This is a genomic window from Larkinella terrae, assembly GCF_009668025.1.
GTDB lineage: Bacteria > Bacteroidota > Bacteroidia > Cytophagales > Spirosomataceae > Larkinella > Larkinella terrae.
Map to the genome: position 1 here is coordinate 345,768 of NZ_WJXZ01000004.1, position 57,671 is coordinate 403,438.

The window sequence follows — 57,671 nt, forward strand, 5'->3', positions numbered from 1 at the left end:
TTTATATTCACCGTACGTTTTCCCTGGTTATTCTGGTGTTTCATCTGGCAGTCATTTATCAACTGCGGAAACATACCACCACCAAAGGAATTCTTTCTCAACTAACGACCAGCCTGCTAGTGCTGGTTATTGTGGAGATTCTGACAGGCATAATTTTAGCCTATTTTTCAGTTCCGGCTGCCGCCCAGCCCATTCACTTGACGCTGGCAGTCGTAATTCTGGGATTGCAGTTTACGGCATTACTGATGCTCAATGCCGACCAGTTGTTAAAAAATCGGGCTGTCGAACAGCTCCATTATTCATAAATAAGGAATGCAACAAACCAAAACCGTTGGTGTTAGTACGTTCGCATTAAAGAGTAAAGCGTACTTCGATTTACTGAAATTTCGGTTATCCGCATTTGTTGCCTTATCCGGCATGTTTGGTTACAGCCTGGCTGTTAGCCGGATGGATTGGGTGAAACTGGGCATTTTAGCCATTGCCTCACTGGCGATGACCGGAGCGGCAAATATCATCAATCAGATTATTGAAAAAGAATACGACAAACTGATGAAGCGCACGGCGGGGCGTCCGTTGCCAACCGGTCGTTTGAGTGTACAGGAAGCGGCTTTTTTTGCATTTGTCTTATTCGTAGTTGCCTGCTATTTATTCATCGTCTTCTTCAATCTGCAGGCTTGTGCGCTCTCGGTACTTTCGTTGCTCCTGTACGGGTTTGTTTATACGCCCCTAAAGCGCGTTGGGCCGATTGCGGTTTTCGTAGGAGCTTTGCCAGGTGCCTTTCCACCGATGATAGGCTGGGTAGCAGCCACCAATCATTATGGACTGGAACCCGGAATTCTGTTTGCGATTCAGTTTTTCTGGCAGTTTCCGCATTTCTGGGCCATCGCCTGGGTTGCGGATAATGACTATACAAAAGCCGGTTTCAAATTGCTGCCTTCAACCGGAGGTAAAGACGAAAAAACCGCTTTGCAAATCATGATTTATACGTTGTTTCTATTGCCAGTTGGCTGGTTACCCTATGAGCTGGGAATGACCGGAATCAGTTCGGCAATTGTGGCAATGGTTTGTGGAATTCTATTTCTGACTCAGACGTTTTACCTAATGAGAAAACGGACGGACAAGGCGGCTTTACAGATCATGTTTGGATCATTCCTGTATTTGCCGATTGTTCAGATTGCCTTCTTGTTAGACAAATTGTAACAAACTATGAGCGAAACAGTTAAATTTTTGCCAGTGGCGGAGGAGCCCGAAGAAACCTTATCGATGAACCCCAAAAAGTTCATCTTGTGGATGTTCGTGGTCAGTATTGTGATGTTGTTTGCGGCAATGACGAGTGCCTATCTGGTTCGCCGGGCCGAAGGGAACTGGCTGGAGTTCAAAATGCCGACCATTTTTATGTACAGCACGGCAGTGTTGCTTGTCAGCAGTGTCTCTATGCATTGGGCGTATCGGGCGGCAAAAAAAGATGATTTTGGGGTCCTGCGAACAGCAATTTCGATTACTTTTGCGTTCGGGCTGGCCTTTTTAGTGATGCAATTTCTGGGCTGGAAAGACCTGGTGGCTCAAAACGTGTATTTTGTCGGTAATCCATCAGGCTCGTTCATGTACGTTTTCACCGGTTTGCATGCTTTTCACCTTGTGAGCGGTCTGATCGTGCTGTTATATGCACTTCGGGCGGCTTTTCGGCTGAAAATCCACGCCAAAAACATGACCCAGATTGAAGTTTGCTCGACCTACTGGCATTTTTTGGATATTTTGTGGGTCTATTTATTTGGCTTTTTATTGTATTTTAATTGATTCAATTTCCGTAAAGTATGTCTGCTACTGCAACGACCGAAGCACCAGTGTTCGACAAGAAAACCTGGATGGGTGGCGTAGAACCGATGAAAGTGAGCTATGGTAAGCTCATGATGTGGTTTTTCCTCATTTCCGATACCTTCACTTTTTCTGCATTGCTGGTAACCTACGGGTTAATCCGGTTCAGTTTCCAGGCATATGATCCGGCCATTCACGGCGAGTTTCATTTCTCGAATCTGTACTGGCCGATTCCGGAACGCGTGTACGAAGCCGTACCGTTCCTCCACGGTATTCAGTTGCCGCTGGTGTTTGTCGGTATCATGACCTTCATCCTCATTTTCTCATCGGTTACGATGGTATTGGCGGTAGAAGCGGGTCACCGGATGGACAAAGCCGCCGTTGAGAAATACATGTTGTGGACGATTCTGGGCGGTTTGACGTTCCTGGGAAGCCAGGCCTGGGAATGGACGCACTTTATCCACGGAACCGACGAAGGTTCAGTAATCCGGGAAATCGTTAACGGGCAATGGGTAGAGCGGACGATTTTTGGCGCTAACCTGACGGAAAACCAATATGGGCCTCCGGCCTTTGCGGATTTGTTCTTTTTCATCACCGGTTTCCACGGAACCCACGTTCTTAGCGGGGTGGTCCTGAACATCCTGATTTTCTACCGCACCTCTTTTGGTTTGTACCAGCGTCGGGGCCATTACGAAATGGTGGAAAAAGTCGGTTTGTACTGGCACTTTGTCGACCTGGTTTGGGTGTTCGTCTTTACGTTCTTTTATCTGGTTTAATATTTTTCAGCGATACCATCATGGCAGATCATAGCTCACATCACCACGATACTGAACCCGGCGTTATTGCCGAACCGCAAACCAAAGCCATCTGGCGGACGTTCGTTATCCTGTCCGTTTTGACGGCATTCGAATTCCTGATTGCTTTCACACTGCACCACGGTTTTCTGAAAACGTCGATTTTCGTTTTGATGACCATCGTGAAGGCCTTCTACATTGTTGGTGAATTCATGCACTTGAAACACGAGGTAAAATCACTGATCTGGGCCATTGTTCTGCCTTGTATCTTTGTCCTCTGGTTGTTGCTTGCCTTGCTGATGGAGGGAGGCTTCATCTTCATTGCAAGGTAATATGGCGCGCTTTTTAAAAGCCGGAATCCTCCTGCTCCTGTTGGTGGTTCCGGCTTTTGTTTTTATTTTTCTTAAGGTATTCGGCCAGAATCAATTCAACCTTCAGACGTTTTTTCCGGTTATCGACGCCAAAACCGGGAAGATTGAAACCCGGCCCGCGCGTAACCCCGTTTTAGGAAACGATACCCAGGATACGGTTTTCTACACGCTGCCGATAATTACAGGAACACTGCCGGATAAAAAACCGTACTCTACGGCGGCTCTGCGAGGCAAGATTTACGTCGCATCATTTATCGGGCTGGAGTGTGATACGACCTGCGCAAAGGTCGCCGGGCAACTCAATCGTGTTCAGGATATTTTTTCCCAGAAACCGGAAGTCATGCTGGTGTCGTATGTGGATAAAGATTCGGTAGCGGCCCAAGTTCGTAAATCATACGACGTACAGCCCGATAAATGGCTTATTGCCAAACCCGATACGCTGGAAACTACGTTTATTGCCGAACAATATTACCGCGTTAAGCAGCGCCCGATGACCGGACGCAAGAACGAAACTTTTACGCTGTACGAGGGGTTAGTACTGATAGATCATGAAGGGCACATCCGGGGCTTTTACAATGGGACCGACAAAACTGATGTCGATCGGCTGGTGTTGGAAATCAGAGTTTTAATGGATATTTATGCTAAATAAGGCGTTCACTGCGAATGGTAGGATTACAGATTGAACAAAGCAAGAAATACAGTCGGCTGATTAATATTCTGGCGATTGTGATTCCGGTGGTGGTCGCGGTTTTGCTGGGCATTCGCCAGAAAGTAGATCTGGGTAACTGGACAACGTACCTGCCGCACATCAATGCTGTTATCAATTCGGCTACAGCGGTTTTGCTGATGGTAGGTTTGTACTTTATCAAACAGAAAAATATTCCGGCGCACCGGGCAACCATGCTGACGGCTTTCACGCTCGGTTTTGTTTTTCTGCTGAGTTACGTCCTCTATCACCTGTCGAACGAATCGACACCATTTGGTGGACAGGGCCTGATCAGACCGGTTTATTACTTTTTGCTCGTTAGTCATATCAGTTTGTCAATTGTGGTAGTTTGGTTTGTGTTACGGGCGGTTTATTTTGCACTGAGCGGTCAGATCGCCAAACACAAAGCGGTGGTAAAATGGGCGTATCCAATCTGGTTGTATGTCAGCATTACCGGCGTTATCGTTTATTTTCTGATTGCTCCTTATTATCGTCACTAATTCCGTGTTGATCATGAAAACCTGGAAAATCATTTTAGCCCTTGGAGTCCTATCCATCCTGACGATGACGGATACATTTGCGCAATGCGCCATGTGTCGCGGAACGGTGGAAAGTACCATGAGTAACGGGCGCAATCACGTGGCGGTGGGGTTGAATACCGGTATTCTCTATTTGTTGGCGACCCCATACCTGCTGGTAGCGATTGTAATCTTTCTTTGGATAAGAACCAGCAAAAAAGAACATGGCAAACGTCTCGCAATTGCAAGCCGTGTCCGGGGGGCTCTGTCCCAGATGTAGGCAGGGAAAAATTTTCAAATACCCGATTTATAACCTTCGGCGGTTTGATGACATGTACGAACATTGCCCGCACTGTGGTCTTCGCTACGAAATCGAACCCGGTTATTTTTGGGGAGCCATGTTTGTCAGTTACGCGCTGTCGGCGGGGGTTGCTCTGGTACTCGGTTTTCTGGTTTTCTACGGTTTAAATGATCCGGGCGGCTGGACGTATGTGTTGATTATCTGTCCGGCGCTGGTGTTGATTACACCCATCAATTTCCGGATTTCCCGAATTGTCTGGCTTCACTACGTATCCGGAATCCGGTACGACCCCGGCAAAACTTCAGAATTTTAAGGCATTTTAAGCCCGGTCCAATGGACCGGGCTTCTTTTTTTAAATAATTTCAGCCGGGCGTGCAACCTCAGCCGATCCGGTTTGCATCTTGCTACTGAAAACGATCTTAACCTGCATGATTCGACGATTACTCGGATATTCAACGGAAGCGCAGATGATAACTGCACTGCAACGGGCGGACAGCCGGGCGCAGAAGGCGTTATTTGATCGGTATTCGTCGAAAATGCTGACAATCTGCGTTCGTTATGTCTCCAACCGCTACGAGGCTGAGGAGATTCTGATGGACGGGTTTATGCGGGTTTTTGAAAAAATCGGGCAGTATAAAAGTGAAGGGAGTTTTGAAGGCTGGATTCGGCGGATCATGGTCAATGAATCCCTGATGTATCTGCGTCGGATCAAACAATGGAAGGCCGAAGTCGCGTTGGAAGATACCTTGCCGGAAGCCGACACCACCTTTGCCGATCAGGATCTGATGGCCGAAGACCTGTTGAATCTGCTCGAACAATTGCCGGCCGGTTACAAAACGGTTTTTAATCTCTATGCCATTGAAGGGTATAGTCACGCCGAAATAGCCGAATCATTAGGAATAACCGAAAGTACATCCAAATCGCAACTGCACCGGGCGCGGGCGCTCCTGCAACGGCTGGTTGCGCAGGCAGATGTAAAAAAAAAATCAATAAGTTATGAGCCAGCATCCTATTGACGATCTGTTCGCCAGACAGTTAAGAGATCACGGAGTAAAACCGGAACGGGCTACCTGGGAAGAGTTGCAGCGACGAATGAACGCGAAAGAAGAGCGTAAATCATCCTTTATCTGGTGGTATGCGTCAGCGGCCAGTGTGGGCCTGCTTCTTTTGGCTTCGTGGTGGCTGTGGTCGGGTGATGAAACCGGCAAAGCCGATTTGGTGAACAACCGGATTGCCCATCAGGCAACGAAGAAAACCGCTCCGGCTAAAACGAAAGCTGCGGAATCGCAAACGAACGCGTTGCGGGCAGTTGAAAAGATAGATGAACCGGTGATCGCTTATGAAAAAACCGCTGAAGCCGGAAAAGAAAACCGGATCGCAGCGGTTCGCCGGACGGACCAAACCGCTCCACAGCCGGTTCAGGGACCAATCGTGAGTGAAAAACCGGTTGTTCCGGCTACACCGGACGAGCCACGGAAACCGGAAACGCTCATTGCCGAAGTTACTTCGAAAGAGCCGGAACGAACGCTGGTGGTGCAGATTGCCGCGCCGGAAATCAAACCGACGACGCTGGTAGCCGCTACTGAACCAACGCAATCCGAAAGTGCAGAAGATACCGACGATCAACCCCGTAAAAAGCGGTTTCGGCTGGGCCGGGTGTTGCGCCAGATCAACAAACTGAAAGCCGGTGAGCCTGTCGAGTGGAATGAAGTGGGGGTTCAGCCGGGAACCTTACTGGCCCGTGCTTCCGAAAAAGTGCACGAAGGCAAAGAGAAACTGACGGATTCGTACGAAAATCTGCGGTACAATGCATTCAAGAAAAATTCAAACAACAAATAGAACAACCATGAAGTACGTATTCACCACTCTCCTGATGCTGTTCGGTAGCCTGGCATGGGCCGCTGCCGAAAGTGCGCAAGCCGATTCATTAGTCATTTTGTTCGGGAATAAGACCCGCCTGGTGATTCATTCCAACGACAAAGCCGGAATTCGGCAGTTGTCCAATTACGACATCAATAAGATTATCCGCGACATGGGTATGAAGCTGGATTCGGCCAGAGCGGGCGAAACATTCGTTGTCATTGATGAAAACCGGGTACAGCGGTATTTGCGGGATACGGTTCTGATCGTCACACAGCGCGACGGCGAAGTGCAGGTAACCATCAAGGAATCCGAAGGCCGCCGGTACGATAACTCTGACGATAACCACGATTCAGACTGGTCGGGCCGGAGCAAAAACCGCCGTCGGAAAAATGATAATTGGGACATTGGGGTTGACGGGGCTGGAATTGGGCTGAACACGCTGGTGGAACGAAGTGCCAATCCGAATTATCCCAAAGAAAGTTATCAGTTGCGGCCATTGGGATCACGCTACCTCAGTCTGGCTCTGAGCCAGATGCCGACCATTGCCCGGAGCCAGCATGTTGCGTTCAAGATTTTTTACGGGCTGGAGGTTTCGTGGAATAATTACATGTTTGAGAATGACGTCATTGCTCAGAAAGGCCCCAACGGCATTGTTTTCGCGGACGCCGGGCGGGATTTGAGAAAGAGCAAGCTGACGGTTTGTTCGGTGAATCTGCCGCTGGTGCCGCGGCTCAGCTTCTACAACAACAGTGGTCGCAAAATGGGCCATCTGGGTTTCGGCGGCTACGTCGGCTACCGGGTCGATAGCTACACAAAAATCAAGGAGCAGGACAGCAACAAGGAGCGGCAGCACTCGGATTTTCACCTGAATGATTTCCGCTACGGCCTTATTGCGCACATCGGCGTGGCCCGAACCAACTTTTTTATCAAGTACGATCTCAATTCAATGTTCAAAACCGACAAAGGGCCGGACGTTCGGGCACTAAGTTTCGGAATCGGTTTATAAAAACTCATCACTCCTGAAAACCGCCCCTGGTGCAAGCAGGTGGCGGTTTTTATTTGCGGCTACAGATGTCGATCTAAATTTATTTTAAGTGAATAGTTGACTTAGCAAAAAAAGCATGTAATTTTGCAACTCCATTGGCAGACGTGCTGATCGAGAGACAGTAAAAAGTGCATTTTAAGGCTGAAAGGGGAGTTTCCAGAGTGGCCAAATGGATCAGACTGTAAATCTGCTGGCGTACGCCTTCGGAGGTTCGAATCCTCCACTCCCCACCAGTAAATAGTTGTTAGTTTTTAGTATATAGTTTGTCGTTTTGACTTTAACAATAAACCGTAAACATAAAACTGATAAAAAGCGGGAGTAGCTCATTTGGTAGAGCGGTAGCCTTCCAAGCTTCAGGTGGCGGGTTCGAGCCCCGTCTCCCGCTCCAGATAATGAATAGTGTATGATGGATATGACGAGTCAATCATTTTCATTTTACATTATTCATTTTTCGTAGTAGTCAGTAAAAAAAGCCGTTGTAGCTCAGGGGTAGAGCACTTCCTTGGTAAGGAAGAGGTCAGGGGTTCAAATCCCCTCAACGGCTCTGAAACGGCTAAATTTTAAACAATAATAATTAACCAGTTCAATTTAAGCTTTTCCAACAATGGCTAAAGAAAATTTTGACCGTTCCAAGCCGCACGTCAATATTGGTACGATTGGTCACGTTGACCACGGTAAGACGACCCTGACCGCTGCCATCACGAAAGTTTTGTCAGAAAAAGGTTTGGCCGAAAAACGCGACTTTTCGTCAATTGACAACGCACCGGAAGAAAGAGAGCGTGGTATTACGATCAATACTTCGCACGTAGAATATTCGACAGCAAACCGTCACTATGCACACGTTGACTGTCCGGGCCACGCTGACTATGTGAAAAACATGGTTACGGGTGCCGCTCAGATGGACGGCGCTATCCTTGTGGTAGCTGCTACGGACGGCCCAATGCCCCAGACTCGCGAGCACATCCTGCTGGCCCGTCAGGTAGGTGTACCTCAGCTGGTTGTTTTCATGAACAAAGTGGACATGGTCGACGATCCGGAACTTCTGGAACTCGTTGAAATGGAAATCCGCGAACTGCTGAGCTTCTACGAATACGATGGCGACAACATTCCGGTTATCCAGGGTTCTGCGCTGGGTGGTCTGAATGGCGACGCGAAATGGGTTGCAACGATTGAAGACCTGATGTCTAACGTTGACAGCTACATCCCGCTGCCTCCACGTCAGACGGAACTTCCGTTCCTGATGCCGGTTGAAGACGTGTTCTCAATCACGGGTCGTGGTACGGTTGCTACGGGTCGGATCGAGCGCGGAATCATCAACTCTGGCGAGCAGGTTGAAATTCTGGGTATGGGTGCCGAAAACATGAAATCAGTTGTTACGGGTGTTGAAATGTTCCGGAAAATTCTGGACCGTGGTGAAGCCGGTGATAACGTAGGTTTGCTGTTGCGCGGTATTGAAAAAACCGATATCCGTCGGGGTATGGTTATTTGCAAACCCGGTTCAGTAAAACCGCACGCTAAATTCAAAGCTGAGGTATACGTTCTGTCGAAGGAAGAAGGTGGCCGTCACACGCCGTTCTTCAACAAATACCGTCCGCAGTTCTACTTCCGTACCACGGACGTAACGGGTGAAATTTCACTGCCCGCTAACGTTGAGATGGTTATGCCCGGTGATAACATCACGATCGAAGTGCAACTGATCAACAAAATCGCCATGGAGAAAGGTCTTCGTTTCGCTATTCGCGAAGGTGGCCGGACGGTTGGTGCAGGTCAGGTAACTGAAATCCTCGACTAATTTACGAACAAACAGGCAAGTGCATTTCTTTCGGGGGATGCACTTGTTTTTTGTGAATATTTAGTAACTTTGCAGTCCGTTTCGGCGGAAAACAGGAATAAGGAGAAAAGAGATAAGATAAAAGACTGATTCTCAACTTTTGTCTTGCTTCTTTTCTCCTTCTTCTCACTAAATACGGGTGTAGTTCAAGGGTAGAATAGCGGTCTCCAAAACCGTTGATGGGAGTTCGAATCTCTCCACCCGTGCCAATCACATCACAGATGGACAAGGTTACCTCATTTCTGAAGGACTCCTGGGAGGAGGTTCAGCATAATGTTACATGGCCAAAGTTTGGCGATCTGCAATCCAGTTCATCACTGGTTTTGATTGCATCGCTGATTTTCGCACTACTGGTAGGAGGCATCGACTTTTTATTTGAGAACGCACTGAATCTTTTTTATCAGTCGTTCTGATGCCAGGTCATAATTGTCGCTGCGTGATTCGGAGTTGATAATCATTCAGTAACAATTACAAATCGTAACGAATTCACGATGGAAAGCGGAATAAAATGGTATGTTGTCCGGGCCATATCTGGTCAGGAGAAAAAGGTCAAGTCTTATCTGGAAAACGAAATTACCAGACAAGGGTTGGGTGACTTTGTTCCACAGATACTGATTCCATCTGAAAAAGTGTATGAAATGCGGAACGGAAAGAAGCGAGTTCGTGAGAAAACGTTTTTTCCGGGCTACATTTTAATTTCCGCCGATCTCTCCAACGGTGAAGTCACGCACTTGATTACCAGCATGCCCGGTGTTCTGGGCTTTCTGGGAAACGCCAACGGGCCGACCAAAATACCGGTTCCGTTGCGGCAGTCTGAAGTAAACCGGATTTTAGGTAAAGTTGATGAGATTACCCAGGAAGTGGCTGCGCCCACGGTGTCCTTCCTGAAAGGAGAGTCGGTTAAAGTGGTTGATGGCCCGTTCAGCGGCTTTATCGGAACCGTCGAAGAAGTATTCGACGAACGGAAAAAGCTGAATGTTGTCGTCAAAATTTTCGGTAGAAATACCCCTGTAGAGCTGAGTTACGCACAAGTAGAAAAGGAAAATTAAAAACTGGCTATGCCCGAGACAATGCCGTCGTATGCTTCCCACTGGACGGATAGTCATTCGCAGGGCTTAGCGTAACAAACCAGAAGCAATGGCAAAAGAAGTAGCTGGCTACGTGAAATTGCAGGTGAAGGGTGCTGCGGCCAACCCCTCTCCTCCGATTGGACCGGCGCTGGGTTCCAAGGGTTTGAATATCATGGAATTCTGCAAGCAGTTCAACGGACGGACTCAGGACAAGGCGGGTGTGGTTCTCCCCGTACTGATCACGTACTACAAAGACAAATCGTTTGAATTTGTCATCAAAACACCGCCTGCACCCATCCTGTTGATGGAGGCCGCCAAAGTAAAAACCGCATCGGCTCAGCCGAACCGGAACAAAGTTGGCTCAGTAACCTGGGATCAAGTGAAGCAAATTGCGGAAACGAAAATGCCGGATCTGAACGCCTTCACCGTCGAATCTGCGATGAAGATGATTGCCGGTACCGCCCGGAGTATGGGAATCACGGTATCAGGGAAAGCTCCCTGGGAAAATTAATTTCAGCAATCGAATTCAGAGACGATCATGGGAAAACTGACTAAAAAACAAAAAGAGGCTCAGAGCAAATACGACGTTGCGAAAGAGTACTCATTGGCGCAGGCAGCCGAGATTTTAAAGACAATCTCTTATACGAAGTTTGACGCTTCGGTGGACATCGACGTTCGTTTGGGCGTTGATCCCCGGAAAGCGGATCAAATGGTACGGGGTGTTGCCACCTTGCCACACGGTACGGGTAAAACCGTTCGGGTGCTGGTGCTTTGCACGCCGGATAAAGAAGCCGAAGCGAAAGAAGCGGGTGCTGATTATGTAGGTCTGGACGAATACATTACCAAAATCGAACAGGGCTGGACGGACGTTGATGTAATCATCACGATGCCGAACGTCATGGCGAAAGTTGGTAAACTGGGCCGGGTGCTGGGTCCGCGCGGTTTGATGCCAAACCCTAAATCGGGTACGGTAACACCAGAAGTGGGCAAAGCGGTTCGGGAAGTGAAAGCCGGTAAAATCGACTTCAAAGTCGACAAATTCGGAATCATTCACGCCGGTATCGGTAAAGTGTCGTTTGACCCGGATAAACTGGCTGAAAACGCACAGGAAATTATTGCAACCCTGCTGCGGCTGAAGCCTTCGTCTTCCAAAGGTACGTATGTAAGAACGATTCATTTGTCGAGCACGATGAGTCCGAGTGTAGTAATTGACAAAACGACGGTATCAGGACTGTAACATGACACGGGAAGAAAAAGGAGCGATTATTGAGGAACTGAGCGAGAAGTTCAAGACGGTTCCCTACTTCTATATCACCGATGCCAGTGGCATGTCGGTTGCCGAAGTAAACAAACTGCGTCGGATGTGCTTCGAGCAGGGTATCGAATACAAGGTTATCAAGAACACCCTGATCAGAAAAGCACTGGAAACACTGGATACGGATTATACGTCATTCGACGCTTCCGTACTGACAGGATTCTCTGGTGTGATGTTTCATCCTGAATCAGGTAAAGTTCCGGCCAAGCTGATCAAACAATATCGGAAAGAAGCCGGTAACGACAAGCTGAAGCTAAAAGGTGCCTCAGTTGACTACAGTATCTTTATTGGTCATGACCAGTTGGAGACGCTGTTGACGCTGAAAACCAAGAACGAGCTTATCGGTGATGTGATCGGCTTGCTGCAATCGCCTGCCAAGAATGTTATTTCTGGTTTGCAAAGTGGCGGCAATATCCTGGCCGGTCTCCTCAAAACACTGTCGGAGCGCGAAGCAGCTTAATGTATCATCGGACTGTTTAGTCCGCGTATACTAAGCGTAACGTGTATCCAGATAACGGACTAAAAACTTCGTGCCCCGGTCCGTAGGTACAATTTTAAAATCAATTTTGTAACAATCTAATCAAGAATACGAAAATGGCAGATTTGAAAGCGTTCGCGGAGCAGCTTGTCAACCTGACGGTAAAAGAAGTTAACGAACTGGCTGCTATTCTGAAAGACGAATACGGCATCGAACCAGCAGCAGCAGCACCGGTAATGGTAGCTGGTGGTGGTGGAGGTGGCGAAGAAGCCGCAGCAGCACCTGAGAAAACGTCATTCGACGTGATCCTGAAAGCAGCTGGTGCCAGCAAACTGGCCGTTGTGAAACTGGTGAAAGACCTGACGGGTCTGGGCCTGAAAGAAGCCAAAGAATTGGTTGATACAGCTCCGAAACCGGTGAAAGAAGGTGTTGCGAAAGACGAAGCGGAAGCGCTGCGCAAGCAACTGGAAGAAGCCGGAGCAGAAGTTGAAGTGAAATAACCCTGCTTAGGGAATCACATTCTCCCCCGGGAACAGGCCTGGCATTAGTCAGGTCTTTTCCTGTTTGGGGAGTTTTGCGCTATACTCCTGGGAAAATAAACTATTTTCCTGTATATTATGTTGTCCGTTTACACCCTTTTATATATTAGAAGTGTACGGACGAATCAGTCTCGATCACTACAACTAAACGCAACGAAGTCTTGGCTACGAAAACAACCACGCGTATAAGCTTTGCGAAAATCAAACCAGTGATCGAATATCCGGATTTTTTGGATGTTCAGATACAATCTTTCCAAGATTTTTTTCAGTTAGACACCCCTTCTGATAATCGTTCGAAAGAAGGTTTGTTTAAAGTTTTTCAAGAAAATTTTCCGATTTCCGACTCCCGCGAAAACTTCGTGCTGGAGTTTATTGATTATTCGGTTGATCCTCCCAAATACTCCGTCGATGAGTGTATCGATCGGGGTTTGACGTATTCGGTGCCGCTGAAAGCGAAATTACGGCTTTCGTGCAACGATGCGGACAATGAAGATTTCGAGACCATTGAGCAGGAGGTATTTTTAGGAAACATTCCGTACATGACGGCGAAAGGTTCGTTTGTCATTAACGGTGCCGAGCGGGTAATTGTTTCGCAGTTGCACCGCTCACCGGGCGTGTTCTTCTCCATGAGCAAGCACACCAACGGTACAAAGTTGTATTCAGCACGGATTATTCCGTTCAAAGGATCGTGGATTGAATTCTCGACCGACGTCAATAACGTCATGTATGCCTACATCGACCGGAAGAAGAAATTTCCGGTAACAACGTTGCTGCGTGCTATTGGATTTGGGTCGGATAAAGAAATTCTGGATCTGTTCGGATTGTCTGAAGAAATACCGGCTACCCCGGCAAACCTGAAAAAAGTAGTCGGCCGTCGGTTGGCTGCGCGGGTTTTGCGGACGTGGACGGAAGATTTTGTGGATGAAGATACCGGTGAAGTGGTGTCGATCAGCCGGAACGAGGTGTTGATGGAGCGTGATTCGGTGATTGCCGCTGATCACATCGATACAATTACCGATTCAGGCCAGAAATCGATCATCCTGCACAAGGAGGATATGAACGTAGCGGATTATAACATCATTTATAATACGCTGCAGAAAGATAGCTCCAACTCGGAAAAAGAAGCCGTTGAGCAAATCTATCGGCAACTCCGGAATACGGAAGCTCCGGATGAGCAAACCGCCCGCGAAATCATCCAGAGTTTGTTCTTCTCGGACAAACGCTATGATTTAGGCGATGTCGGCCGCTACCGGATCAATAAAAAACTGGGCCTGGATGTAGCCGCCGATACCAAGGTTCTGACGACGGAAGATATCGTTTCCATTGTGAAGTACCTGATCGGTCTGATCAACTCCAAAGCCGTTGTCGATGACATTGACCACCTGAGCAACCGGCGCGTCCGGACGGTCGGTGAGCAGTTGTACGCGCAGTTCGGTGTTGGTCTGGCGCGGATGGCCCGGACGATCAAGGAACGGATGAACGTTCGCGATAACGAAGATTTCAAACCGGTCGATCTGATTAACGCCCGGACGCTGTCTTCGGTGATCAACTCGTTCTTCGGAACCAACCAGCTTTCGCAGTTCATGGACCAGACGAACCCGCTGGCCGAAGTGACGCACAAGCGTCGGATGTCGGCACTCGGACCCGGTGGTCTGTCGCGCGAGCGCGCCGGTTTTGAGGTTCGTGACGTTCACTACACGCACTACGGTCGTTTGTGTACGATTGAAACGCCGGAAGGACCGAACATCGGGTTGATTTCGTCGCTTTGCGTGTACGCGAAGGTCAACAGCATGGGCTTTATTGAAACGCCTTACCGGATCATTGATAGTGGTAAAGTGCTGCCCGATACGCCGGTAAAATACCTGACTGCGGAAGAAGAAGATACGCACTACATCGCTCAGGCGAACACACAGGTCGATACGCAGGGTACCTTAACGGGCGATCGGATCAAGTCGCGTTTTGAAGGTGACTTCCCGATGTCGGAACCGACGAGCGTGACCTATATGGATATTGCGCCGAACCAGATCGTTTCGGTGGCGGCTTCGATGATTCCGTTCCTGGAACACGATGATGCCAACCGGGCGTTGATGGGCTCGAACATGCAACGTCAGGCCGTGCCGCTGCTGCGTCCGCAGGCTCCGATTGTCGGAACCGGTTTGGAAGGCCGCGTCGCGATTGACTCCCGGGCTTTGGTGATTGCCGAAGAAGACGGGGTGATCGATTTCGTGGATTCGACCAAAATCGTGGTTCGCTACGATCTGGCCGACGATCAGCGACTGGTTAGCTTTGACGATGACCTGAAAACATACGATCTGATTAAATTCCGCCGGACCAACCAGGATACCTGTATTAACCTGCGGCCTATGGTGTTGAAAGGTCAGAAAGTGAAAAAAGGCGAACCGCTTTGCGAAGGATACGCAACGGAAGGTGGTGAGCTGGCCCTCGGACGGAACATGAAGGTGGCCTTCATGCCCTGGCAGGGATACAACTTTGAGGATGCGATCGTGATTTCGGAGCGCGTTGTTCGCGAAGACATTTTTACGTCGATCCACATTGAAGAGTTCGAACTCGAAGTACGGGATACCAAACGCGGTGAAGAGGAGTTAACGGCGGAAATTCCGAACGTTTCGGAAGAAACCGTGAAGAATCTCGACGAGAACGGTATTGTGCGGGTCGGTACAGAAGTGAAGGAAGGCGATATTCTGATCGGTAAGATTACACCGAAAGGAGAAAGCGATCCGACGCCGGAAGAAAAACTGCTCCGCGCCATCTTTGGTGACAAAGCCGGTGACGTGAAAGATGCTTCCAAAAAAGCACCGCCGTCGCTGAAAGGTGTCGTTATCGATACAAAACTGTTCTCGCGCCCGAACAAAGACGAGCGGTCGAAGCACAAGGATGAGATCAAGGCCTTGATGAAACGCTACAGCCGAGAGCTGGTGGGTGTTCGCGAGAAGATGATCAACAAAATGTCGGCGCTGCTGGAAGGCAAAACGTCACAGGGGATCAATCACAAATTCGGCGATAACATCACGAGCAAGGGCGTTAAGTTTACCCGCAAGAACATTGTGGATAACCTGTTCCCCGACAAAAACCCGTACCGCGACGAAAGCAGCTACTCGGTTCCGGAAGAAGTCAACCTGCTGAGCGATCTGTTGATCGAGGGCTGGACAGACGATCCGCACGCGAACAAGTTGCTGACGCAGATGGTCAAAAACTACAACAACCGTCGGAACGAAATTACCGGCCGCTTCAAGCGGGAGCGTTTTACGCTCGAAGTCGGTGACGAACTGCCGGCCGGTATCGTGAAACTGGCGAAAGTCTATGTAGCCAAGAAGCGCAAGCTGAAAGTGGGTGACAAGATGGCCGGTCGTCACGGTAACAAAGGGGTTGTTGCCCGGATCGTGCGGGATGAAGACATGCCGTTCCTGGCCGACGGAACCCCGGTCGATATCGTACTGAACCCGTTGGGGGTACCTTCGCGGATGAACCTCGGGCAGATTTACGAAACCGTACTGGGCTGGGCCGGTTTGAAACTGGGCCGCAAATACGCAACGCCGATTTTCGACGGAGCAACCGAAGATCAGGTGGTTTCGGAATTGAACGACGCCGGTTTGCCATCGTTCGGCCGGACGTACCTGTACGACGGTCTGTCGGGCGAACGTTTCGATCAACCGGTTACGGTCGGTGTGATTTACATGCTGAAACTGGGTCACTTAGTTGACGATAAAATGCACGCCCGTTCGATTGGGCCGTACTCACTCATCACGCAACAGCCGTTGGGTGGTAAGGCACAGTTTGGGGGGCAGCGGTTTGGTGAAATGGAGGTTTGGGCGCTCGAAGCTTTCGGTGCGTCGCACATTCTCCAGGAAATCCTGACCGTTAAATCCGATGACGTGGTAGGCCGGGCCAAAGCCTACGAAGCCATCGTAAAAGGCGAAAATCTGCCGAAACCCAATATTCCGGAATCGTTTAACGTGTTAGTACACGAGTTACGCGGTCTGGCGCTTGAGGTAACGATGGATTAATAAAATACGGTTTTCCCGGCCGGTTCAGCGGAATCGGTCGGGAGTAACCAGTTGCTGAACGGATTTCTGCGTGATACTAATACTCGTACGTTTCTGAAAGATGCAAGTACACGGTTGACTCGATCAATCCACGTGCTTGTTTTTTATGCATATGCGCCTTTACAATACCCCAAACCGGTTTTTCATATTCTTCTCACGGGCGCATGGTGATTGATGGTCAGCTACAAAAAGTGTTTAGTGCGGGTGGAGAATCACACCAGTGAATGTTAGGTGCGTAGAATTTGTTTAATCTGTTGGTGGTTAGCTTTTTAATAAATCCATACAAGTATGTCCTTTAAGAAGAACAAAAAACTCAACAGCGACTTTTCCAGGGTGCTGATAAGCCTGGCTTCGCCTGAGTCCATTCTGGAGAGTTCGTACGGGGAAGTGACCCAGCCTGAGACGATCAACTACCGGACTTACAAGCCTGAGATGGGCGGTTTGTTCTGCGAGCGGATCTTCGGGCCGGTCAAAGACTGGGAATGCCATTGCGGTAAGTACAAACGGATTCGCTACAAGGGCATCATTTGCGACCGCTGTGGAGTGGAAGTGACGGAGAAAAAGGTTCGCCGGGAGCGCATGGGGCACATCGAACTGGTGGTTCCGGTGGCGCACATCTGGTATTTCCGGAGCCTCCCGAATAAAATTGGATACCTGCTCGGGTTGTCGACCAAGAAACTCGATCAGATTATCTATTACGAACGCTATGTGGTCGTTCAAACCGGTATTAAAGGAGAAGATGGTATTCAGGAACTGGACTTCTTAACGGAAGACGAATACCTGGACATCGTTGATAAACTGCCGAGCGGCAACCAGCTTTTGCCGGATTCTGATCCGCAGAAGTTTATTGCCAAAATGGGAGCTGAGGCTCTCGAAATGCTGTTGTCGCGGGTGAAATTGGACGAATTGTCGTACAACCTGCGCCACGCTGCGGCAACCGATACCTCGCAACAACGGAAAGCCGAAGCGCTGAAGCGTCTGAAAGTCGTTGAAGCATTCCGCGATGCCAACACCCGCGTGGAAAACCGCCCCGAGTGGATGGTGATTCGCATGGTGCCGGTGATTCCGCCGGAACTGCGTCCGCTGGTTCCTCTGGACGGTGGCCGGTTTGCAACTTCCGATTTGAACGATTTGTATCGCCGGGTGATCATTCGGAACAACCGTCTGAAACGCCTGATCGAAATCAAGGCACCGGAAGTCATTCTGCGGAACGAAAAACGGATGTTGCAGGAAGCGGTTGACTCGTTGTTCGACAACTCACGGAAAGTGAACGCCGTTCGTTCGGAAGGAAACCGGGCACTGAAATCGCTTTCGGATATGCTGAAAGGGAAACAGGGACGGTTCCGTCAAAACCTGCTGGGTAAGCGGGTCGACTATTCAGGTCGTTCGGTTATCGTGGTAGGTCCGGAATTGAAACTGCACGAGTGCGGTTTGCCGAAAGATATGGCGGCTGAGTTGTTCAAACCGTTCATTATTCGGAAACTGATCGAGCGCGGTATCGTTAAAACCGTTAAATCAGCGAAGAAAATCGTTGACCGGAAAGACCCGATTATCTGGGACATTCTGGAAAACGTACTGAAAGGACACCCCGTTCTGCTGAACCGGGCCCCGACGCTGCACCGTCTGGGTATTCAGGCGTTCCAGCCGAAACTGATCGAAGGAAAAGCAATTCAGTTGCACCCGCTCGTCTGTACGGCTTTCAATGCTGACTTTGACGGTGACCAGATGGCCGTTCACGTTCCGCTGGGACAGGAAGCCATTCTGGAAGCCTCCATGCTGATGCTGGCGTCACACAACATCCTGAACCCGGCCAACGGCGCACCGATCACGGTACCGTCGCAGGACATGGTTTTGGGTCTGTACTACGTAACCAAAGGTCGCAAGAGTACGCCCGAATATCCGATTATCGGCGAAGGCATGACGTTCTACGGTGCGGAAGAGGTGATCATTGCCATCAATGAAAAGAAAGTTTCGAAGCACGCCAACATCAAAGTTCGGACGAAGGTCCGGAACGAGAAAGGCGAACTCGATACGAAAATCATCGAAACCGTCGCCGGTCGCGTTCTGTTCAACCAGTCGGTTCCGGAAGAAGTTGGTTACATCAACGAACTGCTGACGAAGAAAAAACTGCAGCAGATCATTTCGTATATCTTCAAGATTTCGGGTGGTTCAAAAACCGCTCAGTTCCTGGACGACATCAAAGAACTCGGTTTCCAGATGGCCTTCAAAGGCGGTTTATCGATCGGTTTGAGCGATGTGAAAGTGCCGGATGCGAAAGAGAAACTGATTGACGAAGCCAAGCAGGAAGTTGAGTCGGTCTGGAACAACTACCTGATGGGTCTGATCACGGAAAACGAACGTTACAACCAGGTCATCGATATCTGGACGCGCGTGAACAGCCGGATCACGGAAACCCTGATGAAGCAGTTGGAAGCTGATCAACAAGGCTTTAACTCGATCTTCATGATGATGCACTCCGGTGCTCGTGGGTCGCGCGAACAGATTCGTCAGTTGGGTGGTATGCGGGGTTTGATGGCCAAACCGCAGAAAAACCTGCAGGGTTCGGTTGGCGAAATCATCGAAAACCCGATTCTGTCGAACTTCAAAGAAGGTCTGGACGTATTGGAGTACTTCATCTCGACGCACGGTGCGCGGAAAGGTTTGGCGGATACGGCTTTGAAAACCGCCGATGCCGGTTACCTGACCCGCCGTCTGCACGACGTGGCGCAGGATGTAATTATTACGGAAGACGATTGCGGTACGCTGCGCGGTCTGCAAATCTCGGCCTTGAAAGACAACGAGGATATCGTTGAACCGCTGTCGGAACGGATTCTGGGTCGGGTAACGGTACACGATATTTACAACCCGTTGACGAAAGAGCTGATCGTTTCCGGTGGTAGCGAAATCAACGAAGAAATCGCGGCTGCTATTGACGAAACCAGCATTGAAACCGTCGAAATTCGGTCGGTTTTGACGTGCGAATCCAAGAAAGGGGTTTGTGCGAAATGTTACGGCCGGAACCTGGCAACGGGCCGGATGGTCGATATCGGAGAAGCGGTGGGCGTAATTGCTTCGCAGTCTATCGGGGAACCGGGAACGCAGTTGACGCTTCGTACCTTCCACGTGGGTGGTACAGCTTCCAACATCGCGGTCGATGCCTCGATCCGGGCGAAATTCGACGGTCAGGTGCAGTTCGAAGAAATGCGGACGGTAGAATCAGTCGATAACGAAGGCAATCCGATTACGGTTGTGATGGGGCGTTCCGGAGAGGTGAAAATCGTCGATCCGGCGAATCCGAACCTGGTTCTGATCAGCAACAACGTGCCTTACGGTGCTTTCCTGCGCGTTAAAGAAAATACGCTGGTGAAAAAAGGCGATGAGCTTTGCGCCTGGGATCCATACAACGCCGTGATCTTGTCCGAACTGACCGGTAAAGTGGAATTCGAAGCGATCGAAGAAGCCATTACGTACCGCGAAGAGTTTGACGAACAAACCGGTTTCCAGGAAATGGTGATCATCGAAAGTCGGGATAAAACCAAAAACCCGGCGATCATCGTCAAAGGAACGAGCACGCTGCTGGATGACACGACCGAAAAAGGCTACAACCTGCCGGTAAGTGCGCGTCTGGTGGTGAAAAACGGTCAGTCGATCAAAGCCGGTCAGCCGGTTGCGAAGATTCCGCGTAACGTGGGTAAAACCCGCGATATCACGGGTGGTCTGCCGCGGGTAACGGAATTGTTCGAAGCGCGGAACCCGTCGAACCCGGCGGTTGTGAGCGAAATCGACGGTGTTGTTACGTACGGTACGATCAAACGTGGTAACCGCGAAATCTATATCGAGTCGAAAGACGGCACGAAGAAAAAATACCTGGTACCGCTGTCGAAACACATTCTGGTGCAGGATAACGACTTCGTACGGGCGGGCGATCCGCTGTCGGATGGCGCCATTACGCCGTCAGACATTCTGTCGATTAAAGGTCCGACCGCCGTTCAGGAATACCTGGTGAACGAAATTCAGGAAGTATACCGTCTGCAGGGTGTGAAAATCAACGACAAACACATCGAAGCGATTGTTCGCCAGATGATGCAGAAAGTTGAGATCATGGACGCGGGCGATACGATTTTCCTCGATATGCAATCGGTTGACAAATGGAGTTTCCGGACCGAAAACGACAAGATCATGAACATGAAGGTGGTCATGGATCCGGGCGATTCGGAAACCCTGAAAGCCGGTCAGATCATTTCCGTACGTCGTCTGCGCGATGAAAACTCGAGCCTGAAACGTCGGGATATGAAACTGGTTGAGGTTCGTGATGCCATGCCGGCGGTTTCGCAACCGACCCTGCAGGGTATTACGCAGGCGTCACTGGGTACGGAAAGCTTCCTGTCGGCAGCTTCGTTCCAGGAAACGACCAAGGTGTTGAGCGAAGCCTCGATCCGCGGAAAAGCCGATTACCTCGAAGGCTTGAAAGAGAACGTGTTGGTAGGCCACCTGATCCCGGCTGGTACGGGAACGCGCCGGTACGCCAACATCATCGTTAACTCAAAAGAAGAATACGAATCGTTCGTTGAAACGCGTGAGAAATTCACCCGAAGCAAAAAACGCGAAACGGTTTAGTTTCAATAACTGATTAATTACGAACAGGGTCAGGCCGAAAGGATCTGGCCCTGTTTTTGTATAAATCAATGCCAATCGTTGGTTGAATAGATGGATGCTACTTCTGCCAATAAATTGCTTATCAGGTATATAATAAATTAAGCGTGTTTTTTTGAACTACCGAAAACCGACGGGAGTTCTGTATCTTTGATGTTTATACCACAAGAAAATGGAAAACCAATTACCTGATCAGGACGGCCAGATCAACATCGAATTAACGGATGAAATCGCCGATGGGATTTATGCCAATCTGGCGATGATCGCTCACTCGAACAGCGAATTCATCGTTGATTTCATTCGTCTGATGCCCGGTATGCCGAAAGCCAAAGTAAAATCCCGGATCATATTGACCCCCGAACACGCCAAACGCTTACTGACGGCCCTGAAAGATAACATCCGCAAATTTGAAGATACCTACGGCGACATCAACGGGAGCGAGGATGCGTTTCGTTTTCCAACCCAGTTTGGCGGCCCCATCGGCGAAGCCTAATCCCGTAGTGGACAAGAATTTACTGAAATTAATTTCGCTCTCGTTTGGGTTTTCCACACGATTTGGCTAATTTTGCACTCCTATTTTTCCAGAGGACTGTAGTAATACCCATTCTGATACAATGCCTACGATACAACAATTAGTACGCAAGGGCCGTGAGAAGCTGACTTTTAAATCAAAGTCGCCGGCATTGGACTCTTGCCCACAACGTCGTGGTGTGTGTACGCGTGTGTACACAACCACCCCCAAAAAGCCAAACTCGGCTTTGCGTAAAGTAGCCCGTGTGCGTCTGTCACATGGCAAAGAAGTTAACGCCTATATTCCGGGCGAAGGCCACAACCTGCAGGAGCACTCCATCGTGCTGGTACGGGGTGGTCGGGTGAAAGACCTTCCGGGTGTGCGTTATCACATCGTTCGTGGAGCGCTCGATACCGCTGGTGTAAGCGGTCGGAAGCAAGCCCGTTCTAAATACGGTACGAAACGTCCGAAACCGGGTCAGGTAGCGGCACCGACAAAAGGAGCACCCGCTAAAAAGAAAAAATAATCGCTCCTGAATAGGAACTGAGCGTTGCCCACGATGCACAGCGCTTAGAGTAAGATTAATCATCTGAAGATCATGAGAAAAGCAAAACCAAAGAAAAGATACGTGTTGCCCGATCCGAAATTCAAGGAGACGCTGGTAACGAAATTTGTAAATAACCTCATGTACGAAGGTAAAAAGAGCCTTTCGTACTCCATTTTCTACGATGCGCTGGCACTGGTTGAGAAAAAAACCAACGACAACGGTCTGGATGTTTGGAAAAAGGCGTTGAACAACGTAATGCCTTCAGTTGAGGTAAAAAGTCGCCGGGTAGGTGGTGCCACATTCCAGGTTCCGACGGAAGTGCGTCCTGATCGTAAAGTATCAGTAGGCATGAAATGGCTGATCAAGTATGCCCGTTCGCGTGGTGAAAAAACCATGGTCGATCGTTTGGCAGCGGAAATCGTAGCAGCATCAAAAGGTGAAGGCGCTGCCGTCAAGAAGAAGGATGACACCCACCGGATGGCCGAAGCCAACAAGGCTTTCTCCCACTTCCGGTTCTAATCCGACCGAATCCAGTCTTGAAAAGGCCTCCCGAACGGGAGGCCTTTTTTTTGTTAAAACGCCATCATGAATTCGTTCAAATTCGATTCCGGTTCCAGATTCAGGCGTTTCCGCAGCCGATACCGTTTCAGTTCGACGCCCCGAACGGTAATGTTGAGTAGTTTGGCAACTTCCTTACTCGACAGATTCATTCGCAAATAAGCCGCCAGCCGCAGGTCGTCGGGAGTCAAACCGCTATACTGACTCAATAGCCGCTTGAAAAACTGCTCATGAACCTTGTTGAAATTCTTCTCGAAAACCTTCCAGTCCTGCCGACTGGAAATGTTGGAATCGATCAGTTTGACGAGCTGATTAATGTGTCCGGTGGCCTGATCGACGGTTTGGCGTTGCCGTACTTCATCTTTCAGTTTTTCGACTTCCCCTTTTAATTTCAACAGCAGATCATTTTTGTGAATCAGATTCATGGTCGTGTTGGCCAGTTCCTCCGATTTGCCAATTACGTCCTGTTCCAGTTTTTCCTTCTGAATCTGAATTAGTTGCTGCTGATGGTGTTCCTGTTCACGTTTCAGTTTTTCTTCCATTTGCTGCCGGACTTTCGCCTGATGCGCACTCACCTGCCACCGGTGGACGTAGAAACTAATCCCAACCAAACCGCACAAAATCAAAAAATAAACCGCATAGGCCCAGCTACTTTGGTACCAGGGCGGCAGAATCTCGAAAGGAAGCGAGGCAATGGAGCCGTCCGCCGTTGATCGAACCTCAAATCGGTAGGTTCCCGGCATCAAACTGGTGTATTCCTTTTCCGCCTGTTTGTTAAAATCCGACCATTGTTCATCCAGACCGACTAAACGGTAACTAAACAGCGGTTCCTGAATGGATTCCGGCAAACTAAACTGAAAAACGAGGTGATTCTCTTTAGCCTTTAAAACCGCTGAAAACCGCCCCAAAACCGCTTCATTGCGAAAGTTGAACGAATGGCTGTCCGCATTGTTCAGAACTGCCAGTTGCCGAATCAACGGTTTGCTGGCCAGTTGCCTATTGCTAACGCCTGAGAGCTCCTGGCGGGGCAGAAGGGCATATCCTTTTTCAAAACAGAGCAGATAATAGGTCGAATCCAGCGGTATGATGTTTTCGTAATCATCCATCCAGGCGAAGTTGCTGATCGAGAATTCCGCTTTCAACCCGTTTGGCCGGGTCACCAGCAAATTGCCGTCCTGTCGCAGAAACAGATGCTCGTCATTCCAGCCCGTAAACACCCGCCGAATAGCGCCGAAGATGCCCAGACTACGTTTCAATCCCTCATCTTTGGAATAAACCGGTGTCCATTTCAACTGAGAGAGTTTTCGTAAATCCGGCGATAACTGAACCGAATACACCCCATTATGGGCATGACGGAGCCAGATTTTCCCCTCCGGATCTTCCCAGACTTCCCGAATAGGCTCACCAAATCCGTCGATGCGATGGCTGAATTGCCATTGACCGGTTTGGTCACGGCGGTAAATGCATAAACCCGAATAAATTCCCTGAAGCGCAAAACCGGGATGTGCCGATAATGGCTGCAAGCTCCAGCCACCGGCCTGGTCGGAGAGTTGCTCCCAACCGCCTGCGGGCGTAATCCGGAACGTACCCGCATTATGGCCGCAAAGCAGTTGATTATCGACTACGGTTAAATCCCAGACCTGCCCCTGCGACCCCTCAATGAAATGATAAACCGGCAGACCGGAAGTTGGAAAATCACACCAGTAAACACCATGATTAGTGCCTAAATACAGCTTCCGATTGTAAAGAACCGCATCGTAAGGCGTACCCAACTGGCCGTTCGGATCGGTGAAATACTTCAATGGGTAGCCGAAAGCTACGGCATCGATGCCATCGTCGAGCCCGGCCCAAACACTTCCCTGGGCATCGAGCGTCAGCGAAAGCACGGTATTGTTCTGAAGACCTTCCCGTTGATTGAGCGAGTACAGAATGGCTCCGCTGGTATCGGTAATCATCAGGCCGTTGAGGATTGTGCCAAACGCAAACCGCCCATCGGGCAGCGAGAGACCTTTATTACACTGATACCGCTGCAAAAACCGGCTGGCCGCGTGTTCCGACCGGGAAAGCTGGCCGTCTTCGTAGGTGAACAAACCGTGATCGCGGGTACCGATGAGTAGGCCCCGATTACCGTACGGTAAAATGGCGTGAACGGCGGTTGAAGCCAGTTGCTCGGTATTGGGCAGAGCCCTGAACTGGCCATTTACCAGTTCGTAAAGCCCTTTCCCGATGGCCTGCAGATAATAGCGGTTATGGACGGCATACAGAAAAAGTACGTTTCCCGGTAAACGGAGCTCACGAACCCGGCCCTGCTGATAGAGAAAACCAGTCGAAAAGGATTGAAAGAACACAAAATCCGTCCCGACAACGATGTTCCAGATTTCTTCTTTCGGGAAAACCGGATTGGAAATCTGTTTCGCCAGCGAGTGATAGTGAAGTCGTCCGTTTGAATTGGCTTGCCAGTAACCGATCTCACCTAAACCGCCGGTAAAAATTCTTCCCTGCGGATCAATAGCCACTGAGCGGACAATCTGCCGTTTGGGCAGTCTGTAGGTTTGCCAGCGTGTCCCGTCAAACTCCAGCAATCCCTTGGAATTACCGGCGTACAGAAAACCGGTGCTGGGATCCTGACATAATGACCAGTTTTGGTTATATGCCTGATAATCCTGCTTGGAAAAATTACGGATATAAGGCGCGAAAAACTGATTCTGGGAAGTGGGTTCAGCAAAAAGGATCGACGCTAGATGTAACCAAAAGAAAGTAAATACAATTCTGTTAACGGTAGGGAGGGAACGCATGGTGATGGGTATGACGAATCAATGAAATAATTTATAGGAGATGTAAGTGCTTCATAATTAACGAATAATAGGTGATGGAATTGTAAAATCCAGGCTATTAACTAAATATGTAGTTAAAATGATGTAGTACTGATGTACCCCAATTAAACATAAACCGCAAATGGTTCGTTTATATTTGAGCTACAAATAGTAAAATATTTTATCGGAAAAGTGATGGTGTGGATTTGCGAGCTTTGGCTAATGTCTTCCATCAACGTAACAAGAGTTAAGGCCGATTGTCCTGATTAAATGACTGGCAATGGGTGACCCAAAACCATTTTGAAGTCAAAAGTTTGCATTCAATACTGCTTAACTTATATGAATACGACGAATACGATTTGTTTACGAAAACCGGTTTTGTGTAGCTTGTTTTTGCTGATCGGAATACTCATGCAGGCGCTTTCCGTTTCGGCGGCTGACGTCCGGATAGCGGGAATGGTAACAGATGCATCGAACAACGATGCGGTTATTGGGGCTACAATCCGGGTTAAAGGAACGACGACCGGAACCACAACGGACGCCAATGGAAAGTTTACGCTGACCGTTCCGGATAACGCAACGCTTCAGATTAGCTCAATCGGTTACGAAAACACGGAAGTTGCTGTCAACGGAAGGACGGAACTGACTATTACAATGAAACCGTCGACCAGCCAGCTTCAGGAAGTTGTGGTGGTGGGGTACGGGACCCAGCGGAAAGTGGATGTGACGGGTGCAACGGTAACCGTTAAGGGCGACGAACTGGTGAAACAACCGGTGCTGACGGCAACGCAGGCATTGCAGGGGAAAGCCGCCGGGGTTCAAATTATTAACAGTGGCCAGCCGGGCGCTTCGCCGGTGGTTCGCATTCGGGGAACGGGCACGGCTCTGGGCGGAACGGCCGCCCTGTTTGTCGTCGATGGCGTGCTGACAGATGATATTACCAACATCAACACTTCCGATATCGTCAATGTGGATGTTCTGAAAGATGCCTCAGCTACAGCGATTTACGGCTCTCGCGGAGCCAACGGGGTGATTATCATTACCACCAAACGCGGAAAAGCGGGAAAACTGCAGATCAACTACAGTGGAAATGTCGGTATTCGAAATGCCGCCAATCTGGTCGATATGGCCAATGCGGTTGAATACGCCAACTATGTTAGTGCAGCCAGCGGCACGCTTGTCAATGCCGGAAATACCTCGACGGACTGGTACAGCAAAATTCTGCGCCAGGGCTTTACGCAAACGCACAATGTTTCGCTCTCGGGCGGAACGGAAAAGGCCACGCACTTCTTAAGTCTCGGTTATTTTACCGATCAGGGCATTGTGATCCGGAACCAGTACGACCGGTTTACGATTCGGACCACCAACGAATTCAAGATTAACGACAAACTCAAAACCGGGATCATCGCTTCCTATGCCAGCGCCATCGACCGGCGGGTGAATCTGGGTTCGGCCTATAACAACGCCTACCGCGCGGCTCCGATCATTCCCGGAAAAGAAAACGGGAAATACGGGAATACGTCGGTTTACCAGAACGTCGGAAACCCGATTCTGGATATTGAAAACAACAAAGACCGGGTGCTGGACAATCGCCTGCAGGGAGCGGCTTTCATCGAATACAAACCGGTCGAATGGTTGACGTTCCGCAGTAACATTGGCGACGATTGGAGTAATCAGGTGAGCCGGGTGTATAATTATCAGTTTAATAATGACACGATTACGTTTCTGGCTCCGGGCGGAAACCAGCGAAATGCCAACAGTAACCTGGCGTTCCGCAACACTAAAACCTCGCACTGGACCTGGGACAATACCGTAACACTCAATAAAACATTCGGCAAACAAACGCTGACCGTGTTGGCCGGAACAACGGCGGAGCAGTATACGCAAACCTGGTTTCAGTCATACCGGAAAGATGTGCCAGCCGCCGAAAATCTCTGGTACATCGGAACGGGGAACGCTAATACCTCGACCAACGACGGCAGTGGCGATAAGTGGGCGCGCAACTCGTATATCGGTCGCGTCAACTACAACTACGACGACACCTATCTATTGACAGCCACAATTCGGGCCGACGGTAGTTCGCGGTTTCCGAGTCAAAACCGCTGGGGCTATTTTCCGTCGATTGGGGCGGGTTGGGTGCTCACGAACGAATCTTTCCTGAAGGGCCAGTTAATTTTTGATCTGCTCAAACTGCGCGCCAGTTGGGGGCGGGTTGGAAACGACCGGATCCCGTCGGATGCCTATACCGTAACGGTGACGCCCAACCTGGCGTATCCGTACGGGGGCGGGGTTGCCACGCCCGGTAGCGCCATTACGCAGATCAAAGATCCGAACCTGAAGTGGGAAACCACCGAAGAAACCGATGTGGCACTGGAATTCAGCGCCATTGGCGGAAAGCTGACCGGCGAAATCGGTTATTACAACAAAAAAGCCCGCGATCTGCTCATCAACGTCAAGGTGCCTTCGGTGACGGGCGATGCCGACGGACAGGTGCTGACCAATGCCGCATCGATTCAGAACCAGGGTCTGGAAGTGGTGTTGAACTGGCGGGGCAAAATTACGGAGGGTATTTCTTACAACGTCGGCGGTAACCTGACCCTCAATAAAAACCGGGTGATTGGTCTGAATGGCGGGCAACCTATTCTGGACGGTGGAGTTGGCGGAAATCAGCCTTACACCACCCGGACCGACAACGGGCAACCGGTCGGTAGTTTTTACGTGCTTCAGACGCTGGACGTTTTTCAGACACAGGAAGAAGTCAATAATTACAAAAATAGCCAGGGCACGGTCATTCAGCCGTCGGCTTCTCCGGGTGATTTCAAATACCAGGACACCAACGGCGATGGCAAAATTGATGATCTCGACCGGGTTTTTGTGGGAGCTTATCAGCCCAAAGCTTATTTCGGTCTGAATGCCGGAATTTCCTACGCCGGTTTTGACTTCAGCATCGATGCCTACGGCAACGTTGGTAATCAGGTTTATAACGGTAAAAAAGCATTCCGCCAACTGGCGCAGGATAACGTTGAGTCGGCAATGGCGTATAACCGCTGGACATCGGCCAATAAATCACAAACCGAACCGGCGGCCAACAGCGGCAACCTGCTGGCGTCGACCTACTTCGTCGAGTCCGGTTCCTTTGTCCGGATCAACAACGTGACGCTCGGCTATCGCGTACCAAATAGCGTCATCAAAAAACTGAAAATCAGTACTATACGCGTCTTTGCGACGGCTCAGAACGTCATCACGTTCAAAAAGTACTCCGGTTTTACCGCCGAACTACCCGGTTTTAGCTCTACGAACAACGCAGGGGTTGTAACGACCGGTAGCCCAACCACGGCGGGTATCGAGCTGAATGCCTATCCAACCGCCCGGACCATTGCCGTGGGGCTGAATGTCGGTTTTTAGAAGGAAACGAACGAAATACAACTTGGTGAGAATATGAAATTCAATCAATCCATAAAAATACTGGGCGCGGGCGTGCTGCTGTCACTGCTGATCGTTTCGTGCCAGAAGAGTTTTCTGGACGTTCCGGTGCAGGGTCAGGCGACGACGGCCACGGACCCGAATCTGGCCGTCAACCTGGTAACGGGCGTCTATAATAGCCTATTGAACGGAAGCGCGTTTGGAGGAGAAGGTGATATTCACGGAATTAGCTTTGTCGCAGCGACGAACATTATTTCGGATGATGGTGACAAAGGCAGCACCGACAGCGATCAGCAGGGTATCAAAGACCTCGATAATTTTACCACAACGCCAACCAACACCTTTGTGGCTGCGCTCTGGAACGGCTATTACAACGGGATTGCCCGGGCGAACCAGGCGCTGACCGCGTTGTCGACGGCTTCAATCGATGCGACTACGAAGGCGCAATTGATCGGTGAAGTGCGGTTTATTCGCGGGTATTACTACTTCAATCTGGTGCGGTTTTTCGGGAAAGTGCCCAAAGTGCTTCGGGTGCCGAAAGATGCGCAGGACGCCAACACCGATCCGGCTTTTCAGACCCGCGCCCCGGTCGATACGATCTACAACGTCATCATTCAGGATTTGCAATACGCTTTTGAAAATCTGCCGCTGAAAGCGAAGGCAAGCGCGGGCCACATCACGAAAGGCACGGCGGAGTCGATGCTGGCGAAGGTGTACATGTACCGCAAAAACTGGCAGCAGGTGCTGACGCTGACGCAGGAAGTGATCAATTCGGGTCAATACACGCTGGTGCCGGACTACTCGATTATCTGGCGGCAGGCGGGTGACAACAATTCGGAAGCCATTTTTGAAGTCAAAACCGGGCAGTTCAACAACTCGGATTTTGGGGTCGACGGCTACGCGGTCTGGCAGGGGCCGCGCGTGGGCGGCAAAGGCGGCTGGACGGATTTGGGCTTCGGTTTCAATAACCCGACGGTTAATCTGGTCAATGCCTACGAAACCGGCGACAAACGGAAAGCTGCGACGATCATTGCCATTGATAACAGCGGCAAATACGTCGGAACGACGCTCTTCGACGGTTTCAGGATTCCCAGTTCCGACTCCGTTCAGAACCTCTATTACAACTACAAAGCCTACCACAGCGAAAACCGCAACGTCGAGTCGTTTTCGGGAAACCGGGATCGGAAACAGAAAAACCTGCACCTGCTGCGATATGCCGACGTCCTGCTGATGAATGCCGAAGCCGCGAACGAACTCGGCCAGACTGGCGTTGCCATTGCCAACCTCAACCGAATCCGGACCCGCGCCGGTTTGGCAGCCACCACTGTTACCTCGCAGGCGGACGTTCGCAACGCGATCTGGAAAGAACGACGGGTCGAACTGGCGATGGAGCACGACCGGTTTTTCGACCTCGTGCGGACGGGCCGGGCGGCTCAGGTGATGCAGGCTGCCGGGAAGAATTTTGTAGCGGGTAAAAACGAATTATTGCCGGTTCCGAGCTTGCAGATTGCGTTAAGTGGCGGAAAACTCGATCAGAACAATGGGTATTGATCACACCTGATAACGATTTCTCACTATATCAAAACCAGTTTAATTAACACACAATTCACATGAAAACAAGACAAATCAGTGCCTGGATAGCAGCGGTTGGCCTACTGGCAAGCAGTGCGGTTTTTACGTCGTGTAGCAAGGATGATGATACGGCAACGTTGCCACCGATTGGTGGATTCAACAGTGCCGATGAGGTAGCTGCCAGTAACTTAGTGGCTTATTGGGGCTTTGAAAATTCGAATAATGAGGGAAAATCATCAACGGCGCCAAGCAAAGCTACCAACAATTCCTTTGTGACTGGTGTAAAAGGTCAGGCTCTCCAGTTGAACGCGGGCTATTTGGTTTATCCTACGATAGCAGCACTAAGCAGTGCCAATGCCCTCCCGAGCGTAACGGTAAGTGCCTGGGTGAACACGGCCAACAATGGTACGGCGGCCACCTCCGTATTTGCACTGACGCAAGCACTGGCTACACAGGATGACTGGAACCGCGGACCTATCAACATGTATGTTGAAACGGGGTCGTTCAAACCAGCCAGTGATACAATCCGATTCCATGCTGCTTTTCACACGTATTCGGGTGGTAATTATAGCGTAGGTGGCGATAACGTTAATGGATTTGGACTCGAAGATGCAGGAAAGAAATACCAGGTAGTGAAAGGCGCAAAAACCTGGGTTCATTATGTGATGGTATATGATGGAGCTAATTCCACCATCGATTTGTACGCCAATGGTAAACTGGTATCAAATAGCGATTATCGGAAACGGGATGTGGGTGGAGCGCCAATCGGTAATATTGTTTTAGCTCCTCCAACGCAGGTGTTGATTGGTGGTTGGCCGAGCGCAATGACGGGTTATACAAAATCCTCAGATCAGGGCTGGCAGGCCTTGTACACCGGTTCGATCGATGAACTGCGAGTATACAGCAAAGCGCTGTCAACGGCTGACATTGGTTCACTCTATGAGCTTGAAAAAGCCGGGCGGTAATCGCATTTCAGATACGGGGCTATTTCAGACTTGAATAGCCCCGTAATTTTCAGTATTAAAGACACACCAGATGAATTCCGTTAAACTGTCTCTTTTCTTTTTGGTACTGGCTGTTGGAGGAGGATGTAAAACCCAGACGGAGACAGAACCGGTGGAGTCCTTTTTTTTCCGGTCGGCAATGGTCGATAATCAATCGTCACCAACGCTCAATTTTCGGAATGTAAGCAGCAAACCGACTATAAAAATCAATTTCTCCGCTCCGCTCGATCGCAATTCGGCAGCCAAAACCATCACACTCACGGATTCGAAAACAAACACCGCGGTGGCGTTGAAGTACGATTTTTCCGGAAACGATACAACCGTAACGGCCACCGTTCAGAATCCGTTGGCAGCATTCACATCGTATAAACTGAATGTGGAGCCGACGCTGGTTTCACAACGGCAGACCGCGCTCAATTCAAACATTTCCATCAACCTGGTCACCGCCCTCGACAGTACCGACAAATTTCCGCGCATCAGCGATTCGCTGTTGCTGGATCTGGTTCAGAAACAGACATTTAAATACTTCTGGGATTTCGGCCACCCGGTTTCGGGCTTGGCGCGGGAACGGAATTCGTCGGGCGATGTCGTGACCTCGGGCGGCTCGGGATTTGGCATTATGGCGATCGTGGTAGCCGTCGACCGGAAGTTTATTACGCGTCAGGAAGGGCTGGACCGGCTCGTCAAAATCACCGATTTCCTGAAAAACAAAACCAAAACGCACCACGGCGCTTTTCCGCACTGGCTCAACGGGGCTACTGGCGAAACCGTGCCGTTCAGCCAGAAAGACAACGGTGCCGATCTGGTCGAAACCTCGTACCTGATGCAGGGATTACTGACCGCCCGGCAGTATTTCAACGGTCCGAACGCCAGCGAAACCGCCTTGCGGAAAACCATCAACGACCTCTGGGATGCAGTCGAATGGAACTGGTTTACGAAAAGCGGGGCCGAAACGAATCTCTACTGGCACTGGTCGCCGACCTACAACTGGGACATGAACATGCCGATTCGGGGCTGGAACGAAGCCTTGATCACGTACGTCATGGCCGCTTCGTCGAATACCTCCGCGATTGCCAAAACCGTGTACGACAATTCGTGGGCGCAAAACGGCAAAATGAAAAACGGGAACAGCTACTACGGCATCAAACTGCCGCTGGGTCCGGCCAACGGCGGGCCATTGTTCTTTTCGCAGTACTCGTTTTTAGGAATCAATCCGCACGATCTGACCGATGCCTACGCCAATTACTGGGAACAGAATACCGCCCATTCGCTGATTAACTACAACTACTGCAAAGCCAACCCGAAGAATTTTAGCGGTTATGGCGAAAACTGCTGGGGACTGACTGCCAGCGATGAACAGAACGGTTACTCGGCCCACGAGCCGAACAACGACAACGGCACGATCAGCCCGACGGCGGCTTTGGCGTCAATGCCTTACACGCCCAGCCAGTCGATGCAGGCGATGCGGTTTTTCTATTACAAACTCGGCGATAAAATCTGGAAGAACTACGGTTTTGTCGATGCGTTCAACCTGACCAACCTCTGGTTTGCCGATTCGTTTCTGGCAATCGATCAGGGGCCGATCATCGTGATGATCGAAAATCACCGTTCGCAACTGCTCTGGAAACTGTTCATGAGCGCGCCCGAAGTGAAAAAAGGAATGAAGAATCTGGGTTTCCAAAGCCCGAACTTGTAGTTGCCCCTAAAGGGGACTTGGACGTTCATGATTCAGATTAAAAGTCCCCTTTAGGGGATTCAGGGGCGATAAAAATGCTCGATTTTCGTATGCAGTCTTTGACAAAACTATACCTTTTTCTCTCGCTATTCGGCTGGTTTTCCGGTCTGGCGCAGTCGGAAAAAAACGCAACGGTTCCGATTGCCAACGAGTACAGCGAGTACCTCGAAACCGTTCAGAAAGCCACCTTCCGGTACTTCTGGGATTTTGCGCATCCGGTTTCGGGGCTGGCGCCCGAACGCACGGCCACGCCCAACATCGTTACGACCGGCGGCACCGGTTTTGGCATCATGGCCATTGTGACGGCCGCCGACCGTCGCTGGGTGACGCGGGCCGAAGCCGTGCAGCAATTGCAGAAGATGACCGGTTTTCTGAAAAAAGCTGACCGGTTTCACGGTGCCTGGCCCCACTGGCTCGATGGGAATTCGGGAAAAGTCGTTCCTTTTTCCGACCACGACAACGGCGGTGATCTGGTCGAGACCGCTTTTCTGGTCAACGGTTTGCTGAGTGCCCGGGCTTATTTTGACGGAAATACGGCCTCCGAAAAAGACCTGCGACAGCGCATCGACAAACTCTGGCGGGAAGTGGAATGGGACTGGTACGTGCGCGACGGCAAATTGTACTGGCACTGGTCGCCGAATCACGAGTGGAAAATGAACCACGCGATTCGTGGCCACGACGAAACCTTCATCACCTACGTGCTGGCACTCGGTTCGCCGACGCACGCCATCAAACCGGAAGTATATCAGAATACTTACAAACAAAGCGATCATTACGTCAACAACCGGACGTATTATGGGTACAAACTGCCACTCGGTTTTCCGATGGGTGGACCGCTGTTTTTCACGCATTATTCGTATCTGAGCCTCGATCCGCGGCTGATGCAGGACGAGCAGACCAATTACTGGGAGCAAAACCGGAATCATACGCTCATCAACCGGGCGCATTGCCTGGAACCGCGTCAGGCGATGTTTGGCTACGGACCCGGAAATTGGGGCCTGACCGCCAGCGACGATTATAATTTCTACGACGCCCATTCCCCGACAAACGACAACGGCACGATCAGCCCGACGGCGGCTTTGTCGGCGTTTCCGTACACGCCCTATTATTCGATGCAGGTCTTGCGGAATCTGTATCTGCGGGAGGGCAGCCGCCTGTTCGGGCCGTACGGTTTTTACGATGCCTACAACAAAGGTCTGAACTGGTATTCCAACCAGTATCTGGCGATCGATCAGGGGCCGATTGTGGTCATGATGGAAAATTACCGCTCTGGGTTACTCTGGAAACTGGGTGAAAAAACGCCGGAACTCTGGACCGGACTGACCAAAATGGGCATTAAAAAACCGGCTTACCCGACTGGTTTTTACAGCTACGCGCCCGATTTCCGCAGCGGTTACATTGACCTCTGGAAACACCCCGACCGGGGCGCATACGTGCTGGATTTTGCCGTTAAAGGCTCGTCGGCAGTGACGCTGGTGGTTCGCGATGAAAGCGGGCGGGAAATTCAGAAATTAATTGATAACAAGTCGTATTCCGAAGGCACGCAGCAGTTGCTATTCCAGCTTCCGCAGGGGAAATACGAATTTGAACTCGCGCAGGGCAGCGAGAAGCAGCGTGTTAAGATTTCACTTCATCAAAGTGTTGACAACCAGTAAGTCATGAAAAAGGCGATTCTCCTATACGGCCTGGCGGTTGGCTCGGTGCTGGCCCAGCCTGCTGCCAAAACGACTCCGACATCCATGAATACCTTCATCGATCGGCTGTTGAAACAAATGACCGTGGAGGAGAAAGTCGGGCAGTTAACCCTATTTACGAGTGACATGGACGTGACGGGACCGACGCTGCGCTCCACGTACAAGGAAGATATTCAGAAAGGCCGTTGCGGAGCGATCTTCAACGCCTATTCGCCGAAATACGTGCGGCAGTTGCAGGACCTGGCCGTGAAAGAATCGCGGCTGAAAATACCGCTGCTGTTTGGGTACGATGTGATTCACGGCCACCGCACCATTTTCCCGATTCCGCTGGGCGAAGCCTGTACCTGGGATCTGGGTTTGCTGGAAAAAACCGCCCGCGCGGCCGCCGTGGAAGCCAGCGCCGACGGCCTGCACTGGACCTACTCGCCGATGGTCGATGTTGCCCACGATCCGCGCTGGGGCCGGGTCGCCGAGGGTGTCGGCGAAGACACCTGGTTGGGCGAACAGGTTGCCAAAGCGAAAGTAAAAGGTTATCAGGGTGATTTGACGAAACCGGATCAGATTCTGGCCTGTGTGAAGCATTTCGCGCTGTACGGAGCGATTCAGGCCGGACGCGATTACAACACGGTGGACATGAGTCGCCGGGAAATGTTCCAGACGTATTTGCCGCCCTACAAAGCCGCTATCGACGCAGGTGCCGCCACGGTGATGACGTCTTTTAATGAAGTCGATGGTATTCCGGCGACGGCCAACCGCTGGCTAATGACCGATTTGCTGCGGAAACAGTGGGGATTCAAGGGATTTGTCGTGACGGATTACACGGCGATCAACGAGATGATTCAGCACGGCGTGGGCGCGAACGAATACGAAGTGGGCGCGCTGGCACTGAAAGCGGGCGTGGATATGGACATGCAGGGCGATGTATACCGCACCCAATTGCCGAAGCTGCTGGCCGACAAAAAGATCACGATGCCGGAACTGGACGAAGCCGCCCGGCGCGTGCTGGAGGCAAAATACAAACTCGGCTTGTTTCAGGACCCGTATAAATTCATCAACGACGAACGGGCCGCGCGTGAGATCATGAGCGCCGACAAACTGGAACTAGCGCGTGATGTCGCCCGGAAATCCATTGTTTTACTCAAAAACGAGCAGGTTTTGCCGCTGAAGAAAACCGGTACGCTGGCATTGATTGGCCCTTTAGCGGATAATAAACGCGACATGATTGGCAACTGGAGTGCCGCCGGTGACTGGCAGAAAGCCGTTAGTCTGCGCGAGGGTTTGCAGGCCAAACTGGGCAATGGCGCAACGCTTCTGTACGCCAAAGGGGCCAACATCACCGACGACAAGGAGTTACTGACCAAGCTGAACAACAACGGCGGGAATCTTTCGACCGACGAAAAATCGCCCGCACAACTGATCGACGAAGCGGTTTCGACCGCGCAGAAAGCCGACGTGGTCGTGCTGGCCCTGGGCGAATCGCAGGGAATGACCGGCGAAGCCGCCAGCCGCTCAGACATCGGGATTCCGGAGAACCAGCGGAAGTTATTGGAAGCGGTTTTGGCCACGAAAAAACCGGTCGTGCTGGTGTTGATGAACGGCCGCCCGCTGACGCTGGAATGGGAACACGAGCACGTTCCGGCGATGCTGGAAACCTGGTTTTTGGGCACACAGGCCGGGCACGCCATTGCCGATGTGCTGGTGGGCGATTACAACCCGGCGGGCAAACTGACGATGACCTTCCCGCGACGGGTCGGGCAGATTCCGGTCTATTACAGTGCTAAGAATACGGGTCGCCCGATGGACCCGAATAATAAATACACCTCCAAATACCTGGATGCGCCAAACACGCCTTTGTATCCGTTCGGCTACGGACTGAGTTACACCACTTTTTCCTACAGCGACATTAACCTGAGCAGCCCGGCCCTGACGGCGGCCGGCAAGCTGCAAGTCAGCGTAACCGTTAAAAATACCGGCAATCTGGCGGGTGAAGAAGTGGTGCAGTTGTATTCCCGCGACCTTGTTGGTAGCGTCACCCGGCCGTTGAAGGAACTGAAAGGCTTTCAGAAAATTGCCCTGAAACCAGGCGAAAGCCGAAATGTTACGTTCACGCTGACCGAAGCTGATTTGCGATTTTACGATGCCGCCATGAAATGGACTTCCGAACCGGGTGATTTCAAGGTGTTCGTCGGAACGAATTCGCAGGAAGTGAAGGAAGCTGGTTTTAAATTGGTTCGTTAAGGAAACCGAGTCTTTGCCGTACGAATAGTTTTGCAGCAGAAGGGGCATCCGCTTTTCGGTCGCATAGCGACCTAATGTTTGTAGCAAAACCAGTTAATTCTTTCCGAATGGTCGCGTAGCGACCGAACAAAAACACGCCGTTAGATCGCTACGCGATCCAAAACACGCCCGTCCGGAATTTTGCTACAAACATTAGGTCGCTATGCGACTAAAAAACTTCCTTGGACTTTGACGCAACACAGTCCAAGGAAAGAGGCAACGGGCGTCAGCGGCAAAAATTGGGCAAGCATTCGATAACAACAGCGTTTGCAAAACAAGGCGGTTTGCGGTACTATTACGGCCAGAAATACGCTATTCCAACCCTGCTCGATTTTAAAACAACGTCATGCTCTCTGCTTTTAACGCAAGAAAACCGCTTGCCATTCTCCTGATTAGCTGTCTGAACATTGCTTTGGTTTGCGCTTTTATCGGATGCAAAACCAATTCGGGCTCGACGACTGAAAAGTCCGAACCCAAAATCGTTAACATTGTCAATTTCATCCGGCTGCTGGAGCCCCGCGATCCGAAAATTACCGAAGATGTTCTCTATCAAACGGTTGTGAAGCAGGTTGCCATGATGAAAGAATACAAACTGGGCGGTACTTTTCTGCTGCAATACGACGCCCTGATGGATCCGCGCTATCAGAAATTACTAAAAAGTTTACCGGCCGAGACTTACGAAATTGGAGGGTGGTGGGAATTACCCCAACCGCTGGTTGAAAAAGCCGGTCTGAAATGGCGTGGTCGGTTTCCGTGGGACTGGCACGCGGATGTTGGTTTTTCAACTGGCTACACGCCCGCCGAGCGCGAGAAAATCGCCGATGTCTACATGGCAGATTTCAAGGCGATTTTCGGGTATTATCCCAAATCGGTTGGCTCGTGGTTCATCGATACGCACACCCTGAATTACCTGTACGACAAGTACAAAATCGTGGCTTCCAGCAATTGCAAGGACCAGTACGGCACCGATGGCTACACGCTCTGGGGCGGCTACTGGAATCAGGCGTATTACCCGAGCCGGATGAACTCGTACATGCCTGCGCAGAACGAGGAAAAACAACTGCCGGTTCCGATTTTCCGGATGCTCGGGAGCGATCCCATCCGGCAGTATGATACGGGGCTTGGGTCCAGTCGGCAGGGCGTCATTACACTCGAACCGGTTTATGCCAAAGGGGGGGGCGATAGCACCTGGGTCAACTGGTTTTTTCAGGAATTTATCAACGGCGAATCGCTGGCGTTCAACTACGCACAGGCCGGGCAGGAAAATTCGTTTACCTGGGATGCGATGGCGAAAGGGTTTGCGCTTCAGATGCCGTTGATTGCCCGCTTGCGGGATGAAGGAAAAATCCGGGTCGAAACCCTGGAAGCGTCCGGCAACTGGTTCAAAAAGAACTTCAAAACAACCCCGGCGACGGCATTTACGGTTGAACATGACCTGCCTGGCGAGAACCAAAAAACCGTGTGGTTCAACAGCCGGTTTTACCGCCTGAATCTGTTGTGGGAAAACAACAGCCTGCGGATTCGCGATATTCACCTGTTCGACGAAAATTTTCCGTCGATCTATACCACTCAAAAAGCGACCTCGAACGAGTGTTCATTTTTTACGCTGCCGGTGGTGGACGGCTATCTCTGGAGCGAAAAACAGGGGTTGTTGGCCGGTTTGCGGTTTAAAACGCTGGTCGACGGAAAAGAAGAGTTGCTGAAGGGCGGAGATCCGGTTGTCACCAGCCCGGCAACGGGTAAGCTGCACATTTCTTGGCCGTTAGCGGATGGCAAAGGGAAGGTGGAAATGGATATTGACGAAAAAACCGTCAAAATTTCGGTGAAAGGCGATCAGGTACCGAAGTGGTTTCTGGGATTCGATGCGGCTAAAACCGAGAGCTTGCCCTTTAAAGCAATCAGTCAAAACCGGATGGATTGCGAATTTGAAGGCATGAAATACAGCGTGAAAACTACAACCGGAACCTTCTCAACGCCAACCGACAAAAACCGCTTCGTCATTTCACCGGCTGACAATGTAATTGAATTAGATCTTTCGAATAGTAAGTAGTCTATTGAACCGCTTCTTAAAAAAGCGAATAAATAAACGGGGCCAGCGCCGAACCGGTCGTAAAAACCGTCAGCGCACTCAGCAGCAGGAGCAGAACGAGTAACGGATACAGCCAGTACCGTTTGCGGGTCCGCATGAAAAGCCAGAATTCGCGGAAAAAATCCATCAGTGGGGAGCGGTTTTGAGGGTCCGGAGTTGCGCCTGCAGTTGGAGTGCTGCGGCATTGCGCGGATCGATTCGGAGCGATTTGGCCAAGTACTTGGCAGCCCCGGTGGCATTGGCAAATTTCAGATAACCGGCGGCCAGTTGGTTGCTCAGGATCACGTTCGTGGTGTCGGCCAGGTATTGTTTTTTCGCCGTAACCAGCTGCTCGACAAAGACTTGTAACTCATTCAGGCTAAACTGGGTTTCGTTATGAGCAGCCGCGTAGCGGAGATACGGCAGCGCTTCGTCCGGACGGTCCAGTTTCAGCAACGTTATGAACAGGCTCTGGGCGGTTGCAAACGTCTCTTCCAGTTGAAAAGCTTTTTTCAGATACCAAACTGCCCGCTCCGGCTGGTTCGCACTAAAAAGCAGTTTACCCGTTTGGCCGTAATACGTGGGATCATAGGGATATTCGAGTACCAGCGCTTCGCTGACCTGCACGGCCCCGCGCTGGTTTTGAGTTTTCACGTAGTGAGCCAGCAGTTGATTCATCGCGTCGCGCCAGGCAATCTGCTTCACAACCAGCCCGCCCGCCAGCTGTTCTTCGACGGTTTTGGGGCGGTTTTCTTCCGGCGGCATCGGCTCGTTGAACGGCCAACTTTCCTTCAGAATCATTACTTCGTAGGTACCTTTCAGCGAATCGACCGGCGTGATGGGCATTTGTTGCCGCAATTGTTTGAAGGAGATTTCGTTCGCTCCGTCGGTGACGAGCAGTTTTTTCTTTTTCAGCGCTTCGTAAAACGCATCGGAAAGCAGGGCGTAACCGTACAAATTCGGGTGAACGTGTTCGAGCAAGGTTTCCCGGCCCAGAATGCCACTGGGCGAATGGGTTTCAAAAACCGCCCGGCTGTCTACCACCGTTACGTTCGAAAACCGGTTTTCCAGTTCCCGAATCACCTGATTGATGGCTTCGGGTGCCCGAAACCGCAACAAATCCAGCTCCTTGGCCTGCACGAACTGCTGCTTGGCTTGCCGAACGTTTCCTTTCTCGTAAGCCTGTTTGGCCAACTGGAATTGTTGTTCGGCGGATGCCGTTCCCGGCGCGCTGATGAACGGTTTTAAGTCCTTCTCATTGCTGACCAGCGTACTTACAAAAACCGGAATGTTTTCGCCGGAAAGCGACTGGCAGAGGTCCGTGAGGTTGGTTTTGAACTGCTCGATGCCGTTCTGATACTTTTCTGATCCGAGCGGAATCTGCTGGTCGGCGGCCATACGTTTCATCATGCCTTCGCGCAAATCCACCTTCTGACCCGATGCGGTTTGGCGAATCCGCTGCCAGGTTCGGTTCAGCAACTGGACAAGCCGGAACTCCCGAAGTTGAAGCACCATCCGCACCAGCCCGGGCTGGCTGCCCAGCGAACTGGTGGAGCCGACGCCCATCGCGCCGTAGTATTCGTTGTGCCCGGTGTAAATCAAAACCGCATCGGGTTCATAATCAACCAACTGTTTTCCAAAATCAAAAACCGTATACGAGTTGACCGCCGTCATCGACAGGTTAATCACCTCAAAATTTCGGTTCGGAAACGTGTGCATCAGGCGGTAGTGCAGCCAGCGATGGAACGAACCATTGTGAAAATACGGATACCCAATCGTCGTCGATTCGCCCAGGACAAAGATCCGAAAGGTGCCGTCGGGCTTTTTTTTCAGGAAAGGCTCAAAGTTGCCGACGGTGGCGTTATCCGTTTCAGTAAAATACCGCTCGGATGCGTGCTGATTTACGATCCAGTACCCTTTGTGGTCCGGATCGTCCACGAAAAGCCGGTAATCGTGGCCGTAACCGAACAGCCGCAGCAGCCCTTCCACAAGCGCCAACGCCAGCAGGGGTAGCACCAACGCCAGGCCTTTAAACAGCCACAACCGCTTCTTCATGAGCAAAACCGGAGAGCCCTTCCCAATCTACCAGCGTAAATTGAGAAGGGCCATTTTGTTACAGGAGTCGTTTTCAGGGGCGGATGATCGTTCCGTCGGATTTGCGGACCTGCCAGTTGGATTTGGTGGTGATCGGGTATTTGGCCGCTTCCTTTTCGTTGATATCCACCCCCAGACCCGGCACCTCGTTGACCGACATGTAGCCTTTGTTCATCGTCGGGCAACCGCTGAAGACTTCCTTCATTTTGTCCGAAAACTGCACCGCTTCCTGAATCCCGAAGTTCCAGACGGCCAGGTCGATGTGCGCGTGGGCCGAGTGACCCACCGGCGAAACGTCGCCGGGACCGTGCCAGGCCGTGCGGACGTTGAACCACTCACCCAGCCGAGCCACTTTCATGGCGGGCGTTATACCGCCGATCTGCGAAACGTGAATCCGGATAAAATCGAACCACTGGTTGGCCATCGGCTCCTTGAATTCGTTGATGTTGTTGAACAATTCACCCATCGCAATCGGCACCGACGTCGCCTGCCGGAGTTGCGCAAACCACTTCATGTTTTCGGGTGAGAACGGATCCTCGATGAAGAACGGGCGGTATTCTTCCAGCTTTTTGATCATGTTGATAGCATTGATCGGCTGCACCCGTTCGTGAATGTCATGCAGCAGTTCGACCTCTTCCCCGCATTGTTTGCGCACGACCTCGAACATCTTCGGCACCGATTTCAAATACATCTGTTCGTTCATGTAGTTGTCGGTGGCGCCCCCGAAGTTGGCTGCCTTGAAGTCGGGTTGGGCGTTGGCGGCATTGGCACCTACGGCCCCGTAACCGCCCTGCTGAATCCGGATGTGCTTGTAGCCTTCCTCCATGAATTTCTTGACGCTCTCGGCGGCCGCTTCGGGCGTGTTGCCGCCCGCGTGCGTGTAGCAGGGAATTGCAAACCGGGCTTTGCCGCCCAGTAACTGGTAAACCGGCATGTTGGCGCGCTTGCCTTTGATATCCCACAACGCCTGATCCAGCCCGGAGAGTGCGTTGTTCAAAACCGGTCCATTCCGCCAGTAGGAGCTCACGTAGGCCGACTGCCACATGTCCTCGATGTTATCCACATCCTTGCCGACGCAGAATTCGTTGAGGTAAGTATTGATGGCCACCACGACCACGGCGGCCCGCTGCGTGAAGGTTGCGCAACCCAAACCGTATAATCCGGGTTCGGTGGTTTCGACCTTGACCACGATGAGGTTGGAGCCCTGCGGGGCCGTCGCAATGGCTTTAACGGATTTGATTTTGACGGGAGCCATCGCTTTCGCGTAGGAGGGCGTTCCCTGGCGTTCGCGGGCTTCGGCGGTGGACATGCCGCCGAACAGCCCGAGCAAACCGGCCCCGGAGCCAAAACCTATTTTTTTCAGCGTCTCGCGACGGCTGTTCAATTCAGCAACGTTTTCGTCTTTTTTCATGATTAAATAAGAAGGGTTTTAGGACGTGCTTTGAATGGATAGGTGTTTAATCGTTTAAGTTTATAAATTATTGGCGAAGTCCGGTACAATTCGACGGTGATTTTTGCAGAAAAACTACAGTGATGTGAACCGAGAGAGGGTTGATCGCTACACCCACTGATTGCGTACCTAAAGGCATGCGAAAGCTATTGGGTGAGGATTTTGCTACAAACATTTCGTGCCTATGGCACTTAATCGGCTTACAATCAACCATCAAATCTCGTAGGTTACATTCAAATGAGAAATTTTATACGATTTTACGGCAAGGCAAAGGCGATGTAGGAACCGCCCGGTTTATGCCCGTTTTTTACTCCACCGGCCGCAATAACGACGTACTGTTTTCCGCCCGCCAGGTAGGTAATCGGCGTGGCAAAACCGCCCGCCGGAAGCTGGTATTCCCAGACAACCTTCCCGGTTTTTTTGTCGAAAGCCCGGATGCGTTCGTCTTTCGTTGCGGCAATAAAAACCAGTCCGCCCGCCGTGACAATCGGCCCGCCGTAATTTTCGGTGCCGGTAATGGGAACACCTTTTTGGGTCAATTCCGGAAATTCGCCCAGCGGGACTTTCCACAGATACTCACCGGTATTCAGATCGATGGCGTTCAGGGTTCCCCAGGGCGGTTTAACGGCCGGGTAACCGTCCGGGTCGAAAAACCGGGTGTAGCCGTTGTTGATGTAAGGCGGAATGTAGGGGAATTCTACTTTTTTGTCCGTTTCTGTCAAAACCGGGGCGTTGTGGGGATCCTGACTTTCAGCGGGTTTAGGTTCCGGTTTTTGGGTGTCTGCGTTCAGCAGATACCGAACCAGCGTAAACCGATCCTGATCCGAAATATGCTGAAACGACGGCATCCTCCCGCGCCCCGAGCGTAAAACCGCGTTGATTTCCTGACCCGAAAGCCGCTTGCCAATATCAACCAGACTGGGGTATTCCTGACCGCTGCCTTTGCGATCGGGGCCGTGACAGGCGGCACAGTTGGCCTGATACAACGTTTTCCCTTTTGAGGCAATTTCGGCGTTCCGGGCGGCCAGATCGGCCATTTTTAAATCCCAGACCATTTCGTTCGAGTTCTGGTACAAAATACCGTCGGGGTCGGCAGCATTGCCACCCCATTCCGCGCCCCCGCCGATGCCGAAAAACAAGGTTCCTTCGAGACTCGGCGGCATGAATTTGTCACCGGCGCGGGTTTTCAAAAACCGCTCTTTCACAAACGCGTGGGCTTCGGGCGTGCGATTGGTAATATCGGCTTCGGTAAACACCTGCCGGGCGAAAGGGGCGGGTTTGAGCGGAAACTTCTGCGTCGGCCACGGAACCTCACCGGGCAGGGCTGGAGCCGTCGGAACTTTGCGTTCTTCCACCGGAAAAAGCGACTCGCCGGTATCGCGGTTCAGAACGTACACCAAACCGTCTTTGGTCGTTTGGGCCACCGCGTCAACGGTTTTTCCCTTGTGTTTCACCGTCACCAGATTCGGCGGGCAGGGAATGTCGCGGTCCCATAAATCGTGGTGAATGGTCTGGAAATACCACTGCATTTTACCGGTTTCGGCATTCAGAGCCAGAATACAATCGGAATAGAGGTTTTGGCCGGCACGAATGCCGCCGTAAAAATCGACGGAGGGAGAACCGGTTCCGAGGTAAACCGTACCCCGTTTTTCGTCGAGCACCATCCCCGCCCAGTTGTTGGCACCCCCAATCCGTTTGTAAGCCTCTTTCGGCCAGGTTTCGTAACCCGCTTCGCCCGGCTGCGGAATGGTGTGGAAAACCCATTGAACGGTGCCGGTGCGGATGTCAAAACCGCGAATGTGGCCCGGTGCCGCGTCGCCCTGTTCCGAAACCGTTGAGCCCAGCACCAGCGTGTTTTTGTAAATGGCCCCCGGCGTGGTCGAGCTGACCGATAGTTTGCTGATGTCCCGTTTGGAGTCATCGCCCAGCCCCTCGCGCAAATCCACTTCGCCGTTTTTTCCAAAACCGGTAACGGGTTCGCCCGTCAACGCATTCAGGGCGTAAAGCGTCGAACCGGCGGTGAACAGAATGCGTTTGTCGGGGCCATTTCCCCAATACATCACCCCCCGGCTCTGGCTGAAGCGCGGGGATTTGTCTTTAAACGGATCGAACAGCCAGCGTTGCTGACCGGTTTTGGCGTCCAGCGCGAAGACTTTCAGCATCGGCGTGGTGCCGTACAGGAGTCCGTTGATCACGATGGGCTGGCACTGAATTTCGAGCGGTCGGCCGGTTTTGCCGTCGGCTTCGGCTGCATTGTAGGTCCAGGCAACCTGAAGATTTTTAACGTTCTGCAGATTGATCTGTTTCAGCGGAGAATACCGGTTTCCGGCTGTATTGCCGCCGTAATAGGGCCAGTCCTGACCGGTTTCGTCAGCGGGGCGGTTGGGCGTGATCGCAGCCAGACCCAAAACCAACAGCCCAAGCGCAGGGATTGATAGCGCCAATTTCATGGTTGTAGGGAAAAACGGTACGGATTTAGGAGTGAATCAACGGGCCGACGCGGTGCCGGGCAACGTGTAATATTCGTACGAAATTTTCCACGTAAACGTCTGTCCCGGTTCGGCTTTAATTTTGATGTACGGTTCAGGGCAGACTGTGGTATGAATAGACCAGAACGCCAGTTGCACCAAAGGCTGATCGCCCACGACGCGGACTCCCGTCCCGGTTTTGCGGTTTTCGATGCGGAAATCGTAGTCTTTTGCGGAATCGCCGAAACCGCTCAGGTAACAATGCGTACTTTCGCCTTTGGGCAATTCTTTCAAATACACAAACCGGTTTTCCTGAATGTCGGCAAAGGTGCCGATGCCGCGCAACGGCTTGACCTGAAGCGCAAATGGAAAGGTTACCGAAACATCCGGCCCGGTTTGCTGCTGATCCAGCATGAAGAAATTGTGGTCGTACACCGTCGTTTCGATGGGCTTTTGTCCGGTATTTTTCAGTCGGTGTTCCAGCACCAGCATCGGTTTTCCCTTCAAAAGCCGGACGGTTTTTTCGTACCGATACGAATACCCGGCCGCATCGGTCAGGTCATGCGTGAAAACCGCCTGATCTTTCCCGGTTTTAACCGTCCACTTGCCGGGATTGACAATGGCATACCGCGAAGCAGCCCGGTACGGCGCGTCTTTGGCTTTGCGGAGTGAACCGACACCGATTTTCAGAAAGTCGTCCCCCGGTTTGGCTTCTTGGTACCCAATCGGCATAAATTCTTCAACCGGCCCGCTGATGGCGTCGTGCAGCTTCGGATCGTATGTTTCGAACCACTGACCGAAATACGAATGCTCCTTGTACGTCAGGCTCGCGATCACGCCCGACCAGTCGAACCGTGTGCCCTGGTAATAACCGGTTGATGAATCCGGCAGGTACAATTTGGCCCGAATCAACCCGTTCGAAAGTTCCGCTTCCGGAAACGGCGGCAGCAGGGTGGCGCTGACGAAACTGAGAAGAATAACGAAAAAAGCGACGATTTTCTTCATAGGATTAACCCCCAACCCCTTCAAGGGGCTTTTCGCATCTAGTGGCAAGAGCCCCTTCAGGGGGTTGGGGGCAGTTATCAATAACCCGGATTTTGTTTCATATTAACGTTCGCAGTGATCTCGTTGATCGGGATGGGCTGCGCGTAATCCGTTGGGTCGAACTGAATTGCCCCGCCCCGGATTTTCTGGTAGTAAGCCGCTTCCTTATCTCCGATTTTCCACCGGCAGACGTCGAACCACCAGTTGAATTCGCCGAAGAACTCGGCCCAGCGTTCGTACTTGAGCGGATCGCTTTTCAGTACGTTGTCGGGTGCCATCGTCTGGTCGGTCAGGCTTTTGTAATCAACCGGCGAAACCGTATTGACCGGATACCCGTAAGCGCGTCGTTTCACCTTGTTGATGTATTCCAGCGCCGTGGCGTTGTCGCCGGTTTTCATCAGGGTTTCGGCGTAGAGCAGGTAAATATCGGCCAGTCGCAACCAGAGAATGTTGGACGGATTTGCCCGGTTGATTTCCAGCTCTGTTCCGTTTAGGTTGATGTACTTCCGGAAACTCCAGGCTTCCATGTCCAGCTCGGTGATGTCGAGGTAGTGCGAAATGGGCCGTTTTACCCCGGCAACCACCATCGAATCGACGTACGGTTGCAGACAGGCCACCCAAAGCCGGGGGTCAACGGTTTTGTTCGCCCGGGCCGTAATGGATTTGGTGATGTACGACTTATCGACGTTCGAGATGTTGGCCGACGTGGTTCCGTTCGGGAAATAATGACCCAGGTTAAAGCCGAACCGGGCGATGTTTTTAGCGTGCGGGAATACGTTCGTCCAGGCCGAAGCGATGGGCGTTCCGGTGGTGGGGCTCACGTACGAAGGCGCAATCAGCGTGCCCATCATGGAACCCATTGATAAATCCGAACCGGAGTAGGTCATGTCGACGTTCAGGTTGAGCTCAAACAGCGATTCGGAATTGAATTCATTCTGTCCGTTGAACATGTTTTTGTACACATCGAACGAAACCAGCGATTTGTTGCTGGTCGTAACGATGTTGCTCAGGTAGGTTTTGGCGTTGTTCCAGTCTTCGGTAAAGACGTAGGCTTTGGCCAGAAACCCTTTCACCCCCCATTGATCCACTTTGTGTTTGTCGGCAACGGCGGTCCAGGTTTTTCCGTTCAGCAGGGTTTCGGCCTGTTTCAGGTCGTTAATGATGAAATCCCAGCTTTGTTTGACGGTTGAACGGGAAATCTGGGTTTCGGACAGGTTGTTGGCGACGGTCGTTACGATCGGGACTCCCATTTTATCACCACCCGCGCCGTTCACGATGAAGGTTTCGCTCCAGAATGTGGTCAGGTAGAAATAATACCAGGCCCGCAGGAAAAGCGCCTGCCCTTTGATCAGGTTGATCGAAGCCGCGTCCGTGGTCGAAGCCGTGGGCAAAACCCGCTCCACACCGGCCAGCAGCGTGTTGCAGCGTTGTACACCCCGCCACAAATCCGGCCAGATCTGCACCAGAAAAGCGTCGCTGGGCAGGGCGTTGTTCTGCCCCATCTGAATCCAGTTGGGCGATCCCTGCCAGCTCAAATCCGTGGTGTGATCCCAGAGGTAGGTGCTGTACGGACCAATGGCGCGGCCGAAAATACCAACGGCGTGCTGAGTGCCGTATGCCCCCGTCAGGAGTTGTTCCAGATCGGAAACGCTGGCCGGGTAGCTGGCGGTTGAAATGGCGGTAGGGTTGTTGACGTCAACGAAATCCTCTTTACAGGAAACGATACCCGCCACCAAAAAAGCAAGGAAAGATAACTTGAAGAATAGTTTCATGGGTTGGAATGCGTTGGCGGTTAGAAACTCAGGTTAATACCCATCGACAGCAACAGGGTGCGCGGATACGAGAAAATCGTGTCGATTCCGCGGGCGGTGGTGCCGTTGCGTCCCAGCACTTCCGGGTCAAGACCGCTGTATTTCGTGAACGTCAGCAGGTTCTGGGCCTGGGCGTAGATTTTCAGGTCCTGCACCCGGATCGCTCTCGTCAGGGCATTCGGCAGCGTGTAGCCGATTTGCAGATTCCGCAGTTTCAGGAACGAACCGTCTTCTACGAAATAACTCGAAATCCGGCCGTAGTTGGCGTTCGGGTCCCGCGAAAATGCCCCGGCGGAATTGGTCACCCCCACGCGTGGCGAACTCGTCAGGCCGTTGCCGTTGAAAAACGACGCGTTGAAAATGTCCTTCGTGGTGTTGTAATCGCCGTACATGAACTCCGTGAAGTACTTGTTCCCGTTGTACACATCGACGCCCTGAATGCCCTGGAATAAGGCGGTTAAGTCGAAACCCTTCCAGCCCAGATTGAGGGTCAAACCGTAGGTGAGTTTGGGCCAGGGGTTTCCGATGAAGGTCTTGTCGGCCACCGTGATGCGTCCGTCGCCGTTGGTGTCTTTGTACCGCAGGTCACCCGCAGCCGTTCCGGCGTTCTGGTAATACACACTGGCAGAACCGGCCGCCTGCTGCGCTTTTTCGTTCAGGGATTTCACGTCGGCATCCGACTGGAAAATACCTTCAACGATATACCCGTAAAACTGGCTCATCGGGTGACCGACTTCCGTGCGTCCGGCGTTGCCGTCGAGGTCCAGCCCGGCCTGGCCGTCGCTGATCGGGTTGTTGTTAACGCCGTCCAGTTTCTTCACCAGGTTCCGGTTGAATGACGCATTGGCCGCGATGGCGTAGGTGAACGCACCGGTTTTTCCCCGGTAATCGACGGCCAGTTCAAGCCCTTTGTTGCTCATCTGACCGATGTTGGTATACACGGACGTGTTCCCAAAACCGGCCGACTGCGCCACCGGAACCTGATAAATCATCCCCTGCGTCTGGCGGCTGTACCAGTCGACGGTGATATTCAGCGCATTTTTCAGCAAACCGATGTCCAAACCAACGTCCGTTTGGTTGACGGCTTCCCAACGAATGTTTTCGTTGGCGAGTTGGGCAGTCAGCGCGTACCCTTTGGCGCGCGTGCTGCCGTCGGCCAGCCCCATGCTGTTCGTGCCGTTCGTTCCGCCATAAGATGCCTGGTACGTATACTGGGGAATGTTACTGGTGCTACCCAATTTCCCGTAACTCGCCCGAACTTTCAGGTTGGAAAAATACGTCAGGTTGTCGCGGATGAACGGTTCTTCGGTCAGTTTCCAGCCGATAGACGCCGAGGGGAACACCCCGAATTTGTTCGTGGGGCCAAACCGGTCTGAACCATCCCGACGGATGTTGGCGGTAAGCAGGTACTTATTGGCGTAAACGTAGTTGATCCGCCCAAACTGCGAAAGCAGCCGGGTTTGCGGAAACTCGCCCCCGCTGGCGACGTAGCTGCTGGGGTTAGTCGTTAAGCCCAGGTTATACGTTACATACGGAAAGCCCTGCGCCGAGGCACTGAGGGAACTCAGGTCGGATTGGTAGGCTTCATATCCGGCCATCGCTTTCAGATCATGTTGACCGAAGGTTTTGGCATAGGTCAACACGAGGTTGGCCGTCAGGTTTCGCTGATTGTTACCATCGCGGCCCAGTGAAGCAACGCGGTTGGCGACGATCCCGAAATCGTAGGCTTCCACGAATTTGTAGTTTTTGACGTTGTAGATCGATGCGCCGAAGGTCGTTCGGAAGTTCAGACCGTTCGTAATTTCCCAATCCGCGTACACGTTGCCTTCCAGGGCGTAGGTCTGGTTTAACTGGTGGTTGATGAATTCGTTACCAACCAGGTTCGGACCACCGAAATAGTTACCGGTTTTGGCCCAGCCGCCGTAAGTATTGGTCGGGTCGTAAACCGGAATAACCGGCGCGGAGCGGAAGGGGAAGGTCGTGCTGACCGTCGGATTCGTGCCCGTCATCCAGCCGTACAGCGTTTCACCCACCTTGAACCGGCGGTTGATTTTAAAATCGGCGTTCGAACGAATCCCGTACCGCTTGAACCAGTTGTCGATGATCGTACCGCCCTCGCGCTGGTAGTTAACCGACAGGTAATAGTTGCTCTTGGCCGAAGCGCCGGATAAGGAAAGTGAATAACTCTGCTCCCCGCCGGAGGTGTATAAATCATCGACCCAGTCGTTGTTAGGCAAGGTATTGGGGTCACCCCAGCTGTTGGTGGCGACACCGAAGGCGGTTTTTGCTTTGTAATAGTCGGCGGTATTCAGCAGTTTGAATAAATTGAGCGGCTGACGAACCCCGTAGTAGGCGTTGAAATTGATGTTCATCTTGTCCATGCTGGTTCCGCGCTTGGTCGTCACCAGCACAACGCCACCCGCAGCCTGCGCCCCGTAGATGGCAGCGGCACTCGCATCTTTCAGAATTTCAATGGATTCGACGTCCTGGAGGTTGAAGTTATTGCCCGACGACATCCGGATACCGTCGACAATGTAAAGCGGAGCCATGCCCCCAATGGAACCGACGCCCCGGATTACAATATCGGAGCTGGCGCCCGGCGAACCGTCGTTCCGGGTCACCTGAACGCCCGCGGCCCGGCCTTGCAGGGCTTCGTTCACGCTGCGAACCGGCAGACTTTTCACATCTTCCGCTTTCACTGACGAAACCGATCCCGTCAGATCCGAGCGTTTCTGGGTACCGTACCCAACGACGACGACTTCACTCAGGTTTTTGGTATCTGTCGCCAGCCGAATGTTGAGGGTACTCTGTGCGCCGACGGTTACTTCCTGCGTCAGGTAACCGACAAAACTGAAAACCAGCACATCATCGCCGGTGAGCAGCGACATCCGAAACTGGCCGTTGGCGTCGGTGGTGGTACCACGCGTCGTACCTTTTACCACAATGCTCACACCCGGAAGGCTGGCCCCCGACTCGTCAGAAACGGAGCCGGTCACGGTTCGATCGGCGGCATTTTCGATGGTCAGGCGCAACAGTTCCTGCGGAGTCATGGGCAACACGACTTCCTGCGTCAGAATAATCTGGCGGCCCTTGATCAGGTAAGAAACCTGGAGCGGTTTGAGCAGATTGGTCAGCACCGCGCTCAACGGCTGATTCGTCGCATTGAGCGAGACGCGGTCATTCAATTGAACCAGCGCCGAACGGTAAGCAAAACGAACGTCGGCCTGTTTGCACAACTGCTGCAGAACGGTTTTGACCGACTGGTTCGTCACCTGAACCGTGACGCGCTGGTCCATCACTCGCTGCGCTTCGACCGGGCGGGCGAGGGCTAGTCCGGTGAAGATCGCTGCCAGTAGTAACTGATAGAAAGTCAATTTCATAAAGCTACGCAACAGGCTAAGCGGTTGTCGAAGTTTTTCCATACTTTTACTTGTTTTTTGGCTGTTTGGGATTACGAATAGACAAAAAATACCCTTCTTCATCCTGGAGAGGTTGATTGTCAAAGGGGCTTTGCAGGCCAATGATGCTGGTACCATCATTGGCCTTTTTTGTGAACAGTGGGTTACTGGGTCATAGGCAGTTGGGATTAAGGCTCGAGATGGTTCAGATACTGAATTAATTTATGGGTTTAGGAATAGTGTTCAAGGCTAGTGACAACCTTTGCTGGTAATCATGATCTGTCCGTCCAGCACTTCGTACGACGCGCCGATCGTCTGACAGATGACTTCCAGGCGTTCCATCAGGTTTTCTTCGTTAAACGAGACATTCACCAGACAGGCCGCCATCGCGTCTTCGTCGAACCGTAATTTCACGCCGTATGTCCGCTCCAGACTCGCGAAAACTTTAGCCACCGGCGCGTCCTCAAACTCCTGCTCGCGGCTGGGCCGGTTGACGATCAGAGCCGCCGGTTTTTCCACCACGGCCCTGACGAGCCGGTTATCTTCCAGGTTGTAGGTCATTTGCTGGTTGGGCGTTAGCACGACGCCTTCAACGCGCCGGAGGCCCGACTGCTGGGCCTTTTCGTAATCCTTCAGCGAATACACCGAAACCCGCCCGGTTTTGACCATTACCGTCACGTCTTTTTCTTCGACATAAGCGCGAACTAAAAAGCTGGTTCCCAATACTTTGGTGACGGTTTGGTTGGCGTAAATCAGAAAGGGCTTGGCCGGATTTTTCACCACGTCGAAAAAGGCTTCCCCGCTCAGGTAAACCGTCCGCGTGGTGGCACTGAACAGCTTCGGATAACTCAGGCGGCTTTTCGGGTTAAGCGTCACCACACTACCGTCGCTCAGCAGGACATTGATTGCTTTGGGTCCGTTATTGACTTTTTCCTCCAGCGGAGATTTCTGCACGGTTTTGGTCAGGTATTCGTACGAATAAGTAGCCGGTTTTGCGGTACGGTTGATGTAAAACCGGGCGACAAAACCCAATAGCACCAGCACCGAAGCGGCCACGGCCCAGCGCCACCAGCTTCGCTGATTCAGCGGAATTTCGGGCGTTTCTTCTTCTTCGGCATCCCGGCGCTCGGCGGCTTTGTTTACCAGTTGTTCGAGTTCCTGCGCCAGCCGTTCATCGGTGGCATCGTCGCGGTAATGCGCATTCAACGCACGAACCAATTCCTGGGCCTGCCGGACCACTTCCGCGCGGTCAGGATTCTGGGCGAGCCATTGGTCCCAAAAACGGGCGGTTTGTGGTGTGTTTTCCGTGGTCCACTGCCGGAACGATTCATCGAACAGGAAGTCTTCGGCTTCGTACGTTCTATAATTAATCATTGAGCGAATTGCATTCTATGGCTTCTATTTCCATAGTGCCGGATGCGGGGGCGCAATACTCAAAAAAAGTAAAATTATTTTGGGGAAAATCTCAAAAGGAGCCGGAGCGGATCAGTGCCAGCAGCAACAGCAACAGGCTGGACGACCACTGGCTGCGGAGTTCCTTGAAGGTTCGGTAAAGCAAATTGGCTACGCTTTGCCGTTCCAGCCCCATGATCTGGGCGATTTCGTGGTTGTCGAGATTCTGGTAAAACCGCAGGTACAGCACTTCCTGCTGGCGTTTGGAGAGCGACGCCATGAGCTGATGAAGCAGCCGGGTTTGCTCGGTCTGGCTTTCGTCGGCGATGATTTGCTGTTCGATGGAATCGGCAAAGGGCAATTGCGTGGGCGCCGATTCATCAATATCGACGGCAGTTGGCCCCGACCGAGTCTTTAATAACTTATAGCGCAGGGATTTCAGGAGGTAGGCTTTTACAAAAACCGCATCGCCGACGGTCGTCCGGTGGTCCCAGAGGTCCAGCAGCAAATCCTGGATCGTGTCCCAGACCAGTTCGGAATCCGCAGTCAACCGCAAACCGTAATTATACAAACCACGGTAATGCACCTGGGCCAGCTCGCCGAAAGCCAGCTCGTCGCCAGCCTTGAAGCGTTGCCATAACTCCTGAGGTGTCAGCTTTTTATAATCAGCGGCAGTAACGTGTTCCAATAGATGATGACCGTCAAATACTGACTTTAATTATACCAAATGTAGTGTTATTTTAACACAGATGGTATTTTCCTACGTAATTCTATAATTAAAATAATTTAATATATAGGACGGTGCGGATGGGGGATACAACGCTTTCAAAAGACGAAAAAAAGGGGGTTCTAATCAAAAAAGGGAAGATGCTTTAAATAAACGGGCAGTTGGCTAACTTTGGTAAATTTTCCGGATATCCGTTCCTAATGCCGACACGACTATTGAACTAAACGAATAGCCACCCCATGAATGATCGGTTTAAAACATGGCTCAAGCGCGTCGGCTGGCTGGGCTTTCTCTTCTTCCTCATCAAGGGCCTGCTCTGGCTTATCATTCCCTATTTGATCGCAAAAGGCGTTTTTTCAAAGTAGAAAACCGGTAAGAAATAACATAATCCATTTTGTTCGGTTTATTGGATACCTTTTAACCGGTCTAATTATTGCTGCCGGTTGGATAAAATTTTTGTATAAAAGATGATCCGGTATTCAACATTCATCGTCTAAAGTACGTATTAATTAGCGTAGCGAAGACCGAATGGAAATAACTGAAAGGCTACTCGGGGACTTATCGAAGTAACGTGAAAAAATTTCTGACGGTTTTTTTTCTGGCCATTCTGGCACTGATTTTTCTGGTTCTTGGATTCCTGTGGGTGGTCGGTACCACAACCTGGGGCCAGGAATTTGTGACCCGTCAGGTCAATAATTATTTAGCCGGAAAACTAAAAAGCCCCTTTCGGATCGGCAAAATCACCTACGAAATTCCGGACTACGTAAGCCTGGAAGATGTGCTGTTTATTACGCCCAAGGGCGACACGCTGCTGGCCGGTCAGAAACTCCGCGTCGATCTCGACATGATGGGTCTGCTGAAAAACCGGGTGGCCCTCAACCAGATCGAGCTGGAGAAAGTCCGCGTAAATCTGAATCGTACGCTGCCCGATACCACCTTCAATTTCCAGTATATCATTGATGCCTTCGACACCGGTGGCACTCCGCAGCCGGTTGATACGACGGCGGCTCCCCTGGACATTAGTCTGGCGGGAATTACATTAAAAGATGTTCGGATTCGGTACAAGGACGACGTGGTCGGAGCGGATGTGGGCGCGTACGTCGATAGCCTGCGCGCGAATTTCGACAAGACGAATCTCGACAAATCCCAGTACCATCTGAAAACCGTCACGGTAGACGGCCTGATTGCGACGACCCGGCTTTACAAAGGAATCGATACCCCCGAAACCCCAGCGACTTCGGCGCCGGGCGATACGCTTGATCTGAAATTGGGCAGCTGGCAGATGAACCGGGTACGTTGGGATGTTGATGTGGAGGAAGCGAATTTTCAGACCAAAGGCACCGCCGGACGGCTGGCGATGGAGGCCGATTACCTGTATCTGGACGGAGAAAAAATCGGAATCAAATCGCTGGAACTCGAAAATTCGGACATTGCCACCATTCTGACCAAACCGGCCAAAATCGCAAAACCGACGTCTTCGACAACGGCAACCAAAACCGTTACTACCGAGGAATCGGGCGGCTGGCGGGCCAACATCGGGCGGGTGGCGCTGGCGAAAAACCGCATCCGGTTTGACGACCAAACGCAGCCGAAACAGAAAACCGGTCTGGATTACGGCCACCTCGACCTTCGGGATTTTTCGCTCTCGGCCCAATCGCTGCAATACACGCCAAAATATATTTTCGGTAAATTTCGCGGGGGACGTTTCCGCGATCAGAGCGGTTTTACGCTCCAGCGGCTCGATGCCGACGTCCTGTACAGCGACACGCTGACGTCAGTGACCCGGCTTTTTGTGCAAACACCCCAGACGCTGCTGCGTGATCAACTGATTTTGCGGTATGATTCCATCGGACAGCTCAGCCGACCGCGCGAAGCAAACCGCGTCGGTATTCGGGTCAATCTGAAACAAAGCCGGGTGGCATTTGCCGATATTTTGCAACTGGCACCTTTTCTGTCCACCACACCACCGTTTAGCGAAAACCGTCAGGGCGTCATTCGGGTAAACACGCTGATGCGCGGTACGCTGGCGAACCTGAGCATTCCGACCTTTGAGGTCGATATGTTGTCGGGAACGCGGCTGCGGGCGAGCGGGCGGTTGCGGAACGTGACGGATGTAAACCGCCTGGCGATGGACATTAATCTGACCGAGGGCTCAACTCAACTGCGCGATATTCGGCAACTGGTTCCGAAAGGCACGCTGCCGGATTCGTTCAATATTCCGCCGAAACTCCGGCTGACCGGTCGTTTTCAGGGCGCACTCGACAACCTGAATATCAATTCGGTCCTGCAAACCGATTGGGGAAATGTCGATTTTGACGGAAATGTAAGCGGTTTTGTGGCCGGTAAAAATCAGGCTTACAACGGGAAAGTGGCTTTGGCACGGTTCGAAGCCGGGCGCTGGCTGGGGCAACAGGGAACGCTGGGCAGCATTACGGCCGATGCGACGGTCGATGGGCGGGGAATCGATGTCAAAACCATGCAAACCGCTTTTCAGCTCCATGTCCGGCAGGCGGAACTGATGGGGTATAATTACCAGAATTTCGACGCCGAAGGTGACTTGAATAAAGGTTTGTTAAACATTAAAAGCACGCTCGACGATCCGAATGCCAAGCTGGCGCTGAATTCGCAGGTCGGTCTGCTTCAGGATTTTCCCAGCGTGCGGGGCGGAATTGCGATTGATAAACTGGATCTTACACAACTGAAACTGTATAAAGATCCGCTGAGCCTGGAGGGGAAAATGCGGTTTGATTTTGCGTCGACCGACCCGACCAAACCGGTCGGCATTCTGGTGGCCCGCGAAACCGTGGTGCGCTACAACGGAAGCTCGTATCCGCTGGATTCGTTTTACGTTAAAACCGATGTGGACGGCCCCCGGAAGATCGTAGAGGCCCGGTTGCCGTTTGCCACGATGAACCTCAACGGCCAGTTCGACTACACCCGGCTGGGCGATATTGCCATTGGCGAGTTCAGCAAATACATCCAACTGCCTGATCTGACGTACAAACCGGTCAACCCGCCGTACGGTTTCAACGTCGAAATGACGGTTAGTCACCACCCGTTGTTGATGGCTTTTGTGCCCGCGCTGACCAAAATGGACCCGATTACGTTCAAGGCGTACGTGGATAATGTGCGGGATACGACCTTCGCGGCTTCGCTGAAAACCGGTTTGATCGAATACGATACCATGCAGATTCGGGGCGTTACGATGAATCTGGCGGGGCTAAACGGGCGGCTGGGCATTACGGGTCAGGTAAATTCGGCTAGTGCGAGCGGAATCCAGGTGAACGTTACGAAACTGAATGCGGAAGCAATTAAAAACCGGCTGTGGTTCGAGATTGAATCGGACGACTCGACGGGCCGGGCGTGGTACGGTGCTTCGGGAAATCTGGCCATTGCCGACCGGACGTACCAGTTCCGGTTTAATCCCGACGGTTTGCTGACCAACTACCAGCGCTGGACCAGCGACACGACGGGGTACATCCAGTACAGCGAAGATGGCTTGCTGGCCAACCGGTTTATGCTCCAGACGGGTTCACAGAAAATTCTAGTCAACAGCATTGTGCCGAAACCCAATGCTCCGATGGAGGTTAAAGTGGAAAACATCGACCTGACCAACATGTCGAAGCTGGCCAATCAGGATACGACACTGGTGGGAGGGACATTAAACGGCGACATAATCCTGCGAAATATATTAACCAATCTGTCGTTTACCGGCAACGTCA

The 57,671-nt window shown here is 51.6% G+C and carries 43 protein-coding genes and 4 tRNA genes (2 of these 47 cut by a window edge); 37 read left to right on the forward strand and 10 right to left on the reverse strand.

Going from position 1 to position 57,671, the window contains the following annotated elements; genetic code table 11:
• The 28 genes from GJJ30_RS08525 to rpsG all read left to right on the forward strand — a co-directional run.
• Positions 1-305: the final stretch of a COX15/CtaA family protein gene (locus GJJ30_RS08525; RefSeq protein ID WP_154174726.1), read on the forward strand. The gene continues 712 nt to the left of window position 1, outside the view; the window shows 305 of its 1,017 coding nt (coding positions 713-1,017); its start codon lies off the left edge, out of view; it ends in the stop codon at positions 303-305.
• 7 nt (positions 306-312) lie between these two features.
• Complete coding sequence (gene cyoE / locus GJJ30_RS08530; RefSeq protein ID WP_154174727.1) at positions 313-1,200, forward strand: heme o synthase; 888 nt, start codon at positions 313-315, stop codon at positions 1,198-1,200.
• 6 nt (positions 1,201-1,206) lie between these two features.
• Entirely contained in the window at positions 1,207-1,797 is a 591-nt protein-coding gene (locus GJJ30_RS08535; RefSeq protein WP_154174728.1) for a cytochrome c oxidase subunit 3, read from the forward strand.
• Positions 1,798-1,814: 17 nt separating this feature from the next.
• Complete coding sequence (locus GJJ30_RS08540; RefSeq protein ID WP_124878939.1) at positions 1,815-2,591, forward strand: cytochrome c oxidase subunit 3; 777 nt, start codon at positions 1,815-1,817, stop codon at positions 2,589-2,591.
• A gap of 20 nt (positions 2,592-2,611) precedes the next feature.
• Entirely contained in the window at positions 2,612-2,941 is a 330-nt protein-coding gene (locus GJJ30_RS08545) for a cytochrome C oxidase subunit IV family protein (RefSeq protein WP_154174729.1), read from the forward strand.
• A 1-nt stretch (position 2,942) separates the two neighbouring features.
• The gene (locus GJJ30_RS32160) at positions 2,943-3,629 is read left to right on the forward strand and encodes an SCO family protein (protein ID WP_205880544.1); all 687 of its coding nucleotides are present in this window, start codon (positions 2,943-2,945) and stop codon (positions 3,627-3,629) included.
• A 14-nt stretch (positions 3,630-3,643) separates the two neighbouring features.
• On the forward strand, positions 3,644-4,186 hold the full coding sequence (locus GJJ30_RS08555; RefSeq protein WP_154174730.1) for a DUF420 domain-containing protein: 543 nt from the start codon (positions 3,644-3,646) through the stop codon (positions 4,184-4,186).
• A 13-nt stretch (positions 4,187-4,199) separates the two neighbouring features.
• Positions 4,200-4,484 carry a hypothetical protein gene (locus GJJ30_RS08560; RefSeq protein WP_154174731.1) on the forward strand — a complete coding sequence of 95 codons (285 nt, stop codon included), beginning with the start codon at positions 4,200-4,202 and terminating at the stop codon, positions 4,482-4,484.
• Between the two features lie 52 nt (positions 4,485-4,536).
• Entirely contained in the window at positions 4,537-4,818 is a 282-nt protein-coding gene (locus tag GJJ30_RS08565; protein ID WP_229313033.1) for a DUF983 domain-containing protein, read from the forward strand.
• A gap of 115 nt (positions 4,819-4,933) precedes the next feature.
• Positions 4,934-5,521 (forward strand): RNA polymerase sigma factor, encoded by a 588-nt coding sequence (locus GJJ30_RS08570; RefSeq protein ID WP_154174733.1) that lies wholly within the window; start codon positions 4,934-4,936, stop codon positions 5,519-5,521.
• Entirely contained in the window at positions 5,502-6,344 is an 843-nt protein-coding gene (locus GJJ30_RS08575) for a hypothetical protein (protein WP_154174734.1), read from the forward strand. The genes GJJ30_RS08570 and GJJ30_RS08575 overlap by 20 nt, the downstream gene beginning before the upstream one ends.
• 7 nt (positions 6,345-6,351) lie before the next feature.
• Positions 6,352-7,374 (forward strand): outer membrane beta-barrel protein, encoded by a 1,023-nt coding sequence (locus tag GJJ30_RS08580; RefSeq protein ID WP_229313035.1) that lies wholly within the window; start codon positions 6,352-6,354, stop codon positions 7,372-7,374.
• Between the two features lie 186 nt (positions 7,375-7,560).
• Positions 7,561-7,646 (forward strand) — tRNA-Tyr (locus GJJ30_RS08585).
• Between the two features lie 79 nt (positions 7,647-7,725).
• Positions 7,726-7,801, forward strand: a tRNA-Gly gene (locus GJJ30_RS08590).
• An 84-nt stretch (positions 7,802-7,885) separates the two neighbouring features.
• Positions 7,886-7,957, forward strand: a tRNA-Thr gene (locus GJJ30_RS08595).
• Positions 7,958-8,017: 60 nt separating this feature from the next.
• Entirely contained in the window at positions 8,018-9,205 is a 1,188-nt protein-coding gene (tuf, locus tag GJJ30_RS08600) for an elongation factor Tu (RefSeq protein ID WP_154174735.1), read from the forward strand.
• Between the two features lie 174 nt (positions 9,206-9,379).
• Positions 9,380-9,453, forward strand: a tRNA-Trp gene (locus tag GJJ30_RS08605).
• 12 nt (positions 9,454-9,465) lie between these two features.
• A complete protein-coding gene (gene secE / locus GJJ30_RS08610) occupies positions 9,466-9,657 on the forward strand; it encodes a preprotein translocase subunit SecE (protein WP_124878949.1) in 192 nt (63 codons plus the stop codon).
• 78 nt (positions 9,658-9,735) lie between these two features.
• Complete coding sequence (nusG, locus tag GJJ30_RS08615) at positions 9,736-10,293, forward strand: transcription termination/antitermination protein NusG (RefSeq protein ID WP_154174736.1); 558 nt, start codon at positions 9,736-9,738, stop codon at positions 10,291-10,293.
• 88 nt (positions 10,294-10,381) lie between these two features.
• Entirely contained in the window at positions 10,382-10,825 is a 444-nt protein-coding gene (rplK, locus tag GJJ30_RS08620) for a 50S ribosomal protein L11 (protein ID WP_154174737.1), read from the forward strand.
• Between the two features lie 27 nt (positions 10,826-10,852).
• Positions 10,853-11,551: a 50S ribosomal protein L1 gene (gene rplA / locus GJJ30_RS08625; RefSeq protein WP_154174738.1), complete on the forward strand. Its 699-nt coding sequence runs from the start codon at positions 10,853-10,855 to the stop codon at positions 11,549-11,551.
• Between the two features lies 1 nt (position 11,552).
• Positions 11,553-12,089 (forward strand): 50S ribosomal protein L10, encoded by a 537-nt coding sequence (rplJ, locus tag GJJ30_RS08630; RefSeq protein ID WP_154174739.1) that lies wholly within the window; start codon positions 11,553-11,555, stop codon positions 12,087-12,089.
• Positions 12,090-12,223: 134 nt separating this feature from the next.
• On the forward strand, positions 12,224-12,607 hold the full coding sequence (gene rplL / locus GJJ30_RS08635; protein ID WP_154174740.1) for a 50S ribosomal protein L7/L12: 384 nt from the start codon (positions 12,224-12,226) through the stop codon (positions 12,605-12,607).
• 200 nt (positions 12,608-12,807) lie between these two features.
• Complete coding sequence (rpoB, locus tag GJJ30_RS08640) at positions 12,808-16,671, forward strand: DNA-directed RNA polymerase subunit beta (RefSeq protein ID WP_154174741.1); 3,864 nt, start codon at positions 12,808-12,810, stop codon at positions 16,669-16,671.
• Between the two features lie 327 nt (positions 16,672-16,998).
• A complete protein-coding gene (gene rpoC / locus GJJ30_RS08645) occupies positions 16,999-21,327 on the forward strand; it encodes a DNA-directed RNA polymerase subunit beta' (RefSeq protein WP_154174742.1) in 4,329 nt (1,442 codons plus the stop codon).
• A 208-nt stretch (positions 21,328-21,535) separates the two neighbouring features.
• On the forward strand, positions 21,536-21,856 hold the full coding sequence (locus tag GJJ30_RS08650) for a DUF3467 domain-containing protein (protein ID WP_154174743.1): 321 nt from the start codon (positions 21,536-21,538) through the stop codon (positions 21,854-21,856).
• Positions 21,857-21,977: 121 nt separating this feature from the next.
• Positions 21,978-22,400 (forward strand): 30S ribosomal protein S12, encoded by a 423-nt coding sequence (gene rpsL / locus GJJ30_RS08655; RefSeq protein WP_114406409.1) that lies wholly within the window; start codon positions 21,978-21,980, stop codon positions 22,398-22,400.
• A 72-nt stretch (positions 22,401-22,472) separates the two neighbouring features.
• Positions 22,473-22,940 (forward strand): 30S ribosomal protein S7, encoded by a 468-nt coding sequence (gene rpsG / locus GJJ30_RS08660; protein WP_154174744.1) that lies wholly within the window; start codon positions 22,473-22,475, stop codon positions 22,938-22,940.
• A gap of 53 nt (positions 22,941-22,993) precedes the next feature.
• Here rpsG and GJJ30_RS08665 read toward each other — a convergent pair whose 3' ends face one another.
• Positions 22,994-25,774, reverse strand: a complete 2,781-nt coding sequence (locus tag GJJ30_RS08665) for a triple tyrosine motif-containing protein (protein ID WP_154174745.1) — start codon at positions 25,772-25,774, stop codon at positions 22,994-22,996.
• Between the two features lie 357 nt (positions 25,775-26,131).
• Between GJJ30_RS08665 and GJJ30_RS08670 the strand changes: the two genes are divergently transcribed.
• The 7 genes from GJJ30_RS08670 to GJJ30_RS08700 all read left to right on the forward strand — a co-directional run bounded on the left by GJJ30_RS08670 (position 26,132) and on the right by GJJ30_RS08700 (position 39,547).
• Positions 26,132-29,197 carry a SusC/RagA family TonB-linked outer membrane protein gene (locus GJJ30_RS08670; protein ID WP_154174746.1) on the forward strand — a complete coding sequence of 1,022 codons (3,066 nt, stop codon included), beginning with the start codon at positions 26,132-26,134 and terminating at the stop codon, positions 29,195-29,197.
• A gap of 33 nt (positions 29,198-29,230) precedes the next feature.
• Positions 29,231-30,766, forward strand: coding sequence for a RagB/SusD family nutrient uptake outer membrane protein (locus GJJ30_RS08675; protein WP_154174747.1), 1,536 nt, complete (start codon positions 29,231-29,233; stop codon positions 30,764-30,766).
• Between the two features lie 59 nt (positions 30,767-30,825).
• A complete protein-coding gene (locus GJJ30_RS08680) occupies positions 30,826-31,752 on the forward strand; it encodes a LamG-like jellyroll fold domain-containing protein (RefSeq protein WP_154174748.1) in 927 nt (308 codons plus the stop codon).
• A gap of 70 nt (positions 31,753-31,822) precedes the next feature.
• On the forward strand, positions 31,823-33,487 hold the full coding sequence (locus tag GJJ30_RS08685; RefSeq protein ID WP_154174749.1) for a glucoamylase family protein: 1,665 nt from the start codon (positions 31,823-31,825) through the stop codon (positions 33,485-33,487).
• Positions 33,488-33,576: 89 nt separating this feature from the next.
• The gene (locus GJJ30_RS08690; protein ID WP_205880545.1) at positions 33,577-35,181 is read left to right on the forward strand and encodes a glucoamylase family protein; all 1,605 of its coding nucleotides are present in this window, start codon (positions 33,577-33,579) and stop codon (positions 35,179-35,181) included.
• 3 nt (positions 35,182-35,184) lie between these two features.
• Entirely contained in the window at positions 35,185-37,458 is a 2,274-nt protein-coding gene (gene bglX / locus GJJ30_RS08695) for a beta-glucosidase BglX (RefSeq protein WP_154174751.1), read from the forward strand.
• A 385-nt stretch (positions 37,459-37,843) separates the two neighbouring features.
• Positions 37,844-39,547, forward strand: coding sequence for a DUF3863 domain-containing protein (locus GJJ30_RS08700; RefSeq protein WP_205880546.1), 1,704 nt, complete (start codon positions 37,844-37,846; stop codon positions 39,545-39,547).
• 16 nt (positions 39,548-39,563) lie between these two features.
• Here GJJ30_RS08700 and GJJ30_RS32020 read toward each other — a convergent pair whose 3' ends face one another.
• The 9 genes from GJJ30_RS32020 to GJJ30_RS08740 form a co-directional block, all read right to left on the reverse strand.
• Entirely contained in the window at positions 39,564-39,713 is a 150-nt protein-coding gene (locus GJJ30_RS32020; RefSeq protein ID WP_170299150.1) for a DUF5989 family protein, read from the reverse strand.
• Positions 39,713-41,620: an SGNH/GDSL hydrolase family protein gene (locus tag GJJ30_RS08705; RefSeq protein ID WP_154174752.1), complete on the reverse strand. Its 1,908-nt coding sequence runs from the start codon at positions 41,618-41,620 to the stop codon at positions 39,713-39,715. Before GJJ30_RS08705 ends, GJJ30_RS32020 begins: the two co-directional genes overlap by 1 nt.
• A 73-nt stretch (positions 41,621-41,693) precedes the next feature.
• Entirely contained in the window at positions 41,694-43,070 is a 1,377-nt protein-coding gene (locus GJJ30_RS08710; RefSeq protein ID WP_154174753.1) for an enolase C-terminal domain-like protein, read from the reverse strand.
• 296 nt (positions 43,071-43,366) lie between these two features.
• Positions 43,367-45,559 (reverse strand): outer membrane protein assembly factor BamB family protein, encoded by a 2,193-nt coding sequence (locus GJJ30_RS08715; RefSeq protein ID WP_154174754.1) that lies wholly within the window; start codon positions 45,557-45,559, stop codon positions 43,367-43,369.
• A 36-nt stretch (positions 45,560-45,595) separates the two neighbouring features.
• Positions 45,596-46,582 carry a hypothetical protein gene (locus tag GJJ30_RS08720; protein WP_154174755.1) on the reverse strand — a complete coding sequence of 329 codons (987 nt, stop codon included), beginning with the start codon at positions 46,580-46,582 and terminating at the stop codon, positions 45,596-45,598.
• A gap of 77 nt (positions 46,583-46,659) precedes the next feature.
• The gene (locus tag GJJ30_RS08725; protein WP_154174756.1) at positions 46,660-48,393 is read right to left on the reverse strand and encodes a RagB/SusD family nutrient uptake outer membrane protein; all 1,734 of its coding nucleotides are present in this window, start codon (positions 48,391-48,393) and stop codon (positions 46,660-46,662) included.
• Positions 48,394-48,413: 20 nt separating this feature from the next.
• A complete protein-coding gene (locus GJJ30_RS08730) occupies positions 48,414-51,854 on the reverse strand; it encodes a TonB-dependent receptor (protein ID WP_154174757.1) in 3,441 nt (1,146 codons plus the stop codon).
• Positions 51,855-52,079: 225 nt separating this feature from the next.
• Entirely contained in the window at positions 52,080-53,204 is a 1,125-nt protein-coding gene (locus GJJ30_RS08735; protein ID WP_154174758.1) for a FecR family protein, read from the reverse strand.
• A 91-nt stretch (positions 53,205-53,295) separates the two neighbouring features.
• On the reverse strand, positions 53,296-53,910 hold the full coding sequence (locus tag GJJ30_RS08740) for an RNA polymerase sigma factor (RefSeq protein ID WP_154174759.1): 615 nt from the start codon (positions 53,908-53,910) through the stop codon (positions 53,296-53,298).
• Between the two features lie 278 nt (positions 53,911-54,188).
• Between GJJ30_RS08740 and GJJ30_RS32510 the strand changes: the two genes are divergently transcribed.
• The gene (locus GJJ30_RS32510) at positions 54,189-54,314 is read left to right on the forward strand and encodes a hypothetical protein (RefSeq protein ID WP_262707858.1); all 126 of its coding nucleotides are present in this window, start codon (positions 54,189-54,191) and stop codon (positions 54,312-54,314) included.
• Positions 54,315-54,520: 206 nt separating this feature from the next.
• Positions 54,521-57,671 carry the 5' portion of a translocation/assembly module TamB domain-containing protein gene (locus GJJ30_RS08745; RefSeq protein ID WP_310588216.1) on the forward strand. 1,871 nt of this gene lie beyond the right edge of the window, so 3,151 of the gene's 5,022 nt are visible here — the first part of the coding sequence; it begins with the start codon at positions 54,521-54,523; the stop codon falls past the right edge of the window.

Bases quoted from the DNA above. Each gene is read 5' to 3' on its own strand.
- GJJ30_RS08690 (WP_205880545.1), top strand. From the start codon at position 33,577: ATGCAGTCTTTGACAAAACTATACCTTTTTCTCTCGCTATTCGGCTGG.
- nusG (WP_154174736.1), top strand. From the start codon at position 9,736: ATGGAAAGCGGAATAAAATGGTATGTTGTCCGGGCCATATCTGGTCAG.
- GJJ30_RS08565 (WP_229313033.1), top strand. From the start codon at position 4,537: ATGTACGAACATTGCCCGCACTGTGGTCTTCGCTACGAAATCGAACCC.
- GJJ30_RS08735 (WP_154174758.1), bottom strand. From the start codon at position 53,204: ATGATTAATTATAGAACGTACGAAGCCGAAGACTTCCTGTTCGATGAA.
- GJJ30_RS08680 (WP_154174748.1), top strand. From the start codon at position 30,826: ATGAAAACAAGACAAATCAGTGCCTGGATAGCAGCGGTTGGCCTACTG.
- cyoE (WP_154174727.1), top strand. From the start codon at position 313: ATGCAACAAACCAAAACCGTTGGTGTTAGTACGTTCGCATTAAAGAGT.
- rplK (WP_154174737.1), top strand. From the start codon at position 10,382: ATGGCAAAAGAAGTAGCTGGCTACGTGAAATTGCAGGTGAAGGGTGCT.
- GJJ30_RS08555 (WP_154174730.1), top strand. From the start codon at position 3,644: ATGGTAGGATTACAGATTGAACAAAGCAAGAAATACAGTCGGCTGATT.
- rplJ (WP_154174739.1), top strand. From the start codon at position 11,553: ATGACACGGGAAGAAAAAGGAGCGATTATTGAGGAACTGAGCGAGAAG.
- GJJ30_RS32510 (WP_262707858.1), top strand. From the start codon at position 54,189: ATGAATGATCGGTTTAAAACATGGCTCAAGCGCGTCGGCTGGCTGGGC.
- GJJ30_RS08705 (WP_154174752.1), bottom strand. From the start codon at position 41,620: ATGAAGAAGCGGTTGTGGCTGTTTAAAGGCCTGGCGTTGGTGCTACCC.
- GJJ30_RS08575 (WP_154174734.1), top strand. From the start codon at position 5,502: ATGAGCCAGCATCCTATTGACGATCTGTTCGCCAGACAGTTAAGAGAT.
- GJJ30_RS08570 (WP_154174733.1), top strand. From the start codon at position 4,934: ATGATTCGACGATTACTCGGATATTCAACGGAAGCGCAGATGATAACT.
- GJJ30_RS08670 (WP_154174746.1), top strand. From the start codon at position 26,132: ATGAATACGACGAATACGATTTGTTTACGAAAACCGGTTTTGTGTAGC.
- rpsL (WP_114406409.1), top strand. From the start codon at position 21,978: ATGCCTACGATACAACAATTAGTACGCAAGGGCCGTGAGAAGCTGACT.
- GJJ30_RS08710 (WP_154174753.1), bottom strand. From the start codon at position 43,070: ATGAAAAAAGACGAAAACGTTGCTGAATTGAACAGCCGTCGCGAGACG.
- secE (WP_124878949.1), top strand. From the start codon at position 9,466: ATGGACAAGGTTACCTCATTTCTGAAGGACTCCTGGGAGGAGGTTCAG.
- rpoC (WP_154174742.1), top strand. From the start codon at position 16,999: ATGTCCTTTAAGAAGAACAAAAAACTCAACAGCGACTTTTCCAGGGTG.
- rpsG (WP_154174744.1), top strand. From the start codon at position 22,473: ATGAGAAAAGCAAAACCAAAGAAAAGATACGTGTTGCCCGATCCGAAA.
- GJJ30_RS08580 (WP_229313035.1), top strand. From the start codon at position 6,352: ATGAAGTACGTATTCACCACTCTCCTGATGCTGTTCGGTAGCCTGGCA.
- GJJ30_RS08675 (WP_154174747.1), top strand. From the start codon at position 29,231: ATGAAATTCAATCAATCCATAAAAATACTGGGCGCGGGCGTGCTGCTG.
- GJJ30_RS08545 (WP_154174729.1), top strand. From the start codon at position 2,612: ATGGCAGATCATAGCTCACATCACCACGATACTGAACCCGGCGTTATT.
- GJJ30_RS08665 (WP_154174745.1), bottom strand. From the start codon at position 25,774: ATGCGTTCCCTCCCTACCGTTAACAGAATTGTATTTACTTTCTTTTGG.
- GJJ30_RS08650 (WP_154174743.1), top strand. From the start codon at position 21,536: ATGGAAAACCAATTACCTGATCAGGACGGCCAGATCAACATCGAATTA.
- bglX (WP_154174751.1), top strand. From the start codon at position 35,185: ATGAAAAAGGCGATTCTCCTATACGGCCTGGCGGTTGGCTCGGTGCTG.
- tuf (WP_154174735.1), top strand. From the start codon at position 8,018: ATGGCTAAAGAAAATTTTGACCGTTCCAAGCCGCACGTCAATATTGGT.
- GJJ30_RS08685 (WP_154174749.1), top strand. From the start codon at position 31,823: ATGAATTCCGTTAAACTGTCTCTTTTCTTTTTGGTACTGGCTGTTGGA.
- GJJ30_RS08540 (WP_124878939.1), top strand. From the start codon at position 1,815: ATGTCTGCTACTGCAACGACCGAAGCACCAGTGTTCGACAAGAAAACC.
- GJJ30_RS08715 (WP_154174754.1), bottom strand. From the start codon at position 45,559: ATGAAATTGGCGCTATCAATCCCTGCGCTTGGGCTGTTGGTTTTGGGT.
- GJJ30_RS32160 (WP_205880544.1), top strand. From the start codon at position 2,943: ATGGCGCGCTTTTTAAAAGCCGGAATCCTCCTGCTCCTGTTGGTGGTT.
- GJJ30_RS08535 (WP_154174728.1), top strand. From the start codon at position 1,207: ATGAGCGAAACAGTTAAATTTTTGCCAGTGGCGGAGGAGCCCGAAGAA.
- rplL (WP_154174740.1), top strand. From the start codon at position 12,224: ATGGCAGATTTGAAAGCGTTCGCGGAGCAGCTTGTCAACCTGACGGTA.
- GJJ30_RS32020 (WP_170299150.1), bottom strand. From the start codon at position 39,713: ATGGATTTTTTCCGCGAATTCTGGCTTTTCATGCGGACCCGCAAACGG.
- GJJ30_RS08725 (WP_154174756.1), bottom strand. From the start codon at position 48,393: ATGAAACTATTCTTCAAGTTATCTTTCCTTGCTTTTTTGGTGGCGGGT.
- GJJ30_RS08720 (WP_154174755.1), bottom strand. From the start codon at position 46,582: ATGAAGAAAATCGTCGCTTTTTTCGTTATTCTTCTCAGTTTCGTCAGC.
- GJJ30_RS08730 (WP_154174757.1), bottom strand. From the start codon at position 51,854: ATGGAAAAACTTCGACAACCGCTTAGCCTGTTGCGTAGCTTTATGAAA.
- rplA (WP_154174738.1), top strand. From the start codon at position 10,853: ATGGGAAAACTGACTAAAAAACAAAAAGAGGCTCAGAGCAAATACGAC.
- GJJ30_RS08560 (WP_154174731.1), top strand. From the start codon at position 4,200: ATGAAAACCTGGAAAATCATTTTAGCCCTTGGAGTCCTATCCATCCTG.
- GJJ30_RS08700 (WP_205880546.1), top strand. From the start codon at position 37,844: ATGCTCTCTGCTTTTAACGCAAGAAAACCGCTTGCCATTCTCCTGATT.